This is a genomic window from Xanthomonas fragariae, assembly GCF_017603965.1.
GTDB lineage: Bacteria > Pseudomonadota > Gammaproteobacteria > Xanthomonadales > Xanthomonadaceae > Xanthomonas > Xanthomonas fragariae_A.
Map to the genome: position 1 here is coordinate 3,852,500 of NZ_CP071955.1, position 57,671 is coordinate 3,910,170.

Sequence of the window (57,671 nt, forward strand, 5' to 3'; positions counted from 1 at the left end):
CGCGCTCGACCATATTCATGGGATACGGCGCGGTCCCTGCGGCAACCGCGAGCAGCACCGTCCAAGGGGTCGACACCGACGCGAGGAGCAGCGCGTCGCGGAGCAGTACCTGAAGCTGCGGCAGGGGCAAGCTGTTCATGATCGCGGCCGACGCCGCAGAGCCCACGGCACCACGCTGGAGTGCCGCCCAGAGCGCCAGCACTAGGACATACCCGACCGCGTTGGCCCCGGCCGCGGGGTTCCGGGCGAAGACCTGCTGGAGGGGTTCCAACACGACCGCCTTGAAGGCGGGCAGGCCCGGTAGCGCAAGCAAGGCGATCACCAGCAGGACCTGCTTGTACCGCGTCACGCGCTCCTTGAGCTCGAAACGATAGTGGCGCAGGGCCAACCCCAGCAGATCACCGGTGGACAGAGAGCGGCTATGCGGGCGCATAGGCCGCCGCCGCTTGAACACGTCCCACCGCCGCCTCGGCCCGGACGAACGCCCGGTCCAGAATGTCGCGTCCGCGCGCGTCGAACATCGCGCAGTTCGTGCGCATGGCTTGGCCCAAGGCATGGATGATGCGGATCACCCGCGCTGTCGAGCGATGGTAAACCGGACACGCGTCTAGCTGCCCGGTGGCCTCGCGATACAGCAGCATCTCGACGGCAACGATATAGCTGTGAAACGCCAGGTAGACCGGGAAGCAGGTGCCGCCCATCACGAAGGGCAAGCCGGTTTCGACCTGCACGTCCTTGCGGTCTTGTGCCATGTGGGGGTCGAGCGTGTCATCGACGAACAGCAGCATGTGCACGAGCTGGTGGACGAGCAGCTCGTGGAAATCCAGTTCGCCGAAATCGTCCTTGAAGTTGAAGTTCGCGACGCCGATGGTGTCTTCGGTGGTGCCGTTGGTGTATTCGCTCAGTTGGTTGACGACGATCAACCGGACGCAGAAGTCCGCTATCTGGCGCAGCCTAGGTGCTTTGTCGGAGAGCGTCTGCAATGCCCGGTCGAAGTAGCCGTTCGCCATCCGCTCGCGCAGCAACGACGAGTTCTCCGCAAAGAAACGCTTCTTTTGCTCCGCGAACCGCGGCGCGTAACGCTTCAGGCCGCCGAAATCGACGCGTCGCGGGCCCACCCAATCGATCGCGGCCTCGATGATCGAGTGGGCCTGCAGAAATTGGTTAAACCCGGCGACAGCGGCCGTATCGTCTAAGCGTTGGGCATGGAGTGCCCCTGCGCGACGCAGTAGCAGGCTTGTGACGACTTCGTCCCCAAACAGGTAGTACATGGCGTCAAGCAGCGGCGACAGTCAGCGCCGACGGCTTCCGCAACCCACGTCGGGCCAGGATGCCGCGGGCGATCTCGAGCTCGGCCAGCGTGTCGCTGAACAAACCGAAATTGGAGTCGCGCTCGACGATAACGGCCGCCGGCCGGATGTGCTGGCACGTCTGATCGAACAGCTCCCACACCTCGCGCCAAACATCCGTGGCATGCGTGTCGACCATCATGCCGAACTTGCGTGACCCGCCGGCCAGATGCACCTCGGTGATGCGGTCGAGCGGCAGCCGCTCCAAATAGGTCATCGGATCGAAGCGGTGGTTCGACGCGTTGATGTAGAGGTTGTTCACATCAAGGAGCAGGCCACAGCCTGTCGCCTCGCACAGCATGCGCAGGAAATCCGCCTCGGGGATGCTCGAACCTGGGATTGGGTAGTAAGAAGTGATGTTCTCGACGAGAAACGGCCGGTCGCTGAACGCCTGAACTGCCCGGATCTTCGCAACAGTGCGCTCGAGGTCCTCGTCCGACAACTGCATGGGCATCAGATGCCCGACCTCGACCCCGTCCTCGGCAGTGAGCGAGAGGTGGTCGCTGAACCACTCGTGGGGCGTGGCGGAAAGTGTACGAGCAAGGTTGGCGCAATAAGTCTCCGGGATCTGGCTAGACGAGCCAAGCGAGAGATCGAGTCCGTGCAGCGACACCGGCAGGCGTGACATTAGTATCTCAATCACTGGATCGTCATTCTGGATGAACAGTTTCTCGGTCGTGACCTCGAGAATGTCGAGACACTGCGTATTGGCCATTAACTCATCACGGAGCTGACTCTTGTAGTTCACACCGACCATAGTCGACATGGTTCAACCCTCGTGCGTGGCGTCGGGGATGCCAGGCGCAAGGACGCCTGCGCTTAGCAATGACGCGACCAGCGTCGACAGATGAGGGTGCCGGTTGAGGAGTTCGGCATGCGAGTAGCGGCCGTCAAACAACCCGAGCGACTTTTCCACGGCAGAACCCAACTTGAGAGTCCCGACGCCGCCGCGCTTCCAGTTCTTGAAAAATAGAATGCGCTCAGGACCTTTGACGATCGCATCCAGTACCGCATTGCGCGTCATGCCGGAGGTGACAGCTTTTACGAGACCCGCGACGTTTACCATGAATCCTATCGATCTGCGAAGCCGGATGCAGTAGCAGTAAGCCTCGCTCAGGCGATTCGTGAAGTGTGTAGCGGCTGGCGGCGGCCGCGGCGGCTGCAACTCTGTTGCGGGTGACGTCATATTCGACCAGCGTGACATGCGGATCGTCCGCCGGCAGCGCCTCAATTACGAAACGCCCGAACGCCACCGACTCGAGCAGCGGATTCTTGGGTGTCGGCGCCTGGGTCGCGATGGACGCGAGATAATCATCCCAATAGCACGACAGCTCGTACTCAGAGAATAATCGCGACGTTACCGTTAGAGCGTCGAGGATATTGTCCAGACGCCGCTTGCGCAGCATGAGTACTGAGGCCCGGAATGCAGCGCCATGCGACTCCAAGAACACGTTCAAAGCCGCGTGGGTATCAGGTGCCAGCACTACGCCGAATTCGGCGGGGCCGCCCCCGCGAAGTACGTGTAGCGCAGCGGGCGGGTTTACCACTAGCCGAGCCAGCGCAGCCTGGACGGTCGTATTCGTTGCCATAGTCAGGTCATCATACGCGCCACAAGCGGCCTACGACGCGCGTAGGCCACCGAGTCCCGTCTGATTACGGGCAGGTCACAGTATTGCAGAGGCAATCCACCGGAGCGGTGGCTTCCTCGATCACTTCGATTTCGAAAGCGACGTCGTTCTGCTGGCTGTTCATTTCATGCTCCATTTTCATGCTCCATGCTGTCATTGATAAAAGGACGTCACCTCTTCAGCTTATGCAAAGCGGCGCTCCTTGTGATTGCGTGTGCTAGAAAATAAAAGCACCTAGCAATTCCTTTTTAGCACGCACCTGCGTCAGCCGCAAGACAACTCCAGCGATGCCGCGAGCGGCATCGACAAAAAGCGGGCGGTTGAGAATCGAATCCTCACAGGCATCCAGCCACGCTTGCGCGCAGGTCAGGTAGGCGGAGGTGATCTCGTCGGCGAGTGCGTCGCCGCTGGCGCTTCGTTCACGGGCACAGCGCGCGGCACCCAACAGCGCGCCTAGTCCGTACTGCGATCCGAGCGTCGTTGCCGACACCAACGATCGCAGTTGAGCGATCTCGTGCCAGAGGGTGGTCGAGTCCGATTCATCGCCCGCGTCGAGCAGTAGGCGCAGCCGAACCAATCGATCATGGACGGTGTCCGCCTTGAGATCGCGGGCCCGGATCGTTTGTGACACATGTGCAAGCGCATGCCCGTTCCCAACCGCGCGCGCCGCACGCGCAGTGGCGAGAACCATCGCCCAAGGGCTGGCCCACATGACCGACGGCGCTGCGACATCGCGATCGATGAGCCGGGCGAGTTGCGGGGAGCAGACGAATGCGTGCAGACGCGCATCGATGAGTTCTGCCAAGGCCGGTGCGGGATCAAGTTCGAACGCGGCGGTTAGACCGATCAGCGTGCCTGCAGGCATCGGCCCAATCGTACGGGCGTCCGGCGCGGCGCGCAGGCGTGCTAGCAGCTCATCCTGCAGGCGGCTCCGGCCAGTCCCCATCCCGCACCCCACGGCAAACGCCAGTACGCCGGCGCACCCGTCGAGTCCTTCGACAGGCAGCGACGCGGCGATTGCGACGGCGTCCGATTCCGTGGCACGCCGGAACCGCGCCAAGGTTCGCTGTGCGGATACGACCCCGCTTGCCTCGGCCGCTGCATAGGCCGCCGCCATTCCGCTGCGTCCCGTGAATGCGCCCCAGTGCATGCGGGTCAGCACCAGCGCACCCCCGCGGCTTGAGGTGGCGGTGATCCAGTCCGGCGCGTCTTCACCCGACAGCCGCGTGTCGATGCAAGCGATGGCGCGCGCCAGCAGAGTGCACGCCGCACCCGGCGAACGCATTTCAGGCGATGTGAATGCTACCGCCCGAGCATTGCGCGCGCCGGCGGCAAACGCCTGCTCGGCCAGGGTTAACTGCGCAGCGACCGTAGCCGACGATAGACCGGTATCGAGCAGGGTGCGCACGCGTTCGACGCCGCTGACGCTCGCTGGACCGCTCGGTGCGCGACTGCGATCTGGACGATGTGACCGCTGCGCGCGGCTCTCGATGGGGGTGACGCCGTGGCGCGGTATGACGCCACGGCACAGGCAGTCGCGCTCGTCCGCCGGATCCACGCCAGGCACGGGCTTCAGCGCCGTGGCGAGAAACCTGTCTTCCGCATCCCCCGACAACACTGCGCACGGCGCTGTTGATTCCTCGAGGCACTTGACGTACTCGCTCGTGTTGCGCAGTACGATCCTGGTCTCCAGGTCATTGAGCCGTACGGTGTCCGCAAACGAGAGAAGACCGGACCCGACCGACTGCAGTCGTGCAAACGCCCGCCGCATGCCGCGCAGAAACGGCGCGCAATAGCCGTACGGATTGATAGATGCGCCCGCGATTCGAGGCACGTTCGTCGACTGTGGAACTGGGCGTCGCTCGCGGCGCAAAGTGAGCGCTCCGGTTGGCGTCTCGGCGATCTGCCACGTCTGGTAGTAGTGCGCGCCTTGCTGGCCGCCGGCGAAGCCGCTGACGTCCATGCCACCAAACGCCCCCAGCGCGAAGCGCGTCATGGGAAGGACCGCAGTCGCCGTGATTGGCGGATACTGCGGCTCTTGCCCGTCCCGGTCCGCTGCCGGCGTAAACAGGCATTCGAGGTCGACGAATACCGGTGAGGCCCCGCGGGCGACCACGTTGCCAGCGTGGCAATCGCGGCCCTCGAGCACAAACACTAAGGCGGTCAGCCAACCGAGCCGCTCGTAGTACGCCTCCACCTCTTCGGCGCTCGCGCAGTCGCTGGGGTCGCAGTACTCCATCCAGCCGTACGCGCCGCAGTCCAGGAACCAGGGCGCGTGGACGGTCGGGTCGCCCGGCTGGGCTAGTGCGGCAGCCATGTCGTAGAACGCCTTGTCCACGCCTATAGAGCGCGGCTTGTAGACGACGTCCCACGTCCGCGAGTGCGCCGCATCACTTAGCTGGACCCACCCCACCCAGCCTGACCGATGGCGGTCCCCGAGCGGGACGACTCGCGTGATGACCTGCGGACGCCCCCCGGCACAGCACCTGGCGGCAAGTTCGTCCATGTCGGAGGTTAATCGCAGGCATAATGCCCGCACCTCCCCCAGCAACGCGTCGCGCATCGCGCCCATGCGTTCGCTGAGCCGTGAATAGCGATCGCGCGCGGTGGCGACGACCAATGCGCGTTGCGCGCTGGTCAGGTGCGACACACGAGCGTCAAGTCCGAGGCCTCCATCGAGCTTAAGCTGGTTGAACGCCGCCGCCCATCCACGAGCCCACAGCCGATGGAGCGGCCGGGTGTAGGCCCCGTCGACAAGAGTCATGACCGCGCTGGCGCCCCAGCGCAGCTGCGCTCCGTCCAGGAGTACCGATACGCGCTCTTGTAGGCATTCAATCTCGGCGCCGAATGCCTGCTCGGCAATACCGGCAAGCGGATCTTCATATGGCGCCGGGGCCGGCGGGAAATCCCCCGGCCAATCCGCTGCGGGAACCACAGACCGCCACGCGAGATCGACCACAGATGCGTCGGTCGGAAACGGCGCCGGCTCGACCTGGCTCGCGCGCCGCGGCCATTCGATCTCATCGAGTTGGCGCAGCGCTTGAGTCAGTGAAGCGGACGCGTCAGACCCGGGCTCGACCGTCTCAGTCGGCACAGGCAAAAGACGCACGATAGAGCCTGCGTTGCTGGTCCGCGGGAAACGCGGTCCGGCCGTGAACCCAACGAAAATTGTCGATGAAAAGAACGTCACCGGACTCAAGTCGGAGCCGTACTTGGTTTGCCGGGCGATGGCACCAGTCCAGCAGCTCGGCCAAGACATTGAGGACTTCGCTGTCGCTTTGGATTTCCATCGCGATGCTGGGAAGCGCGCAGCCAAGACGGGGCCCGTCAATCAAGAGAGGGCGCTGGATCAACCCCATAGCACCGACCAACGTCAGCGCATCGCGAGCGAAGCAGGCCGGCGGGAGAGTGAACCGACGCCCGTCGAGATAGGTGCCCAGCGGTGCGAGCGTCGTGATCCCGCCGTCGGCGGATGGCACATCGCAGTACAGGCTGATCACCGGCGGCGGTGTTGCACGGTGCGCATCGTCGGAATGCATCGGCTGCCCGATCGAGGAGCTCGCGTAGTACTTCCGGTTCGGGGTCACCGCGATCGTGCTATATCCCGCCCCGAGGGAGTCCGGAAGCGCAAGCCCCAGAATCGAGACCTGCTGCGCCAGCGACGCCTCAAAATCCACTCCGGGCGTCTTCGCGACGCATGCCCCGTCGTGGACAAGCGCCTCACGGATATCGCATCGGACGTCGAGCAGCGAGGCGACGGGGCCGAACACCGGCACACCCGTCGCGCTCGGGCATGCTTCGACATAAGCGGCGTCGTTCGCCAGCGACGCGTAGCGGGCGAAGAATTCGCGATGCAACGCAGGCACGTCAGTCAAAGTACTTGACGATGACATATTCGTCGATCATCCCTGTCTTCAGACGAACCGCGTTCTTTCGGACGCCTTCCACCGAAAAGCCGGCGGAAAGCGCGACCAGAAGCATGCGCACGTTGTTGCTCATTACGACCGCCTCCAGGCGTTTGATCACGCCTTCCTTGCCGACTTGTTCCGTAAAGAGATCGAGGATTGCGCGCCCGGTATCCCCCCGGTAGCCGGAATGCACGGCGCCACTGAAGGCCATCACGTGGGCTTTTCGTTGCAGCGCCACTACGTCGCCTTTGACATAACCCACTACGTGCCCTGCCGCGTTCCACAAGAGCAGCAGCATCGCGCCCGATACCGCGTGGATTCGGCGTATAGCGTCCTCGCACCGTGCGACGCTGGCCGCGCGCTCGCCGGGCTCGAAGAGCATGAAGCCTGTCTCGTCATCCAGCGCTTGCAGAAACGCCAGCCAAGCGGCCGCGTCTTCAAGTTTCGACGCGCGTAGGGAAACCGCCTTTCGCGCCAGCACCTGAGCAGGCGCTGTGACCTGTACTTTTGCATCCATGTCAACCACGTTCTATGTCGCCGCCGATCAGGCGTAGCGAAAGCCTAACCCGCCCAGTCGCCTCGTTTCAACGTTCGCGTGCGTCCGAGGCATGCCCAATCCCTGTGCTCTCCTTCCCGCATTAGGATGTTCAGTCCCGGCATTAGATGGATCGGATCCACCTTGAATCGCTCGGGTTCGGATGTCCATTGCTTGCAGATGAATTCGTACGGTGTCAGACCCTTCAGGACTTTGAGCCTGCGACCCTAGTTGTAGGCGTCGATGAAGTTGGCCAGCCATTCGAGGGAAAAGAGTGCATCATCAAAGCCTGGGTTCAAACACCTAGTCGAGTGCGCGGTGCCCTCGCCAGACAGTTGGTCGGTGGCTTTGTCGAAAACCATGCACATCGACATTCCCGACGGGTCCTTGCCCGCCCGTCGTCGCGGGACCTTACGCGGCATGGATGCCGCGTAGGAGCTACAAGGACGTACTTGCAGCGTGTCCCGCGATGGTGGGCCGGCAAGGGCCCTGCAGCGAAGGTGCAGACCTATCGCCCTGCAACTAACGCATCCACATCGTTCAATCAGCTCGCTGCGACTCAGCTGTCGAGTCTCGCCTTTGTTTGGATGCAGCCAAAAGCTGGTCAGTCGAGGTCACGATGCCCTCGCCGCTCCCGGTCTACGCGGAGCACTGCATCGCCCTGCGACGAACTGGCGCGTTGGGACGCACGCACCGTGTGCGATGCACGGCTTAGAATCGGGACATGAACGAATTCGACCGTGTACGCGATTATTTGACCGGCTTGCAGGACCGTATCTGCGCCGCCGTGGAAGCTGCCGATGGGAAGGCCCGGTTCGCCGAGGATCTTTGGCAACGCGAAGAAGGCGGCGGTGGGCGCACGCGCATCCTGCGCGATGGGGCAGTGTTCGAGCAGGCCGGCATCGGCTTTTCGGATGTGTCCGGCTCGCGCTTGCCGCCTTCGGCCAGTGCGCACCGGCCCGAACTGGCTGGGGCCACCTGGCGTGCCTGCGGGGTGTCGTTGGTGTTCCATCCGCACAACCCGCATGTGCCGACCACCCACGCTAACGTGCGCTACTTCCGCGCCGAGCGCGATGACCAGGTGGTGGCGGCCTGGTTCGGTGGCGGCTTCGATCTGACCCCGTTTTATCCGGTCGACGAAGACGTGATGCACTGGCACCGTACCGCGCAGGCACTGTGTGTGCCGTTCGGCGAGGAGCGTTATGCGGCGCACAAGCGTTGGTGCGATGAGTACTTCTTCCTGCGCCACCGCAACGAGACGCGTGGCGTGGGCGGGTTGTTCTTCGACGATCTGGGCCAGGACTTTGAACGCGACTTCGCCTACCAGCGCGCGGTCGGCGATGGCTTTTTGGACGCCTACCTGCCGATCGTCGAGCGCCGCAAGGACACACCCTACGGCGAGCGTGAGCGCGAGTTCCAGCTTTACCGTCGTGGCCGCTACGTGGAGTTCAATCTGGTCTACGACCGCGGCACCCTGTTCGGGCTGCAGAGCGGCGGGCGCGCTGAAAGCATCTTGATGAGCCTGCCGCCGCGGGTACGCTGGGAATACGGCTTCGAGGCGGAACCGGGCAGCGCCGAGGCGCGGCTGATGGACTATCTGGTACCGCGTGATTGGCTGGGCTGAGCTCGTCGATTAAGAGCGGCTAACAAAACGTAGCAAGCAGTCGTCAGGTGGGTGCGGACGGGGCTGAGCAACCGCAGAGTGCACGTGGTAAATGCAGATGCCGGGCACCGGCCGCGCCCGCCTGGCGGTGAGCGCAGTCGTTTTGTTAGCCGCTCTAAATTTACAGCGTTGAATGAAACGCTGTACTGAGTGAGCGAGTTAATCGCGCCTGTATAAATTTGTGATTGCCAGCGCGGCCAAATGCATTCAGCCATTCGATGGATGGCTGACGCTAAATCGCGAGAAAATTCAGGAATGAACATAAAAAGCCCCGCAGACCAGGGGGAGGTCGGCGGGGCCAGGGAACGAAAACTTGGGGAGGAGTTTCCGTTCCGAGATCTGCTCCAGGGGATGGGAGAGATCTAGCGACAGGCGTTGCGCCCGTCGAGGGATATAACAACATTCTCTACATTGATGAATCGTGAAGACAACTGTTGAAGATCTGCAGAATTTATCGGTTATTCATGCCATAAACATTTGCTGAATTCTCACTCTGTCAGGTCTGCACATCCAGCATATCAGAGCGATTTGCTGCGTCAGTGGGCCTCGTCCCAGTTATCGCCAACACCGGAATCGACTACAAGCGGGACACGCAACTCGGCGGCCGACGACATCCGCGTGGTGACTTCACTCAGCAGCGTGTCGACAAAATCGGCATCGGCCTCAAATACCAGTTCATCGTGCACTTGCAGAATCATCAGAGCGCGCTCGGCGTGGCCGGCGATCCAGCCGTCCACGCTGACCATGGCGCGCTTGATGATGTCGGCGGCGGTGCCCTGCATCGGGGCGTTGATGGCCGCGCGCTCGGCGCCGGCGCGCTGGCCTTGGCTGCCGGCGTTGATGAAGTCCAGATACAGCCGGCGGCCGAATACCGTTTCCACGTAACCCTTGTCGCGGGCCTGCTGGCGGGTGGTTTCCATGAAATCGCGCACGCCCGGATAGCGGCTGAAATACAGAGCGATGTAGTCCTGTGCCTCGCCACGACCGATGCCAAGTTGCCGGGCCAGGCCGAACGCGCTCATGCCATACATCAGGCCGAAGTTGATCGCCTTGGCAGCGCGGCGCTCATCACCGCTGACAGTGTCGATCGTGCGGCCGAATACTTCCGCTGCAGTGGCGCGGTGCACGTCGGCGCCGGACTCGAACGCGCCAACTAGCCCGGGGTCGCCGGACAGGTGCGCCATGATGCGCAGCTCGATCTGCGAGTAGTCGCAGGCGATCAGCTTGCGCCCGGTCGGGGCGATGAAGGCGCGGCGGATGCGGCGGCCGTCTTCGGTGCGGATCGGGATGTTCTGCAAATTGGGATCGGACGAGGACAAACGCCCGGTCGCGGCACCGGCCTGGTGGTAGCTGGTGTGCACCCGTCCGGACTGCGGGTGGATCATTTCCGGCAGCTTATCGGTGTAGGTGCTGCGCAGCTTGGTCAGGCCGCGGTACTCCAGAATCACCCGCGGCAACGCGTGTTGGTCGGCGATGGCTTCCAGCGCTTCTTCATTGGTCGAGGGCTGGCCCTTGGGCGTCTTGATCACGGCCGGTAGCTTGAGCTCATCGAACAACAACGCCTGCAGCTGTTTGGGCGAATCCAGGTTGAAGGTGCGCCCGGCCAGCTCGGTGGCCTTTTGCTGAGCGGCGAGCATGCGCTTGGACAGGTCGGTGCTTTGCCGGCGCAGTTCGGCGGCGTCCACACACACGCCGTTAGCCTCGATACGCGCCAGCACTTCCACCAGCGGGATCTCGATGTCGCGATAGACGCGCTCCAGCCCCGGCTCGGCAGCCAGCTTGGGGCCGAGCACGTGGTGCAGGCGCAGGGTGATGTCGGCGTCTTCGGCGGCGTAGCGGGTGGCGTCCTCCAGGCTGATCTGCGCGAACGGGATCTGCTTGGTGCCCTTGCCGCAGACATCTTCGTATTTGACGGTGTCGTAGCCCAGATAGCGCTTGGCCAGGCTATCCATGTCGTGGCGAGCGCTCCCGGAATTGAGCACGAAGCTCTCCAGCAAGGTGTCCTCGCTGTAGCCGGCCAGGGCGATGCCGTGGCGGCGCATCACGTGCAGGTCGTACTTGCCGTGCTGGCCGAGCTTGCGCACCGCAGGGTCGGTCAGCAGCGGCGCCAACTGGGCCAGTGCCTGGGTGCGGTCGAGCTGGGCCGGGGCGCCGGGGAAGGTGTGACCGAACGGCAGATACGCGGCCTGGCCGGGCTCGGCGGCCACGCTCAGGCCGATCAGGTCGGCCTGCAGCGGGTCCAGGCTGTCGGTTTCGGTATCGAAGGCGAACTGGCCGGCGGCGCGCAGGCGTGCGATCCAGCTGTCGAGCTGTTGCTGGGTCAGGATGGTCTCGTACTGGCCGGGTGCCGACAGTGCGGGATCCACTTCCACAGGGGCACTGACCGGGCCGGACACGAAGCCGGTGCCGCGCGCACGACCGGGCTCGGTGCGCGCGCTGGCTGCGGTTGCGGCTGCGCCCAGCGCCATCGGCTCGGTCGACAGACCGGCCTGAGCTGCGGCGGCGCCGAGTTCGCGTAGCGCTTGAGTGAAGCCATGGCGTGCGTATAGCACCGCCAGCGTTTCGGCGTTGGGCTCGCGCAGATCCAGCGCGCGCGGGCCACTGGCCAGCGTCACGTCGGTCTTGATGGTGACCAGCTCGCGGTTGAGCGGCAGGCGTGGCAGCGCGGCGCGCAGGTTCTCGCCGATCTTGCCCTTGATCTTGTCGGCGTTGGCGATCACGCCATCGAGCGAGTCGTATTCGGCAAGCCACTTGGCGGCGGTCTTGGGGCCGCACTTCTCCACGCCGGGCACGTTGTCCACGGTGTCGCCCATCAGCGCCAGCAGGTCGACGATCTGGTTCGGACGCACGCCGAACTTGGCGATCACCGCTTCGTCCGAATCCATGCGGCTGCCGCTCATGGTGTTGACTAGTTCGATGCCCGGGCGCACCAGCTGTGCGAAGTCCTTATCGCCGGTGGAGATGATGACGCTCAAGCCATCGGCGGCGGCCTGCAGGGCCAGCGTACCGATCACATCGTCGGCTTCCACGCCATCGATGCGCAGGATGTCGATGCCCAACGCATGCACGATCTCGCACATCGGCTGCACCTGCGCGCGCAGGTCATCGGGCATCGAGGGGCGATTGGCTTTGTAATCGGCATACAAGTCGTCACGAAACGTCTTGCCTGGTGCATCCACCACGAACGCGATGTAGGCCGGGCGTTCCTTCAAGGTGGCGCGCAGCATGTTGACCACGCCGAACAATGCACCAGTGGGCTCGCCCTGCGCATTGGTCAGCGGCGGAAGCGCGTGGAACGCGCGATACAGGTAACTGGACCCGTCGATCAGGACTAATCTGCTCATGCGCCAATTCTACGCTGCACGCCCAAGCCGCACCGCCCAGCGCATACTGGCCGGCGACCTGGAACGGACAAACGACGATGAACAGAGCGAGTCTTTTACTGCTGCCGTTACTGCTGCTCGGCGGCTGCGCTACCGGTAGTGCGAGTGCCGGCGGCGATGTAGCGGCCGGTGCCGATGTCACCAGCAAGACCATGGACAACGGCGACAAGGTCGACGAGTACCGGGTCAACGGCCAGTTGGAAATGGTGCGCGTGACGCCCGCACGCGGTGCGCCCTACTTCCTGTACGACCGCAACCACGACGGCCATACCGATGCCGAGAAAGACAAGGTCAACAAGGTGTATTGGAAGCTCTATAGCTGGTGAGTGCGTCAGCCTGAGTGCTTCCATCAAAACCACTGCGTTGACCGCAAGGCAGGCGCGGCCAGTACTTAAGAGCGGCTAACAAAACGTAGCGAGCAGTCGTCAGGTGGGTGCGGACGGCGCGGAGCAACCGGAGTGTACGCGTGGTACATGCCGATTCCGAGCACCGGCCGCGCCCGCCTGGCGGTGAGCGCAGTCGTTTTGTTAGTCGCTCTAAGTACGTAACGGTTTTAGATGGCCGCCCGTGCTAGCGGCCAGCTAGCGGCGTCGCTGGAACGCGTCTGCTTTTGCAAGGCAATCAGGTGGCTGGCTGCCAAGTCGGACCTTGGCAAATGAAGGCCACGCACCCCTCCACTTTCAATGAACCATCGGCATCTCGCCTGATCTTGGCGTTATAGGTCTTGCCGGATTCCGGGTTGTAGATCTTGCCTTTCCACAGATCCCCCGCATCCACCAGCTCGCTGAGGATCACGGTGCCTTCCATCGGAGTGTTGTGTTTTCCAGGATCCGGATTGAATACGTCGGTCTTTGCGCTACCGGGCTTGCTTCGCAGCACCTTGACGATTTTTCCGCATAACGACGCGCCGCAGGACTGAATCTCCACCAAGGCTTGCTGGTTATCGGTGAACCATTTTCCGGTGATTGGCTCGGCGGCAAATGCATGAGTGCTCTGAGTGACAAGACCGACGATAAGGCAACAAGCTGCAACGAGACGTTTCATTGGAATCCCCAAGCGCGATCAGACGTGGATGACGGGCGATGTTCGCTGAGCTGAAGTGCGTGATAGACCCCACGCCAATCTTTCTGCACCAGGCGACTTCGATGATATCGACGTCGTCTTGGAAGATTATTAGCGTCGGTTTTGCCGTGTTTACGCAGGTCGCGACAAGCGAGTGCCGCCATTTACGCTGGTCGTGCTCGCGGACAAGTCTACGCTCACGGTGAAAGGCAAGCGCATCAACTCCACCTTCAGATGGGAAATGTGAGTGTGCGACGACGCAGCGGAAGCGATGCTTCATCCAGCTGTGGTTTTGCCCCATGCAGTGACGCGATTTCAGCTTGTCGCCTGACGTCAGACAACAACCGGATTAGGAATGGCGCGCTCCAGCGCCATCATCGCTTCATGAAGGGAGCAGAATCGCCGGTGGGAAAACAACCGACCTAAACCACCGTCAAATTCGCATACCCCATCACCAGCCACTTGGCGCCGACTTCATCGAACTGCACCTGCACGCGCGCATGCGCACCGGCGCCTTCATAGTCGACCACTACACCGCCGCCGAACTTGGGGTGTTCGACGTTGGCGCCCAGTTTGATTGGTGCCGCTTCGACAACGCCATGCACCGGTCCGCCACGCGTCGCGCCCAGCAAGGCAGTGCGGCAGACCTGCACTTTCGGACGCACTTCGTGCAGCAGATCGCGCGGAATTTCGCGTAAAAAGCGCGATGGCACGTTGTAGTTGTCCTGGCCGTGGATGCGCCGCGACTCGGCGTAGCACAGCACTAGTTTTTGCCGCGCGCGGGTGATGCCCACGTACGCCAGACGACGCTCTTCTTCCAGCCGCCCGCTTTCTTCCAGCGACCGCGCGCTCGGGAACAAGCCATCTTCCAGCCCGACCAGAAACACGATCGGAAATTCCAGGCCCTTGGCCGAATGCAACGTCATCAGCTGCACGCCTTCTTCGCCGGCCTGTGCCTGGCCTTCGCCGGCTTCCAGCGAAGCGTAGGCGAGGAAGGCGACCAATTCGGTCATGCCCTGGCTGTCTTCGTCGTCGGGACGGGTGAAGCGCGAAGCCACCGACACCAGTTCGTCCAGGTTTTCGGTGCGCGATTCCGAATCCACCCCACCGCGGCTTTCCTTGGCCCAGTGCTCGCGCAATCCTGAGCGCATCAGCACGTGGTCGATGCGCTCGGCCAATTCCATCTCGCCGGTTTCGGCATGCAACCGACCGACCAGGCTCAGGAACGTGGCCAACGCATTGCGGGCACGGGCGGCAAGGGTGTTTTCCTGCGTGCACAGCATCGCCGCTTCCCACAGCGACAGCGCATTGGCACGCGCCAGACGGCGCACTTCATCCAGCGTGCGATCGCCGATGCCACGCGTCGGCGTGTTGACTGCGCGCTCAAACGCGGCATCGTCGCTGCGGTTGGTGAGCAGGCGCAGATACGCCAATGCATCCTTGATTTCGGCGCGTTCGAAAAACCGCATGCCGCCATATACGCGGTACGGCAGCTGCTCGGAAATCAGCGCTTCTTCCAGCGCGCGCGACTGCGCGTTGCTGCGATAGAGCACCGCCACTTCGCCGTAGCTGCCGCCGTCGCGCACCCACTGCCGCGCGCGCTCGACCACATAACGCGCCTCGTCGACTTCGTTGTAGGCCCCATACAGATCGATCGGATCGCCATCGCCGGAATCGGTCCACAGCTGCTTGCCGATGCGGTCCGGATTGTGCGCGATCACCGCATTGGCCGCACCCAGAATATTGGCGCTGGAACGGTAGTTCTGCTCCAGCCGCACGGTCTGCGCACCGGGAAAATCCTTCAGAAAGCGCTGGACGTTCTCGACCTTGGCACCGCGCCAGCCGTAGATGGCCTGGTCGTCGTCGCCGACCACGAACACATGCCCGGTCTCGCCGGCCAGCACACGCACGAAGGCGTACTGGATGGCGTTGGTGTCCTGGAACTCGTCGACCAGGATCTCGCGGAAGCGCGCACGGTAATGCGCCAGCAAGGCCGGGGTGTCGCGCAGCAGTTCATGCGCGCGCAGCAGCAACTCGGCGAAATCCAGCAGCCCGGAGCGGTCGCAACGTTCCTGATAGGCCGCATACACCTGCCGGCGCACCTCGGTCCAATCGTCATTGGGCTCGGGCTGGATATGCTGCGGACGGCGGCCTTCGTCCTTTTGCTCGTTGATCCACCAGCTGATCTGCTTGGGCGGGTACTTGCTCTCGTCCAGCTCCAGCGACTGCACCACGCGCTTGACCAGCCGCAGCTGGTCGTCGCTGTCCATGACCTGGAAGCCTTCGGGCAGCCGCGCGTCCTGCCAATGCAGACGCAACAACCGATGCGCCAGCCCATGGAAGGTGCCGATCCACATCCCGCGGCTGCCGTTACGCAGCTGCAGGTCGGTGCGGTGGCGCATTTCGCCGGCGGCCTTGTTGGTGAAGGTCACCGCGAAGATGCCGTGGTTGGGCACACCCTGGACTTCATTGAGCCAGGCGATGCGATGGATCAGCACGCGCGTCTTGCCGGAGCCGGCGCCGGCGAGCACGAGGTAATGCCCCGGCGGCGCGGAAACGGCCTCGCGCTGGGCGGGGTTTAAATGATCGAGCAAATGAGAGACATCCACCGGTGCATTTTACCGGTTGCCGCGTCGCTTCGGCTGAGATCGCGATGAAGCGGTTGGGATTGTGGTAGCTGATCGCCTAGATAGAGTCCCTCTGCGGCCGGCACCGCGATCCCGGTATCTCCTTCAACGCCCCAACACCCCCAACACATTCCGCGCAATCGCCGTGGCCTGCTCCCGCAGCTCCGGCACCGCAAGGCTCTCCCATAATGATCCAGTCCGCAAACTGCCAATCACCCGCAGCCGCGGATTCGCGCAACCATCGGCAGCGATCAGACTGCCATCGGCATCGGTATCTACGCCAATCCCATGCGGCCCGGCCACTGCGATGCCCTGCCCCAGCAATTGCTGCAGCAGCGGGTTGCGCATCGCCTGCACGCGCATTTCCACACCGGTGGCATTGATCAGCGTCTGCACATCCAGCTGCAATGCATGCCCTGCACCGGCACTCACGCGAACGCAAGCGCCCGCCTGAAACGCGACATCCAGCCGCGCGCGATGCAATTGCAATTGTCCACGCGCCTGCATCGCCTGCAGCTGCGCATGCACAGGCGCGGCGATACGGTGACGGTGCACGTCCCAATAACGCACTACATGACGCAGGAAGCGGCACTGATCGGCTATCGACAGCGTTTGCCACAGCGCTTGGCTCAGCGGACGAATGCGCTCCATCACGCCCTGCCAGGGCAAGCCCTGCGCCGCTGCAACGCGCGCATGCGCGCGCAACGTGCGCATGCGCGCGCGCAGCGACATCGTCAACAGCAGCTGCGGGTCGAACTCTGCAACTGCGCCATGCGCCTGCGGCAACGGCAACAATCCATGTCGCGACACCACATGCACCGCTCCACGATGCGCCTGCGCAGCCAGCGTCACCACCGTATCGGCCATGCTCAGCCCCGAGCCGACGATGCATACCGCCGCATCCTGCGGCAATGCCGCGACCGCCTCGGTGTCCCAGGCATCCATCCGCTGCGCGCCCGACAAGCCGGTCGCTCCACGCAGCGGCAACGGCCGTAGCGCGTTGCCCACCGCCAGCACCACGGCGGTGGCCTGCACGGTCTGTCCATCGTCCAGCTGCAGCAGCGCGCCGCCTGCGTTGGGCTGCAATGTCTGCACACGTGCGGCGTGCAAGGTCAGCGTCGCTGGGCTATGCGCGCGTGCAGCGTGCAAGCGATCGCGCAAGTAAGGCGCGTAATGCCGCCGCCCGACAAACTGCCGCGGCAGTTGCGCGTCCTCCAGTTCCGGGTAACACCCATTCGCGCACAGGTAATCGACAAAGTCCTGCGGAGCCTCCAACAGCGCACTCATGCGCGCGGCCGGCACATTGAGCAGGTGCTCGGCACGTGCGGTGGAATACGCCACGCCCTCGCCCAGCACCGGATGCGGTTCGATCAACACGATCTGCATCGGCGCGGTCGCCTGACGCAGCAGCTGCAGCGCAATCAGCACACCGCAAGCGCCACCGCCGACGATGGCGATCAATGTATCGCCAGGATCACGCAGTTCATTCATGGCGCAATTGTAGGCGATGCCTGCGTCGCACTGATGACGGTGGATTGGTCAGTGGGAGAAATGGCCATCGCTCCACAGGCGCCCTGCCTGCCGGTCCGCAGACCTGAATCGACGCGTCCGGGACATGATCAGCCGTTGCCCAGAACACGCTCGCCATTGAAAAGCAGCCAGCCACCCCGTAGCAAGCAGAAATCGAGCGTGGCAGGCTGCGCTTATGAACCGCAGCGGTCAAGTGCCGACCCACCCCAAGCCCAGGAAGGGGAGGCCTGAAGCCTTGGGCAGCCCTTCTGTTAACCGCTCCGAGTCGCACCACCAACAGCAAGCCCCAGCACGCATTGCAAGTAACGACATGTCGCCGTGCCAACCCAAGCCATCCACCACTACATCAACGCATCCGCCAAGCGTGCAATCCCCTCACGACTGCGCCGCCATGCCGGACGACGACGCCACTGTTCCAGATCCAGCTGGCGCGCATTGGCCAGATAGTCCTGCTCGATTTCGCGTAACCGCTTCACCACGCCGGTGTCGTAGCACAACATGCCGATCTCGGCGTTGAGCGCGAACGAGCGGATATCCAGATTGATCGAGCCGACCAGCGCGATGTCTTCGTCCATGCTCAGATGCTTGGCATGCAAGAAATGCGGGCGGTACAGCGCAATCTTCACTCCACAGCGCAGCAGTTCCTCGAAATAGGCTTCCTGCGCCCACGCGGCCAGTCGCTGGTTGTTGCTCGCCGACAAGATCAGCTGCACATCCACGCCCGATACCCCGGCGATGCGCAGCGCACTGAGCAAGGCTTCGTCCGGCACGAAGTACGGTGTCACCAGCACCACCTTACGACGCGCAAGATGGATCACCGCATTAATCGCATCGCGTGCATTCTCGAACGGATACGCAGGCCCGCTGGGCAGCAATTGCGTGACGATATTGGCCGCGCATACCGGCGCGTCCGGCCACACGTCCAGGCGCTGCCCGGTTTCGGTGAACCAATCGCTGGCGAAGACCGCTTCCAGATGATTGACCACCGGCCCGCGCACGCGCGCCACCAGCTCGCGATTGGGCGTGCCGATGATGAAGCCGGCCTCGGCCAGGTTCTGTGAACCGACAAAGCCCATCTGGTTGTCGATTACCGCAATCTTGCGATGGTTGCGCAGATCCATGCGCCCGCTGCGGCGCCAGCGCAGGCCGCCGGGCAACACCGCCAACACCTCCACGCCGCCGGCCTGCAGCCGTTTGCGATAGCGGCGCAAACCGCGTTTGGCGCCCACTGCATCCAGCAACACGCGGCAGCGCACGCCACGCGCACTGGCACGCTCCAGCGCCGCCGCCGCCGCATCGCCCACCGCATCGTCGAACATCAGGTAATACAGCAGATGCACGCGTTTCTCCGCTGCGTCGATCGCCGCGACCAAGGCCTGCAACGACTGCGTGTAGTCGTCCAGCAGTTCCACCGCATTGCCCAGCGTCGGCATGAAATCGCCTTCCCGCTCGATCAGCCGCACCACCTCGGCGCTGCTAGTGTCCGCCTGCGGGGTCCAGCGCAAGGCGTGCAAGGGCAATTGCTGCTCGCGAATCACCTGCGAGGCGGCCGCTTGCCGTTCCACGCGCAGGCGCGACAACCACGGATGCCCGAACAATAGATACAGCGGCAGGCCGACCACCGGCACGAAGCCGATCAACAACAACCAGCTGCGCGCCGCGCCAGGCGTGGTGCGGGTGGGAATCCACAGCAGCGCGGCCAGGCGGATCACCCAGTCCAGCGCCAGTAGCCAAGTCCCTTGCAACCAGTCGGGCAGCATCGGCAATCCGTTTTCAATAAGGAGTCCGATTCTGACCGGGACGGGCGTAAACGCAACGGTGCAGACGTGGGGATTGACGTGTAAAGACGACGAGGATTCGGTTCTGGGGTCAGTGGCATGTTCTAACTACAAGCAAACCCAAATATGCATAGCCCAGATGGATCTTGAGCTGCCTCGCTCTCGGCGCACAGATGCGGCTCGCTACTAACGAGGATGAATGGATGAGCCAGTTCGTCACTCAGGTCCAGCGCATCTTCCTGGCCATCGTCGATGGGCTTGCGCAGGGCCGGCATGGCGACCGTCCAGGAGGCGCACGGGCGCACCGGCCTGCTGCATCACCCCCTGCGTCCGATTTATACCGGTTGTGCTGCTCCGCAGGCACCGTGTCGGTAGCGCCGGGCGACGACCGGATGATGCACGCGACCATCGAGCAATGACGCCACGGCGATGTGCCGGTAGTCGCGCCGACCAGCGAATGCGGGGACCGTGGTTCCGGCGAGAGAGGCCACGCCGGCTGCCGAGTTGTATCGCAAAGTGTTCGAAGGCAATGTATGCCGGGCATGCACATATGCTTGCGACCACACCCGTAACGCATCACCCCGCAACAGAAAAACCCGCCTTTCGGCGGGTTTTTACTTGAAAACAGACCCAGCGATCAGTTGATCACTTGATCTTGCCTTCCTTGTACATGACGTGCTTACGCACGACCGGGTCGTATTTCATCATTTCCATCTTCCCCGGAGTGTTCTTCTTGTTCTTGTCCGTGGTGTAGAAGTGGCCGGTAGCGGCCGAGGAAATCATACGAATCTTGTCACGCTTGCCTTTTGCCATGACTGCTTACTCCTCAGACCTTTTCGCCGCGCGCACGCAGCTCTTTCAGAACGGCATCAATCCCGTTCTTGTCGATGGTGCGCAATGCATGCGCGGAGACACGGAGCTTCACCCAACGGTTCTCGCTGGCGACCCAGAAGCGGCGCTCGTGCAAGTTGGGCAGGAAGCGGCGACGGGTTCTGTTGTTTGCGTGGGAGACGTTGTTACCCGTCTGCACACGCTTGCCGGACACTTGGCATACGCGGGACATTACGCACCTCGATAAATGAATAGCCACCCATAGCCTGGGGAGCGGCGGCCCCGACAGCGCCAGGCTGCCACGCAACGTTGGGAATCAATAACTTACGCTGGAACAGGCCGGCAACCCCATCGCGTTGGGTACCGCCATCCGGAGCGATCCGGGCACAGCGAGCCGCGCATTATGCACGGCATTTTCTTTGGCTACAAGCACTTAGCGAGCGATCGTCGCCTGACCTGAGCCGTCAGTCCTTTCGCTGTCCCCACTGAACTCGATGCGCTGACCAAAGATGTCGCAAAACAGCTGTGTTTTCACACCCTCGAAAAAGCCGTTAGTCGCCGTGTAACCAGCTCCTTGAACGGCAGGCGATGCAGGATGCGACTGCTTCCACCACCACCGATCAATCAGGTCTAGATGTCGTTGCGTATCGGAAAATCGCTCGGGCAGCGCTAATGCGGTCAGGGAGAGAATCCTACGGCGGAGCCGTTGCCGCTCGTGACGCTTTTCCTCGCTGTCGTGGCGGTAGGCAATATGCACGAGCGAATCGATGGCTTCTATTAGTTCTTTTGATGTTTCCTTCCGCACTTTCTCTCGCTCGACCTGCAAAGAGGCTTCTATCTGCCGGCTCGCCACGCATGCCGCGACACAGCCGCCAATAGCAGCAGCAACCAAAGTCGAAACAATGTTTGGCCAATCAATCACGTCAATCTCCTGAGGGAGGGATACCTCACGTTATTTTAAAACGCATGCCGCTGGAATCTACCGTCATTCTGGATTCGATCAGCACATAAGATCCACCACGCTGCGGTAGTGCGATATGTCTCTCGTTTTCATGGCGCGTGCAGCCAGCGATACAACACCAGCAAAGTGAACAAGGTGGACGAGACGATATCGCCGATCACCGTCGTGGCCAGCGGGCGTTTCGTGGTCATGCGCTGCTGCGACCGCAGCCACTCAGCAGTAGCTGCGCGATCAAGCATGTTGTCGCCGGTGGTGTCGCTAGCTTCGTCGGCCTGCCCTGTTCTGGCGCGAAAGTGCCCGGCGCATCCGTCTTCATCTTGCAGGCGGGAGAGCGGGTGCAGTGAGCGCAATCAAACCGCGCGACCCACCATGCTGCGGGTCAGGCCTTGCGCACCACCACCAGATGCCGTTCTCCATCGAGGCCGGGCACCTGCAGCGGATGCACCTCGCGAAGGCTCCAGCCTGCAGGAAGTGCGGCGATCTCGTCGTGCGGGTAAATGCCCTTCATCGCCAGCAGGCTGCCGCCGGGGCGCAACAGGTGCCCACCGACGGCGATGATGCCGGCTAGCGTGTCCAACGCCCGCGCGGTGAGGTGGTCGTAGGCGGCCGGTTCGTCCAGCGCCTCGGCGCGCGACTCGGCCACGCGTGCATTGCCCAGGGCCAAGTGCCGCAGCGCCTCGCGCATGAAACGCGCCTTCTTGCCGTTGCTTTCCACCAGGGTTACCTGCAACTGCGGGCGGGCGATCGCTAACGGGATGCCCGGCAGGCCGGGACCAGTGCCCAGATCGGCGAGCGTGCCGCTGGCGATGTACGGCTGCATGGCCAACGAATCGAGCAGATGGCGGGTGACCATCTCGCGCGGGTCTCGCACGGCGGTGAGGTTGTAGGTCTTGTTCCAACGCACCAGCAGCGTCAGATAGCGCAACAACGGCACGGCAACGTCCGCATCCAGCAATTGGGCCTGCAAGCCGTGCGCAAGTGCGGCGGCTACATCGGGGGGAAGCACGACATCGTTCATGCCGCGATTATCGCAGCTAGCGGCAGCGGTCGGCAGCGCGGCGCACGACCGGATCAGGCACCTGCCACGGACACGCTGCGGCAAGAAGGCGGCTCTCCAGCTGCATGCTGCCGCAGCTGCCTGAAGGACATCGCATGATCGCCGCTTCCGATCCGTCCCGCCGCCGCCTCTTGCAAGGTCTGGGTGCCGACCACTGCCGCCTGGTCCGGTCGCACGCTGGCCGCGCCGTCCGGGCGAGCGATCGTCACCGACGGGGTGCACAGCGGCGATGTACTGAAGGGCCGAGCGCGCTGCTGTGGAGCCGTTGCGATCGCCCGGTGCGCGCGGGTGGAATGTGAGATGCGCCCGAGCCTGCGTCAGGGGGGCGCGTGGATGGCAGATGGCGGTGCCGGCACATGACTTCACGCGGATGTGGATCTGGGCGCGTTGCCGCGCGATCACGACATCCTGTAGCCGCAACCGGGCGCGGACGCCCTTCGGGCCGACCATGGTGTTTCAAAAGGCCCCACACCTGCGCCGAACACCTGGCCGTTAGCCGATTACCAGTTCTTCGGCGAAGTGCAGATCGATGGCGCGAGTGGCGTGCCGACCGTGACCTTGCGCGATCTGCACGGCGTGGCGCAATCTCGTCAGCCGATTCTGCCGCGTAGTCGAGACGTGCCGACATCCCTGCGTGGTTTGCGCAGGGATGCATTGGACGCCGTGCGTCGCCACCTCCCATGCAGTGGCCGCGCCCGCCTTGTGATTGCGTGGCACGCGTGATCGCCGCCATTAGCCGGCCGCCACCGGATAAAACGCCAACGCCGCACGGTAGCCCGGTGCTGCCCACCACTCGTGCAAATGCCAGTGCGTGGCCTGGCCGATTGCGGGATCGCACCACTGCAATTGCAGCGCGCCGTCGGCTCTCAATGCATACGCAAGCCGATGCAGACCAAACGACAGGCCATGCCCGTAGGCCTTGAGCAAGGCTTCCTTGGCGCACCACAGACGAAAAAACAGCGCTTGTTGCGCGTCAGGCTCAAGCACGGCCAGCAGTGCGATTTCATCGGGATGGAAGAAACGTTGCGCGATCTCCAGCAGACGCAGGCGGGGGCGGATGCATTCCAGGTCCACACCCAACCGCACGCCTTCGCCCAGCCCGACCAGCAAGTAGTCGCCGCTGTGGCTCCAGCCGGTGTCCCGCTCAGGCAGAGCCCGTTGCAGAGATGGACGACCACGTGCGTCGCGCTGCAATGGCACCTGCGCGGGGTCGATACCTAACGCCTGACCGAGCAATTGCCGCGCCTGCGGCTCGCCGCGTTCGCCGTGCCGATGCGGGCGCAGCCATAGCTGTACCGGGCCGTGCTGCCAACTCGCCTGCGCTGTCACGTGTTGTGCACAAAGCCGAACGATGGGCGAGCTTGTTCACCGCGCTCGACAGCTGCTTCACGCGGGGCTGCGTCCAATGGCGCCGATGCACTACTTCCGGTGCATTCGAACAAGGAGATCGGCAACATGGGCATCATCATCTGGTTGATCGTCGGCGGCATCGTGGGTTGGCTGGCCAGCATCATCATGCGTCGCGATGCACAGCAGGGCATCATCCTCAATGTGGTGGTCGGTATTGTCGGCGCCATGATCGCCGGGTTTTTGTCCGGTAACAGCATCAATCAAGGCGTCACGTTGATGACGTTCGTGTGGTCGTTAATCGGCGCGGTGATCCTGCTGGCGATCGTCAATCTGTTGACCCGTGGCCGCGCGCGTTAATCAAAAGCGCACGTTGATTTACCCAACGCCCGGGCTTGCCTGGGCGTTTTCGTTTCAGCCATCGACCGGGATGCGATCAGCCGGGTGATGGACACCATCTTCCACAGGCGCCGTGATGTTCAAAGCATACGGATTGACGCCTTCCAGACAAACAACGTTGTAGCCGTATTCGTTGGGAGTAGAGCGGCGACGGTGATACGTATAGATACCGCATACGCCGCAGAAATAATGCGCAGCCGCATGCGTGTTGAACTGATACAGCCGCAGCACGTCTTCGCCTTGCAACAGATGCAGACCGTCCAGCGTGACCGAGGCGACAATGGCGCCGCGACGGCGACACATCGAGCAATCGCAGCGACGTGGATCGAGCAGACCGTGCGGCAAGTCGAGTTCGATCCGCACCGCGCCGCAGTGGCAACTCAGCCGATGCACCGGCCCAAGCGTGACCTCGCCCACCTTATGGGTACTCCGCCGCAACGTGCGCTCGCTCATCCGCCGGCCTCCGCTGCCGCAAGCTGCACCCATGCCGGTGCGTGATCGCTGGGGCGCTCCCAGGTGCGTGGCTCGCGATCGATGCCCGATTCCACTACGCGTGCGCGCAAGGCGTCCGACACCAGGGTCAGATCGATACGCAGACCGAGATTGCGGCGGAACCCGGCCTGGCGGTAATCCCACCAGCTGAACTGCTCGGCCTCGTCGTGGTGCAAACGAAACGCATCATGCAGGCCCAGCGCGAGCAACTTCTGCAGCGCGGCGCGCTCGGCAGTGGATGTAAGGATGTGGTGCTCGTCCCACACCGCCGCATCGTGCACATCGCGCACATCCGGGGCGATGTTGAAGTCACCCAGCACGACCAGTTGCGGGTATGTTTGCAGTTCCTGCGCCAGCCAATCGTGCACCGCGGCGAGCCAGCGCAGCTTGTAGGCGTATTTGTCCGTGCCCACGTTCTGGCCGTTGACCACGTATAGGTTGACGATGCGCACGCCATCGACAGTGGCAGCGATGACCCGCTGCTGCACGTCATCGAAACCGGGGATACCCATCTGCACGTCCAGCGCCGGCAAGCGCGACAGGATCGCCACGCCGTTGTAGGTCTTCTGCCCGCAAAACACGCTGCGATAGCCCAACGCCGCAAGCGCCGCATCTGGAAATTTGTGGTCTTCCAGCTTGGTTTCCTGAATGCCGACCACGTCGGGTGCGAACGTGCCTAGCCACTGTTGCAGGTGCGGTAGGCGCACGTTGAGCGAGTTGACGTTCCAGGAGGCAATCTTCATGGCGCGGACCGTGGTTCAAACCGCCAATGGTACCCCGCCGTTCGCTTGGCCCTTAGGGCTGCGGTGCGAGGCGCACGCCGAGCTGGTTGGCAACCGGGCGTCGCGTCCAGGGAGCCGGTGTGGGTCGGGCGGTTGAGGGCACGTATGCGGCCGTCCACACACGCGGCCCGGGTTCTGGAGCCGCCGCCATCCAGGTGATGACGGCCAAATCGATGCGGCCGCCTTCGATCGACAGTCCTTCGGCGGTGACGCCCTGGCCTGCGGCCGGCACGGTGGCGAAGCGGCCTGGAATCTGATGTTGTCCAAAACGCACAACGCCGGCACTGGTCCGGGGTTGTGCGATCACAACAAGATGAGTCGGTGCGTCAGTGACCCGACGGACCGGTGGCCCCTAAGCCGGTTTCGGCACGGATCTGCTGCGCCTTGAATGCGGCACGTTCGTTGGCCGCCTGCGGGCTGCGATCCAGGATCGAGAATAGCCAGATACCGACAAAGCCAATGGTGACCGAGAACAGCGCCGGCGAGGTGTATGGGAACGGCGCCGAGCCGGCTGCATTCCCCAGCGTGTCTACCCACACCGACGGCGACAGCACGGTGAGCAGCAGCGAGGAGACCAGGCCCAGGAAGCCGCCGATCACCGCACCGCGGGTGGTGCAGTTCTTCCACAACAGGGACAGGATCAGCACCGGGAAGTTGGCCGAGGCGGCGATGGCGAACGCCAGCGACACCATGAAGGCCACGTTCTGCTTCTCGAACACGATACCCAGCAGCACCGCGATCACGCCCAACACCAGGGTGGTGAGACGCGAGACCTTGAGCTCCGAACCGGGTGCCGGATTGCCCTTCTTGATCACCGTGGCATACAGGTCATGCGACACCGCCGAGGCACCGGACAGGGTCAGGCCTGCGACCACTGCCAGGATGGTGGCGAAGGCCACTGCGGAGATGAAGCCCATGAACACGTTGCCGCCCACTGCGTTGCCGACCAGCACCGCCGCCATGTTGGCAGCACCCTTGCCGCCGTGGATGGTGCCGGTGGCGACATCGGCGTACTGCGGGTTGGTCAGCACCAGCGCGATCGCACCGAAGCCGATGATGAAGATCAGGATGTAGAAGTAGCCGATCCAGGTAGTGGCCCACAACACCGACTTACGCGCCTGCTTGGCATCGGGAACGGTGAAGAAGCGCATCAGGATGTGCGGCAGGCCGGCGGTGCCGAACATCAGCGCCATACCGAACGAGATCGCCGAGATCGGGTCTTTGACGAAGCCGCCCGGCCCCATGATCGACAGGCCCGCTTTTGCTGCGTCCTGCGGCGATGCACCACCGTTGGCCGCAATCGCGGTCTTCACCCGCACGCCCTCGGCAAACAACGCCTCGAAGCTGAAGTTGAAGTGCCACATGATCGCCACAGCCATGAAAGTCACGCCGGTCAACAGCAGCACTGCCTTGATGATCTGCACCCAGGTGGTTGCGGTCATGCCGCCGAACAGCACGTAGACCATCATCAACAGGCCGACCAGCGTCACTGCGATCCAGTAATCCAGACCGAACAGCAGCTTGATCAACGCACCGGCGCCGACCAGCTGTGCGATCAAATAGAACAGCACCACCACCAGCGTGCCGGACGCGGCAAAGCTGCGGATCGCCGTCGGTGCGAAACGATAACCGGCCACGTCGGCGAAGGTGTACTTGCCGAGGTTGCGCAACCGTTCGGCCATCAGGAAGGTCAGGATCGGCCAACCCACCAGAAAACCGATCGCATAGATCAGGCCGTCGTAGCCGTTGGTCATCACCGCTGCGGTAATGCCCAGGAACGAGGCCGCCGACATGTAGTCGCCGGCGATCGCCAGGCCGTTCTGGAAACCGGTGATGCCGCCGCCGGCGGTGTAGAAGTCCGAAACCGAGCGGGTGTTCTTGGCCGCCCATTTGGTGATCCACAAGGTGCCCAGCACGAAGAAGCCGAACATGCCGATCGCCACCCAATTGGTGGGCTGCTTGTCGACCTGACCAATGTCACCGCCGGCTGCCAGCGCGATGCCGACCGGCAGCAGCCCGGCCAGAATCAGGAGAAGACGCGAATACTTGCTCATTTGCCGGCTTCCTCCAGAATCTGCGCGGTCAGCTGGTCGTAGGTATTGTTGGCGCGACGCACGTAAATGGCGGTGATGACGATGGTGAACACCATTACCCCGATGGCGATCGGGATACCGATCGATGTCACCCCATCGCCGATTGGTGTGGCAAGAAACGCCTTGTCGAAGGCGATCAGGCCGATGTAGCCGAAATAGGCCAGCAACATCAGCACGGTGAGTGTCCAGCCCAGCGCATTACGCTGGCGCTTGAGCGCGTGGTACTTCGGATTGGCATCGATCTTGGCGATCAATGCGTCATTCGAGACGGTCATGGTCTATCTCCTGATAGAGCGCTGATAAAACGACGGTGGCGATGCCTGCCCAACCGGAATGGAACGCGACGCCAGTGGCAGAAAACTAGAAGCTGTACTTGGTAGTGAATTGCAGGCGCGAGATATCGCCGCTGCCGCCATTTTCGGCTTCGCGACGCCCATACATCAGCTCTGCACCCACATCCACCTTGGGCAGCGGCGAATAGAAGATGTTGGTGCACAGGCTCTGTTGAGACGCGCTCGCCAACGCGCCGGTGTTGGACAACGCGTGGTCGTAATTCAGCCGCGAATACATGATCGTGCTGCGCAGCCTGGCGTTGTAATCGTGGCGCCAGGCCACCCAGCCGGCCACGGTGGTGATGGTGGTGATGGTGGTGATGTTGCCGTCCACATCGAGTTCCACATCCGATGCTGCTGCGCAGACACCAGCAAGTGGACCTGACGCTCAAGCTCGGCAATGCGTGCTCCCAGCGCCTTTTCCCTGGGCGTTTGCGCCAACCCCACGCCCGGCAGGATGGTGGCCGCACATAAGGCAGCCGCCGACCAATGGCGCACCATCGGTGCAGTACGGTGTTTCATGAAACCCTCTCCCCAATGAAGGCCTCGCGCTCGATGGCGATGCAGTACCGAGCGTGAGGCAGTCCGCGCTTCGGCGCCTATTCGCCTTTGGTCGTATGTGCGCAACCCCGCTGCATTGGTTACGACCATGGTCTAAGAGGCCGTTGACTGCCGGGACAGAATGGATGCGGCACACTGATCGTCTAACGAGGACAGCAACAACGCCCTCTCCCGACAAGTTCATCGCAAGTGAGGGTGCCATGGCTGATGTTTATCCCGTCGATCCCGCGTTCGCCGCCGATGCGCGCGTCACGCGCGAGCAGTACGCAACGCTGTACCGCGAGTCGATCCAACACCCCGAGCAGTTCTGGGGCAAGGCCGCGCAGCGGCTGGAATGGTTCAAGCAGCCCACCCACGTGAAGGATGTCAGCTTCGCGCTGGACGACTTCCATATCCGCTGGTTCGACGATGGCGAACTCAATGCCAGTGTCAATTGCCTGGATCGCCAGCTGGCCACCCGCGGCGACAAGACCGCGTTGTTGTTCGAACCCGACAGCCCGGATGCCGCGTCGTACCCGGTCACCTATCGCCAGTTGTACGAGCGCGTCTGCAAGCTCGGCAATGCGCTGCGCAACCTTGGCGTCAAGAAAGGCGACCGGGTCACTATCTATCTGCCGATGATCGTCGATGCGGCCGTGGCCATGCTCGCCTGCGCACGCATCGGTGCAGTGCACTCGGTGGTATTCGGTGGCTTTGCCGCCAATTCGATTGCCGATCGCGTGATCGATTGCCAGAGCAAGCTGATCATCACCGCCGACGAAGGTCTGCGTGGAGGCAAGAAGATTCCGCTCAAGGCCAACGTCGATGCGGCACTGAAAAATCCCGCCACCAACACGGTGGAAACAGTGCTGGTGGTGCGTCACACCGGTGGTGCGGTGGACATGCAGGCGCCGCGCGATCGCTGGTTCCATAATGTGGTCGACGGCCAGCCGGCCGAGTGCGAACCCGAGCGCATGAACGCGGAAGACCCGTTGTTCATCCTCTACACCTCCGGTTCCACCGGCAAGCCCAAGGGCGTGCTGCACACCACTGCCGGCTATCTGTTGTTTGCTAGCTACACGCATGAAGTGGTGTTCGACCTGCGCGAGGACGACATCTATTGGTGCACCGCCGATGTGGGCTGGGTCACCGGCCACAGCTACATCGTCTACGGCCCGCTCGCCAACGGCGCCACCGCGGTGATGTTCGAAGGCGTGCCGAACTACCCGAATGTGTCGCGCTTCTGGGAGGTGATCGACAAGCACCAGGTCAGCTTGTTCTACACCGCGCCCACTGCGATCCGTGCGCTGATGCGCGATGGCCAAGCGCCGGTCAAGAAAACCTCGCGCAAGAGTCTGCGCCTGCTCGGCAGCGTCGGCGAGCCGATCAATCCGGAAGCCTGGCGCTGGTATTACGAAGTGGTCGGCGACAGCCGTTGCCCGATCGTGGACACCTGGTGGCAGACCGAAACCGGCGGCATCCTGATCTCGCCGCTGGCTGGCGCAGTCGATCTCAAACCCGGCTCGGCAACGCTACCGTTCTTCGGCGTGCAACCGGCCCTGGTCGATGCCGAGGGCAAGATTCTGGAAGGCGCCACCGAAGGCAATCTGGTGCTGCTGGATTCGTGGCCGGGCCAGATGCGTAGCGTCTACGGCGACCATCAGCGTTTCATCGACACCTACTTTCGCACCTATCCGGGCAGCTACTTCACCGGCGACGGCTGCCGCCGCGATGCCGATGGCTATTACTGGATCACCGGCCGCGTGGACGATGTGATCAACGTGTCCGGCCACCGCATCGGTACCGCCGAAGTGGAAAGCGCACTGGTCTCCCACCCGAAGGTCGCCGAAGCGGCAGTGGTCGGCTTCCCGCATGACGTCAAGGGCCAGGGTATCTACGCCTACGTAACCCTGATCGCTGGCCAGACCCCAAGCGAGGAACTGCACAAGGAATTGGTGAGCTGGGTGCGCAAGGAGATCGGCCCGATCGCCTCGCCCGATCGCCTGCAGTGGGCTCCGGGCCTACCCAAGACCCGCTCGGGCAAGATCATGCGCCGCATTCTGCGCAAGATCGCCGAGAACGCCCCGGATCAACTGGGCGACACCTCGACCCTGGCCGATCCTTCGGTGGTGGACTCGCTGGTGAGAGAACGACTGACGCGCTGAAGAGCCGGGTTTGGGGAGTTGGCATTGGCAAAAGCAGGTTTCCAATCGTTTGATCATGCCGCTCTTTCATCTGCATTGTCGGCTGGCAACTTTGAGGCCGATGACATTTTTGTCCCTGCTTTGGCGAACCTCAACGCGCGAATCTCCAAGTCCCGTGCCTTTGCAAATGCCGGCTCCCAAATCCCATGTTCGTGCAAATTCTCAATCCCAAATCCCGGCCCCCCAAATGCCCACCCTGCTGATCGCCGACGACCATCCCTTGTTCCGTGAAGCTTTGCGTGGGGCGGTGCAGCGCGTGATGCCGGGGGTGCAGCTGTTCGAGGCCGACACGGTGGATGCGTTGTACACCTTGGCCGATGCGCAACCGGATGCCGATCTATTATTGATGGATCTCAATATGCCGGGCGCGCAGGGATTCAGCGCGTTGGTGCACATGCGTTCGTTGCATCCGCAGTTGCCGGTGGTGGTGGTGTCGGCGCGCGAAGAGCCTACGGTGATGCGGCGTGCGATCGACCATGGCGCATTCGGGTTCATTCCCAAATCCGCCGATTCGGACACTATTGGCCGCGCCTTGGCCACGGTGCTCGATGGCGAGCGCTGGATCCCGGCCGAGGCGCAGAACCTGCCGCCCACCGACAGCGAAGAACGCGAAGTGGGCCAGCGCCTGCGCGATCTCACACCGCAACAATTCCGCGTGTTGCAGATGCTCGGCGCCGGGCGTCTCAACAAGCAGATCGCCTACGATCTGGGTGTGTCCGAAGCCACCATCAAGGCGCATGTCACTGCGATCCTGCGCAAGCTCGGCGTCACCAACCGCACCCAGGCGGTGCTGATGGCCGGCAAGCTCGCCATCGATGCCGACGGCATCGTACTGCCGCCGCCCGAAGAAGACTGAAAGCGACAAACGCACGACTGCGCTCACCACCAGGCGGGGTGCGGCCCATACTCGGATCGGCCCAGATCATCAGGATCGACCAGCTGCGGTCATCCGGATTGGCCGGGATACAGATGCAGTAGCGATCGCCTTGCTTGCACAGATCCAGCGCACAGATCGTGCTCAACTGCTTGCGCAACGCAGGGCCGATCGGCGTCCGGTCGAGCAGGTCGGGGGAAGGCCGCAGCACGACGTCCGGGTATCTCAAACGCTGCTGGCGAACCATGTAGCCAGTAGCGATCGGCCGCTCATGTCGCCGCCCAGGTACCCGCCCATGCTGCACTGCAGCGTGATATGTTCACTTATGATTGCCATATTCATATGCGAACAGCCGGGCACCTGCCGGCTGGTGGACGTCGCGATGCCCTGCTCCTGCTTTCCCAATTCCGCACACGTAAGCCACACGACCGTAACCCCGGCGGAGCGCTGTGCGTGAACATTGCGCGGCAGCGTCTGGGCACCACCAACGTGCAACTCCCGGCCTTGGGCTTTGGCGCAGCGCCGATCGGCAATCTGTATACGGAAGTCGACGAGGGCCAGGCGCTGGACGCCGTAGCTGGCGCGTTCGAGGCCGGCATCGGCCATTTCGATACCGCGCCTTACTACGGCTATGGGCTCAGCGAGACGCGCCTGGGCCGTGGTCTGGCCGGTGTGCCGCGCGAGTCCTACACGTTGTCGACCAAGGTCGGCCGCTGCCTCTACGACGATGTGCAGGCAGCCCCGGGGCACGACGGCTTTGCGGTGGCGGGCCGCCGCGCCGCGTTCGACTACAGCGCCGACGGCGTGCGGCGCGCGTTCGCCGCCAGCCTGAAGCGTCTGGGTACCGACTATATCGATGTGCTGCTGTTGCACGACATCGGTGCGCTCACCCACGGCGACAACCACGCCCAAGTGCTGCGCCAGGCCTTGGAGGAGGCTTTGCCGGCAATGGCGGAGCTGAAGGCGGCCGGTGCCTGCGGGGCGATCGGGCTGGGCATCAACGAGCAGGACGTGGCGCTGGAGGTGCTGCCGCGGTTTCCGCTCGACTGCGTGATGCTGGCCGGCCGCTACACGCTGCTGGAACAGCACGGTGCGGGCGCGCTGCTCGACCAGGCCCAGCAACGTAACGTGGCGATCCTGTCGGCAGGCCCTTACAGTTCGGGCCTGCTCAGCGATGCACGCGGCCCTGGCGCGACCTACAACTACGCGCCGGTCGACGGGGCCACCTTGCAGTACGCGCAGCGTCTGTACGCAGCCTGCGCGGCGTTCGATGTGGATATCGGTGCGGCGGCGTTGCAGTTCCCGCTCGCGCATCCGGCAGTGACCACGGTGGTGGCCGGCATGCGTACCGTGGCCGAGGTGCAATCGGCCGCCACGCGCCTGCACGCACCGATTCCACCCGAACTGTGGCAGCGCCTGCGCGATGACGGCCTGCTCGGTGCGGACCTGCCCACGCCATGAGCCGCGTCGACGCGCACCTGCATTTCTGGCAGCTGGCCCGGGGCGATTACGGCTGGCTGACGCCCGAGCTGGCGCCGCTGTATCGCGACTTCGGGCCCGATGACATCGGCGATGCATTGGACGCGGCCGATGTCGATAGCGTCGTAGTGGTGCAAGCCGCCGCGACCGAGGCCGAGACCTGTTACCTGTTCGAGCTGGCACGCGCCGATGCGCGCATTGCCGGGGTGGTTGGTTGGGTGGATTTCGCCGCGCCCGATGCCCCCGCGCGCATCGGTGCGCTGGTGCAGGCCGGCGGTGGTTCGCTCAAAGGTCTGCGCCCGATGGTGCAGGATATCGCCGATGTGCAATGGCTGGCCCAGCCCGAATTGGACCCCGCATTCGACGCACTGCTCGCGCACGATCTGGCCTTCGACGCCTTGATCCGCAGCGTGCATGTGCCTGCATTGCAAATGCGTTTGAAGCGTCATCCGGGCTTGCGGGTGGTTGTCGATCACTGCGGCAAACCGCAGATCGCCGCGGGCGAATTCGTCGCCTGGGCGGCCGGTATGGCGGCGCTGGCGCAGCATCCCAACGTCCATTGCAAGCTGTCGGGCCTGCTCACCGAAGCAGCGCGCGGCGCCGGCGTGGAGGCGCTGGAGCCGTATGTCGCGCATCTGTTTGCGCGCTTGGGCCCGCAGCGTGTGCTGTGGGGCAGCGACTGGCCGGTGCTGACCCAACGCGCCGATTACGCGCAGTGGCTCGACATCGCACAGCACCTGGTCGCCAAACACGCCGACGGCCATGCCAAAGCGGTGTTCGGCGACAACGCACGTACGTTCTATCGTCTGCCACGACCGGCGGCCCCTACCCACGGAACCTCTTCGGTATGACTGTCTCGATCTCTACCACTCCCAACGACCGCTTGCGCGGCAAGCGCTGCCTGATCACCGCCGCCGGCGCCGGCATCGGCCGCGAAAGCGCGCTGGCCTGCGCACGCGCCGGTGCGCAGGTGATCGCCACTGATATCGACGCCGCTGCATTGCAGGCGCTGGCCGCCGAATCGGATGCGATCGCCACGCAGCTGCTCGACGTTACCGACGCCTCCGCGATTGCCACGCTCATCGCTGCGCACGACCCGTTCGATGTGTTGTTCAACTGCGCCGGCTTCGTGCACCAAGGCAGCATTCTCGACTGCGACGAACCGGCGTGGCGCCGCTCGTTCTCGATCAACGTCGATGCGATGTACTACACCTGCAAGGCGGTGCTGCCGGGCATGCTCGAACGCGGACACGGCAGCATCATCAACATGTCCTCGGTCGCCTCCAGCATCAAGGGCGTGCCGAACCGCTTCGTCTATGGCGTCACCAAGGCCGCAGTGATCGGCTTGAGCAAGGCCATCGCCGCCGATTACGTGGCCCAGGGCGTGCGCTGCAACGCGATCTGTCCGGGCACCATCAAGACACCGTCGCTGGGTCAGCGGGTCCAGGCGCTGGGTGGCGACGAACAAGCGGTGTGGAAGAACTTCACCGACCGCCAGCCGATGGGCCGCCTGGGCGAGGCGCGCGAAATCGCGCAGCTGGTGGTGTACCTGGCTTCGGACGAGTCATCGTTCACCACTGGTCAGACCCACATCATCGATGGCGGCTGGTCCAACTGAGAGCGACAGAAAAACGATGACGCTCACCGCAAGATGGGCGTGGCCGGTGCGGTGCGGCATGGACCGCTCTTACGCTTCGATTCTGCGTGCGCCGTCCACACCCACCTGATGCACGCGCGCTACGTTTGCCAGCCGCTCCAATTCCTCACCTGCAAAGGAAAACCCCATGAAACTCGTACGCGTTGGCGCCCACGGCCAGGAACGTCCCGGCGTGATCGATAGCGAAGGCCGCATCCGCGATTTGAGCGGCGTGATCGACGATGTGGCCGGCCAGCACATCACCAACACCGGCCTGGACAAACTGCGCGCACTGGATGTCTACACGCTGCCGCTGATCGAAGGCGATGTGCGTTATGGCGCTGCGATCGGGCAGATCGGCAAGTTCATTTGCGTCGGTTTGAATTACGCCGACCACGCCGCCGAATCGGGCATGGAAGTGCCCAAGATGCCGATCCTTTTCATGAAGGCCACCACTGCGGTGACCGGACCCAACGACACCGTGATCATCCCGCGCGGCTCGGTCAAGAGCGATTGGGAAGTGGAACTGGGTGTGGTGATCGGCGATATCGCGCGCGATGTCTCGGTGGACGACGCGTTGGCGCATGTGGCCGGCTACGCAGTGATCAACGATTTGTCCGAGCGCCAATTCCAGCTCGAACACGGCGGCCAGTGGGTCAAGGGCAAGAGCGCCGATACCTTCGGCCCGATCGGCCCGTGGCTGGTCACCCGCGATGAGGTGCCGGATCCGCAGCGCCTGTCGATGTGGCTGGAGGTCAACGGCCACCGCTATCAGAACGGCAACACCCGCACGATGGTGTTCGGCGTGGCCGAACTGGTCAGCCACATCAGCCGCTACATGACGCTGATGCCGGGCGACGTGATCAGCACCGGTACCCCGCCGGGCGTCGGCCTGGGCCAGAAGCCGCCGGTCTACCTCAAGCCGGGCGATGTGATGGAACTGGAGATCGAAGGCCTGGGTCGTCAGCGCCAGCCAGTGGTGGCGCATCCGCGCGATGTGACCTGAAGCGCGCTCCCCGCAGGAGAGGTGCTTTCAATCCCTCCTTTATCGTTTCTATCGCCCAGGACTTTCATGAGCACCATCATCGCCCTCGAGACCCACGACGTCCGCTTCCCCACCTCGCGCGAGCTCGATGGGTCGGATGCGATGAATCCGGACCCGGATTACTCCGCCGCCTATGTCGTGCTGCGCACCGATGCGCCGGATGACCTGGCCGGTTACGGCCTGGTGTTCACCATCGGCCGCGGCAACGATGTGCAGACCGCCGCAGTAGCGGCACTGGCCGAACACGTGGTCGGCCTGCGCGTGGAAGACGTCATCGCCGATCTGGGTGCCTTCGCGCGCCGCCTTACCAACGACTCGCAACTACGCTGGCTCGGCCCGGAAAAGGGCGTGATGCACATGGCCATCGGCGCGGCGATCAACGCCGCCTGGGATCTGGCCGCACGCGCTGCGAAAAAACCGCTGTGGCGCTACATCGCCGAACTCAGCCCGGAACAGCTGGTCGACACCATCGACTTGCGCTACCTCACCGACGCGCTCACCCGCGACCAAGCGCTGACCATCCTGCGCGATGCACAACCGCAGCGTGCGCAACGCATCGCCACGCTGATCGAACGGGGCTACCCCGCCTATACCACTTCTCCCGGCTGGCTCGGCTATTCCGACGAGAAACTGGTGCGTCTGGCCAAGGAAGCGGTGGCCGACGGCTTCCGCACCATCAAGCTCAAGGTCGGCGCCAACGTGCAGGACGACATCCGCCGCTGCCGCCTGGCGCGCGCAGCGATCGGCCCGGACATCGCGATGGCGGTGGATGCCAATCAGCGCTGGGACGTGGGCCCGGCGATCGACTGGATGCGTCGGCTGGCCGAATTCGACATCGCCTGGATCGAAGAACCCACCAGCCCGGACGATGTCCTCGGCCACGCCGCCATCCGCCAGGGCATCGCCCCGGTGCCGGTGTCCACCGGCGAGCACACCCAGAATCGCGTGGTGTTCAAGCAGCTGCTGCAAGCAGGTGCGGTGGACCTGATCCAGATCGACGCCGCACGCGTCGGCGGCGTCAACGAAAACCTCGCCATCCTGCTGCTTGCCGCCAAGTTCAATGTCCGCGTGTTCCCGCACGCTGGCGGTGTCGGCCTGTGCGAACTGGTACAGCACTTGGCCATGGCCGACTTCGTCGCCATCACTGGCAGGATGGAAGACCGCGCCATCGAATTCGTCGACCACTTGCACCACCATTTCCTCGACCCCGTCCGCATCCAGCACGGTCGCTACATGGCCCCGCAAGCAGCCGGCTTCTCCGCCGAAATGCACCCTGCCTCCATTGCAGAATTCAGCTACCCGGACGGCCATTTCTGGGTCGAAGATCTGGCAGCGTCGAAGGTGTAATCGAACGCATCGCACAGCCTTGAAGCGCAGAATTTGGAGAGGCGGCTCCAGCGTCGATGGGCTTTGTTGACGCATTGCCACTGAAGCCGCCTCCGCACGCAGCGCCCACGATCCAGATCGCTGGCCGATGACGCATCGTACAAACAGCCGTGCAGCCACCATGCCGCGTTATCCAGCTTGGGTCGCCATCAGATAATGACCCGTCTGCGCCTACCAACCAAACGACGTCTCAACAGCCAATCCCGTGCTACGCATAGCCACCCGGCCTGCCGACCCATCTAGTCGGCAGCGCCATCCTGCACCGCCACCGCCTCACTCAACGCAAAAATCCGCTCAGCCTCCCGCCACTTCTCCCCCGGCGCACTCCCAGGCAACGGCTTCTGAAACCGCCACATCAAGTCTTCCCACGCCTGAATCCGCGGATCACTCGCGTCCCGCGCTGCCTTGGCGGCAGGATCGTAACCGGCGCCAACCTCCATCAACATCACCAACCGATCGCCGCTGCGAAAGATCTCCAACGCCAAGATCCCCGCCTTGCGCAACGATGCCACCACCTCCGGCCACACCTCGGTGGGTTGATGCCAACGCTCGTACTCGGCGATCAACTGCGGATCGTCGTGCAGATCCAACACATAACACAGACGCCGCATGCTCACGCTCCTGCAACCACAGGCGCCGCGCGAGGCGCGCCCAACGCGAACGACAAGATCACCGCAAAGCACGCGCCGGGCACCGCAATCGCCCAATGGATGCCGGCCATGTCCGATACCGCGCCCATCAACGCGGTGAGCAACGCACCACCGATGATCGACATTACCAGCAAGCAAGAGCCGAGCTTGCGTGCGTCGTCATGCATGCCATCCAGGCCCAGCGCGAAGATGGTCGGGAACATCACCGACATGAACACGCTTGCGGCAACCAACGCATACAGCCCGGTCCAACCCGGCAGCGCGATCGCCACCGCGCACAAGACCACATTGATCGAAGCAAAACTCGCCAGCAACCTAGCCGGTGCCAGATAGCGCAACAGCGCGGTGCCGATGAAACGCCCGGCCATGAACAACACCAGCGAAATGGTCAGGTAGGTGGCAGCGGTTTTTTCCGGCGTGCCGGGCACTGCATCCTGCAGATAGCGGATCAGGTAACTCCAGATGCCCACCTGCGCACCCACATAGAAGAACTGCGCCACCACCGAAAACACGAACAGGCGGTTACGCAGCAGCTCACCGAAACGTGCGTGCTTGGGTGGGGCCTCCCCCATATCTGCGCCGCCGGTGGGAAAGCGCACCAGCGCGATCAGGATCGCCCACAGCACCACTACTCCACCAATCACCAGGTAAGGCGTCTGCACCGCAGCCGATTCGGTGGCGAAGAACGCAGCGCGCGCCGCCGGTTCCATGGCTGCCAGCTCGGTTGGGGTGTGCTCCACACCGGAAAAGATGAAGTGCTGGCCGACCAGCACGCCGGTGATCGACCCCAGCGGGTTGAACGCCTGCGCCAGGTTCAAACGCCGTGCCGCGCCGTCGGCCGGGCCGAGCACGGTCACCAACGGATTGGCGGTGGTTTCCAGGAACGCCAGGCCACTGGCGATCACGAACAAGCCCAGCAGAAACAGCCAGTAGGTGTGCACCTGCACGGCCGGATAGAACAAGAATGCACCGCACGCGTACAGCAGCAGCCCCAGCACCACCGCCGCCTTGTAGCTGTAGCGACGCATGAACATCGCCGCCGGCATCGCGAACACGAAATAACCAAGGTAGAAAGCGCTCTGGACCAATCCTGCCTGCAGGTCGGTCAGCTCGAAGGCCTTCTTGAACTGCTTGATCAGAATGTCGTTGAGATTGTTGGCCATGCCCCACAAGAAGAACAGGCTGACGATCAATAACAGGGGAACCATGGCGGTACGCGCCAAGTTACCGCGCGGTGACGCGGCAATTTCACTGTGATGCATGCGACCGATCCCCTCCCAAGGCTGTGGCGCTTGCGTTGCTGTGCGGCGAGCGTACTGCGCGCACCGGTGCCATGCAAATATAAAATCTTTGTTTATATTTGCACGAAAGCGCCGCACCTCACCCCTGCCCGCGATGCCTGTACCCTGGCGCGCCGCAGCCTTGCCTGGAGCCACAAACGGATGAGCACCGAACCCGCCAAGTACCGCGCCCCTGCTCTGGACAAGGGCCTGGACATCCTCGAGCTGCTCGCCCGCCAGGCGCAGCCGATGAGCATGGGCGCGATCTCGCAGGGCATCGGTCGCTCGCGCGGGGAGATCTTCCGCATGCTGCAGGTGCTGGAGGAGCGCGGCTATCTCACCCGCGATGGCGAAGGCGACTATGTGCTGACCAACCGTCTGTTCATGCTCGGCATGCAACAGCCGCAGGTGCAGAACGTCACCGAGGCCGCGTTGCCGGTGATGCGGCGGTTGTCCGATGCGATCTGCCAGCCTTGCCACCTGGTGGCGCCGTCGGGCGACCAGATCGTGGTGATCGCGCAGATGGACGTGCCCAGCGATCTGGGTCTGGTGGTGCGCCCTGGGCATCGTCGCCCACTGGCCCATTCCACCTCGGGGCTGGTGCTGTTCGCGTTTCAGCACCCGGACGTGCAGGCGCGTTGGCTGGAGACGCTCGATGCCAGCGAGGCGGTCTACGACCGCGCGCAATTCGTGAAAGACGCGCAGCAAACCCGTGACGATGGCTATGCGATGCATGCCAGCGAGGCGGTGGTGGGTGTGGTCGACCTGACCGCACCGATCCTGCAGCACGGCAGTGCCACCTACACGTTGACGGTGCCCTTCATCGAACGTCGCCCGGAACTGGTCAACCCGCATGCGGCATTGCAGGCGCTATGCGCAGCGACAGCCGAAATTTCCGACGGGTTGATGTATCACCCGCCGCGCGCGTTGGGTGGTTGAGTCGCGTGGCGGTTGTTGTTTGCTGAGCGGTCTTCTAGTTGCAGCGCCGCGCGATCCAGCATGGAGTGCCGCACTGATTACAAGGGCGCGTCTGCCGAGTATTGACACATTATTGCAGGCGAAAAGAGCGTAAAACGGGCGCACCGATAGCCGATGCTATAAAGATCAGACCGACCTTCACGTGCGTTGCAAACGCACCGGTGACGGATTGACGTTGGTACACTGCGCGCCCCTTGGGGAGTAGCCTGCTTTCGTCTATCGAAAGCGCCTGCATCAACATGCTCGGCCATTGCGCCGTGGTGCAGGCAACCAATTTCGGTTTGGCGAGACCAGCGGCATGCGTGCACGACGACGGTTGGCGCGGGCGCATGTCGTTGTGTCCGTGCCCAACCCGAGAGTGTCGATGTCTCCTTTTTCCATTGTGTTGATCGGTTTTGCGATGTCCACCGACGCGTTTGCCGCGGCGATCGGCAAGGGCGCAGCGATGCGCAAACCGCAGTGGCGCGATGCGCTGCGTGCCGGTTTGATCTTCGGCAGCATCGAGGCGATCACGCCAGTCATCGGTTGGTTGCTGGGGCGCGCCGCATCCAGCTATTTGGTTGCCTACGACCACTGGATCGCTTTCGTGCTGCTCGGCGCGCTGGGCACGCACATGATTGTGGCCGGGCTGCGCGACGAACCGGACGATGGCCAGGACAGAGCATCCGATACGCCCAAACGGCACGGGTTGCTGGCCCTGGCCACGACCGGCGTTGCCACCAGCATCGATGCGATGGCCGTTGGCGTGAGTCTGGCCTTTCTCGATGTGCACATCGGTGTGGTGGCGGTGGTGGTCGGCCTGTGCACCTTCAGCATGGTCACCGCAGGCGTGATGCTGGGCCGCGCGCTCGGCAACCTGATCGGCAAACGCGCCGAGATTCTCGGCGGTTTGATTCTGGTGATCGTGGGCAGCGTCATCCTGTACGAACATTTAAGCGGGGCGGCGTAAGGTGGCATGCCTACAAACTGAGGCGGCCTCAAGAATCATGCAACACCTCGAAGAATGAATTGCTCACATAAGCCTCATCAGAGAAGCCTTGCAAGCCATTGATTGGAATTGGCTGCAGGATAATGGTCATTGACGGAAACGCCGCTTGCAGCGGTAAAGGTGTTGCACTTTGATGACTTGAGTCGGTCCAGGTTCTTTTCAGGACTGTCGTCAAGGAGTAAGGGATGGAGACACCCATCCCAGCAACGCGGACCCGGTCTGTGTTACCTAGTCGTTGGCTTGAACCCGCCGCCTTTCATCGGCTTGATTACGAGGAGAAATGATGATGTCCATGTCCATGCGTCAATATGCTGCCTGCGTTGCGCTGCTCGGAAGTTGCGTCTCGCTCGCCCAGGCCGCGCCAACCTGCAACAACCCGGCAGGCGAATGGAAAAACCAGCTGGGTTCCACACTCACGATCGCCGCCATACAGACCTCCGGGCAGCTCTCGGGCACGTACATCTCGCCTTCCGGCACCACTGGTTCGGTGTATCCGCTGGTCGGCTGGTTCGCCAACCCGGTTGCCGGGTCGACGGCATCGAGCAAACTGCCCGCCATCACTTTTTCGGTGCAGTGGGGTAACTACGGCAGCATGACTGCCTGGACCGGTACCTGCGATGCGTCTGGCGGCGTGCCGACCATCACCACAGTCTGGCACTTGGTGCGGACAGGTTCCCAGTATTCGTGGGACCACATGCTGACCAACAGCGATGTTTTCGTTCCCAAATGACAGAGAGCTGTCGCCAACAAAACGCCAAGCCTCTATAGCTTGGCGTTTTGTTGGCGACAATGTAGGGTAGGCAGGGATTCGTGAAAAATTCTCGACCTTCGCGGCGTCGCCCTCGGCAACCTGTTGCCGCAACAGCTCGGCTTCCTCGTTCAACTGATCGGCGGCTTCAAGTAATTCCTGCGCCTGCTCCTGCAGTGCCGTGAATTCCTTGGCCAGCTTCTCCCGATCGCCCGCCAAAGCGCGTTCGGTCGCAGCTCGCGCAACGGTCCAAATCTCCGCAGCAAGCACGCCGACGGCTTCAAAAACATCCGGGGGCAGAGGTTCAACGACAGGCTGCGTTTTCTGCAGCTTTCGGTGCTTCCACTCAGTCATTGCGTTCTGGATGGTGGTGTAACTACCGCTGCCAACTTCTTGCAAACGGCACTCAGAGTCGGCTTGACGCCATCGGCGTCGAGCTGATCGGCGATTTTCCAGATTTGATCCTTGGTAATAGCCATGAAACGCCTCCGTTGTTGTTGTAGTATTTTGTACTATACTATATATTATAAAATATAATAAGCGTTTCAACTTGAACCGAGCTGGGTTGGCGCTACAATTGAGGTCTGCAATCCGACCACTCCTGCAAGTTTGGTGGACATGCCGATGAAGCCCAAGAGGTTGCCGCGTCTCGGGCTTTGCTCTGTCTAGGGGAGTGGGGGTCGGCGCAGGTGCTGCAGCGCCAAGTAAATAACATGCATTATCCTCCTACATTCTTATTCTAATTTTTTCTCCATTCTCAATGGCCTCTACAGCTTGATAAATTTTGTAACCAATCTCGCCAACCGCACCGACAAGAATGATCGCTCCAATTAGGTCACCTGGATCAGGTACAGGGCTATCCAATTGTGACGCTATTCCAGCTTGAGTGGCGCGTCTTGCAGCAATTTCGCCAACGGGACCCCAAGGAATGACTACGTCCCGCCTATCCGGATCGGTGAACTTGTACGGATTATTAAACGCATACGCATACCGATTGAACTGACGCCAGTTGCCGCTGCTGTAGGCAGTGACCGGATCGACGCTGAGGAAGCAGCCGCAGACCGGATCATAGTACCGCTACTGCATGTACGTCAGCCCGGTTGGGCCGTCCATCACGTGGCCGGCATAGCCCACCCCGTCCACCGTCTTGCCGATCCCGCGCCGTAGGGCTCGTACTGCGTGCGTTCGACAAGCTGCCCCGCCGCGTTGGTCGTCGCCACCGGGCTGCCCAGGGCGTCGGTGTGCTGGTAGGTCACACTGCCGGCGGTGCGTGTGGCCAGCAGGCTGCCATTGAACGCGATGTACTCGATCACACCCTTACCCGCGCGCTCTTCGTACAACAGCTGGCCGGACGTGCCGTACAGCGACAGGTTGTTGCCGGCGCCGGTGCGCAACGCCTGCACTCGGCGGCCGGCGGCATCGTAGCGGTATTCGTACGCCACCACGGTGGCATCGCGTACCTGCAACGGCAGCTGGCGCCCATTGAGCGTCAGCGTGTGCACCACGCCGTTGCCGTAGGTGAACTGTTGCACCGCACCGTTCGGGGCGTACTGCAGCCCGCTGGCGTAAAGCGCACCGCTGCCATCGCTGATCTGGGTGGGCTGGCCCAGCGCATTCGGGGCGTAGGCCACCGTCAGGCCGGACGGATAAACAATGCTGGCAGCAATGGCATTGCCGTCGTACCCATAGCCCAGCGTCTTGCTGGGCTGGTCGCTGAGCTGCATCGACTCGGCCGTCAGCAGGCGACGCTTGTTGTAGGCGTAGCTGTTGACCACGTGGCTGGCGCCCGCCTCGTTCCAGGTCGTCACCTGGCCGGGAAGACCATCGGGGGTGTAGCTCCAGTCCTGGTTGCCGTTGCTGTCCGGGAAGCGCAGGGTCGTCAGCCGGTTGCGCACATCGTAGCTGCGGTCCACACGGCGGCCGCTGCTGTAGGCAGTCTCCCGCTCGCAGCTGTTGGGGCTGGGCAAGTTCAGGCCGGCCGCCGACCACCACAGATTGCCGGCGGCGTCGTACTCCATCACCGTGGCGCCTGTCTCCGGCTCGATCACCTTGCACACCTGTCGGTACTGGTCGTAGACGTAGGTGCGCGCCAGCGCGGTCGGGCCTTGCGCTGTCTGCACGGTGACGCTGATCTGGCCCGATTCGGCACTCAGACCCTGGGCGTCCCGCGCGATCGCCTTGAAGCGATAGCTGCCTGTGCCCAGGGCGGTCAGCGTCACCTGGTAGGGCGCCGCGGTCACGGTACCCACCAGGGCATCGTTGGAATAAAACGCCACGCTGGCCAGGGCCCCTTCCGGATCGCTGGCATCGGCGCGCACGGTGAGCGTGGCAGGCGCATCGAGCACTGCGCCATTGCCCGGGGCGGCGAGCGACACGCGCGGCGGCTGGTTGGCCGCTTCCACAGCGACGACCTGGTTGGCGCTGGCCTCACCGAACCAGGACACACCCTCCTGCAGCAACTGCCATTGGAAATTGAGCGCACCGGGCGTCTGCGGCACCACAGCGAAAGCGATGCGGACCGACGCGCCGGGCGCCACATCGTTGGGCAACTCCACCCGGCTGGCCCCCCAGGTCCCGTTATTCTGCGGATTGGCAGCGCCCAGGCGATACGTGGAGGACTGCCGCCACGTGACGTTACCGGTATTGCGGAAATTCACTTCCACCGGATAGGACTGCCCGACCGTCATCGTCGTCGGCACCGACTGGCCGGCGAAGGCGGCATTGCGACTGATCGCCGGAATACGGAAGTTGCCGGAACCGCCAAGCGTCGCATTCGCCGCCGCCACCGGCGAGATGCCATACACGTAGATAGGCGCGCCCGCGTGCTGGACAATCATGTCCTCGCTGATTGGCAGCGAGAAGCGATAGCCGCTACCGTTGGCCAAACAGGCCGACGCCACCGCAGACTCGCTGGCGTTGTCGGCGCGGAAGGCCCCAGACATGGTGCCAGTACCCTCAGCGCCCCCCAGATACAGGTGCACATCGATCGGGACATCCAGATGCGTCGAGCACGCCCAGCCCCGAATGGTATTGCCGGCTATTGCGTCGATAGTGCCCTTGATGTCCGAGGCCAGCACCTCGATCGACTGGTTGGGGCTCGGGGGGCCAAACCAGGACACCCCGTCCTGCACCATGCGCCATTGGAAATTGTAGGTACCGGCAGTCAGTGGCGCCCTGGCGGTGAAATTGAAGCTCGCCGAAGCACCAGTGACAACGCTGCCAGGCACAGCAACGCGGCCGGTGCCCCAGGTCCCGTTGTCGCTAGGATTTTGCGATCCCAGATTGAAGGCGCTGGACGCGCTCCAGGTGGCCTGCCCGGTGTTCCTCATCATGATCGAGGCCGCATACGGTTGCCCCACCACCATGGTGGTGGGGACCGACTGAAACACGAACTGCGCGGCAAGCTGCGGGAGCACTCGCGGCGGTATACGGGGGCACTCTTCGCCCCTGCCGGCGGCGGCTCCATCAGGACATTGCTGCGCAGCCCAGGCGGGTTGAGGCAGGCTAAAACCCAGAACAATGCAGGCACTCACCACCGTGATGCGCGCACGCAAACAGCACAGATGCAGCAAACGTAAATGATCCATTGCAGGCCCCTGCTTATTGTTTGCCGCGCACGATCTGCGTCGGATTGCCGAAGACATCACGCGCGATATCGGTCCTGCCGCCTTACGGGTGCACGATCCACACCGGCTTCGCGTAGCCCGGCTGGTCGAACACCTGATAGCCGCTCACCGTCTGGTTCCCGCGGGGATCGGTGACACGGGTCTGAGTGCCGGGCAGATACTCCGTCAACGTCGTCAACAGTCCTTGCTCGGAGTCCTGCGACACCGACGTAGGACGGCCGATGGCGTCATAGCTGGTCCAGATGCCCGTGCTGAGCGCCTCGCTGCTGCCAGGATAGGCGGCAAACGTCACACGCCCCTCGTGGTCATAGGCAAAACGCTGGAATCGCTGCGTTTGTGTTTCATTGGCCGCATCGAACTCACGGCTGAGCAGCGGCCGCCAGAACGCATCAAAGTAGATCAGCTTGCGCGCGTTGCCGGTTGCCACCGTTTGCCGCCAATGCCCGGCGGCGATGCCGTATTCGTCGGCCGATACGGCTTCGAATTTCTGGGTCGTCATGTTCCAGGCCGTGCTATCGCCGCCTGGATAGGTGATGCTGGCCAGACGACCCATCGCATCGTAGCCATAGGCGGTGGTATAGCCATTTGCATCGGTCGCCGAGGTGATCCAGCCATTGTCGTCGGCCACTGCCGACTTGGTGGTGCCGTCGGCGTAGCTGATCGATTGCGGGATGCCTCGCTTCCAGGACGCGAACGTGGTGGTGGCGTTGTTGCCGTCCTTGCTGCTGGCTAGCGTGCCGTCGTTGTTGTAACTCAGGGTCTGCTGCAGCTTGCCGAAAGCGTTGACCGTCAATGGTTGGGCATTGTCGTTGTAGGTGGCCTGACGCTCGACCAATCCGGTATCGCTGTTGGTGGAACTCGCCTGGGCCCCAAGAATCCATTTGACGGTGTTGTCGAAGTAGCTGGTGACATCCGTGCGGCTATGCCAGGGGCTGGCGCGTGTCACGCTCACTGGCCGTGCAAAAACGTCGTAGCTGTTCACCGTTCTGTTGAATTCCGATCCGTCCTGCGTGAGCTTGGTTGACAGGATCGGAGTCCAGCGTTCGGATGCCTCCCAATTGCTGCGCGGGTTGAAGTCTCTCCCGACTGACCGCCACGGGTAGGGACTGTTGCTTTCGACCAGGGGCATGATGGCATAGGTGTCATCGACCGCCTTGACCAGAGCATCAGAGCCTGCAGCATGGATCTCGCTACGTAGCAGGAGATTTTCGCTTCCATCTGCTCGATTGCTGAAAACACTGCGATGGCGTATGCCGTCAGGATCGAGCATGTCCGTCCAGACCGTGGAAGCACATCCGCCCGTGCACTCCGAACTCCAGCTTGCGTTCCCGGGCGAGTAGTTGTAACGCCACGTGGCTTGCGAAAGCCCCGGCCCGCTCACTGTTTTCGCGCTTATAGCGTAGTCCCAGCTATCCTTGGGGTATTGCGGATACAGCCCGCCGCCACTCATGTAAGACCAACATGCCTTTGTGACGTAGGAGCGACCGACATGCAACTTCTGCAAGGAGAAGGTTGCTGTTGCACCAGTCGGCGATGTGATAACGCCCGACTTCTCGGCACCGGTTAATCCATCGTCTTTGACCGCGGCGTTGCAATTTCCAGACGTCTGCACCTGCATACTGAGGTAAAACAATTCATTCAGAGAGAACTTCCAGGACGACCCATCAGGCAAAACAGCTGATGTGAGAGCACCACTTTCGTATCGATACTGCCAGACACGGTTTCCAGAAGCCGAGGCAACGGTGATCGAGATGATGTTGGAGCCATCATTGGCAAGCGAGAGACGACGGCCGTCGCTTGCATCGATCGTATCGACGAAGCCACCCGTGTAATGATAATTAACCCAATTTCCGAAACGATCCTCTATGCGTGTGACCAACATGCTCGCGTAATTCCTGCCGAGATGTCCTGCCCCTGACTCTCCCACCCCTGGTGCAGTCTTGTAGACAAGGTAATCCAGTAGACAAGGTAATCCAGCCAGTAGCGCGTGCCGTCAGGTGCGACTGCCTGAAACGCTTCGCCGGGCAGGCCATTGGCCGTCGAAGGAAGGCAAGTGATCAACCAGTTATCTTTGGTGCGCGCTACATGGCTCGGCTGTGAACCATCCTGCGTGTGTGCGAGCACAGTTTCTTCCTCACCAGAGTCTTCTACCAGCTGATAACCGGCCCACCAGGTTTCCGGCTCGATTGGATCTGCCTTGACTGGGAAAATCGTTCCTGGCCTGCTCATCTGAGTGCAGCGCGCATCGCTTGCCATTTCGACCTGCCAGCCGATTGGACTGGTACGCGATATTCCGAAAGCCTTGGCGCTTGCAAGCGTCTTTAGCCTAGGGAGCGCGAGCTCCCATTCGCCCATTTTGTTGCCAGAGGTATCGGCGGTTCCGCCGATTCTTGTGGCGACGCGAAACGTGCGCACAATCCTGATGGCGCACTGTTACGCACGCTTCTACGCGTTGTCAATAGTCATATTCAAAACATGCATCAATCACCAAACCCAGCCAGCGACAAGGCTGGGACGATGCAGCCAGCCGTCGCATGGTCAGGATGGTCGCCCACTACCGCTTCGCATCGTGATGCGCACTCAAAAACGCACGCAACGAGGCAGGTTTGACCGGCTTGGTCAGCAAACGATAGCCACGCGCACGCGTCAGTTGCTTGAGTTCGTCGCGGCCATCGGCAGTAAGCAAGGCCCCAGCGATCGGCGCCGTTGCGGCGGCCTGCACGGCGTCCAGCGTGTCCAGGCCATCGAGGCGGTCGTGCAGGTGATAGTCCACCAGCATCAGGTCCGGTTGCTCGCGCGCACGCTCCAATGCCTGGTCCACGGTGCTGGCGGTGATCACCTCCACTTGCCAGCGGCCAAGCAACGCGCGCATGCCGTCGAGAATCTCGCGGTCGTTGTCCACACACAGCACGCGTAGGCCAGCCAACGAATCGCCGCTGGGCAGCACGCGCGTGGCAGGCACCGGCGCTATCGGCACCGCAGCCACACGCGGCAACAGGATCGAAAACATGCTGCCGTGACCGACCTGGCTGCGCGCGCTCAAGTCGTGATCGAGCAGGCGCGAGATGCGTTGGCAGATCGACAGGCCGAGTCCCAAACCCTGCTCGCCCCAATCGAATGGCTGTTGGTAGCGGCGGAACTCTTCGAAGATTTGCCGCATATGGTGCTCGGGAATGCCGGGGCCGGTGTCCCACACCTGCAGCTCCACCTGCTCACCGCGCCCGCGCATGCCCAGCACGATGCGGCCCTGACGCGTGTAGCGCAGCGCATTGGCAAGAAAGTTCTGCATGACACGGCGCAGCAACCGCCGGTCGCTGCGCACCCACCATGGGCGGCTATGTACCTGCAAACGCAGCCCGCGACTGGCCGCTACCGGCGCATATTGCGCGGCCAACTCGTGCATCAGCGCGCTGGCATCGAAGTCTTCGACCGTGGGCCGCAGCCCACCGGCATCCAGGCGCGAGACGTCGAGCAGACCGTCGAGCAATTCTTCGGCAGCACGCAGCGACGCATCCACGCGTTCGGCAAGATGGCGCTGTTCTTCGTTGTTGTGATGGCTCTCGCGCAACGCCGAAGCGAATAGCCGCGCGGCGTTGAGCGGCTGCAACACGTCGTGGCTGATCGCCGCCAGAAAGCGCGTCTTGGACTGCTGCGCCAACTCCGCTTCGCGCGAACGATCGGCCACGCGTTGTTCCAGATTTTCGTTGGCGTCCAGCAGCGCGCGTTCGGCACGTTTGTAGTCGGTAATGTCGTTGTAGCTGGTGACGTAACCGCCGCCGGGCAATGCCTGGCCACGCATCTCGATCACCCTGCCATCGCTGCGAGTACGCTCGAACACATGCGGCGAGCCGGCGCGCATGTGGCGGATGCGGCGATCGATCTGATCTTCGATATCGCCTTCGCCCAATTCGCCGCGCTCGGCGTTGTAGCGGATCAGGTCGGCCACCGGGCGGCCGACATACAACATGCCATCGGGATACCCGAACAACTGCTGGTAACGCCGATTCCACGCGGTCAGGCGCATCTCCGGATCGACCACGCTGACCGCCGCGCTGATGTTTTCCAGCGTGCTGGATAGGATCTGGCGGTTGAAGCGCAGCTCCTGGCCGGCCTCGTCCAATACCTCCCCCACTTCGCCCGACCGCATACCCGAACTGCGCAACAGGCTGGTCAGCACCAGACGCGCGATGGAGACGGTGTTTTCGGCGCGTGCGATCAACACCAGCCGCTCGATGATGCGCCAGCCGAACAGCAACAGCAGCAGCGGGCCCAGGTAGATCGTCAGGTAACCGATGCCGTTGCGTACCGCCGAACCGACCGCGCCGTAGAAGGTCCACGACGAGCAGTACACCGCCAGCGCCAGGCTGTAGACCGCCGGCCGCAACCACGGCCGCTCCGGGTACGGAGGCCGGTGATCGCCCCACCACGCCATGCCGAACAGCAGCGCGGCGTAGCCGACGGAGACCAGCAGCAGGATCCAGCTCGACACCAATAGACATTCCTGGGCCAATGCGAACTGGGAGTTTACGCAGTGGGGAATGGGGAATGGGGAATGGGGAATGGCGGGAAGCGGGAAGCAAACCGCGCTAACGATCAGCTCGCCGCCCCCATCCGCCCTTCGGGCACCTTCCTCCGCAGGCGGGAGAAGGGGCGATGTAGCCGATACGTCGGCCGTTTGCCCGTTGCTGGCTGCTGTTCATCAACTACTGGCTGCCAGGGACAGGCTGGCAATCACGACTGCCTGCATCCCTCTTCTCCTCAGGGGGCCCGAAGGGCGGGCGAGGGGACCCCGGCTCCACCAACCAGATCAACCCTCAGCCCGGCAAACGCACCTGCACCCGATATGTACGCCCGGCGACAATGGCGTGTATACGCTGATCCGGGTAGGGCGCGCCGTCCACCAGCACCTCCACCGCGGTACCGACTTGGTGATGCTGCGCGCATACTGCAAATAGGCCATCCCCATATTGTCCTGCAGATAATTGCGCGTCTGCGGATCGGTGGTCAGGCGATTGACATGGCCGTGATAGAACACTTGACGCGGCAACCAGTGGTTAACCAGATTGTCCAACCCCGCATCGGGCGTGGCGATTTGCACGCAGCCACGACCGGCCTGCAGATACTGCGCATAGTCGCGTGCGGCTTGAGCGAATCCTTCTTCGGACAGATAACGCGCGCGCAGTGTGGCGATTCCTGCATCGTTCTTTGCCGGCCCGAACGCGAAGCGATACACACTGGCCACATCCGTTCCCAAGCTAAGAGCGGCTAACAAAACGACTGCGCTGACCGCCAGGCGGGCGTGGTCGGTGCTCGGAATCGGCATGTACCACGCGTACACTGCCGTTCCTGCGCGCCGTGAGCACGCACCTGACGACTGCTCGCTACGTTTTGTTAGCCGCTCTAAGGCGATATTGCAAAGCAGCGGCGGGCGTCTCGTAATGCGCGTTGTGGTTGCCAAATTGTTCGGCCTGCACAGCAGATGGCGCATGCAAACCGCCCTCGCCTTCGAATGCCATCTGCTGCGCATCCCACGCCACCGGCGGCTGCTCATGCAGCAGGAAGGTGCAGTCCTCGAAATCGCGCTGACGAAACTAATCGTCCACCTTCTGATACGGCGCCCGCTGCGGCACACGATGCCGCCCAACGCTGCCTCATAGCATCTGGACTGATGCATCCACGACATAAAATTCGCCTGCATTGGGCATTACGGTCGGGCTATAGAGCGCGTGGCGCGCGCCGTCGGCGCTGGGCGCCATCAATGTGGACAGATCGTCGAACGCCGTCGTGGGCATTGCGTACAGGACGCGGTCAGGGATGCTCCGGTTCTTCGCACTTGCGCGCGGCCAGTTCCTGTTGGATGCGGCGCAACAAGCCATCATCCAGCGAATAAAAACGCATGGTGCAGGCCGCCAGCAGCGCGACCGCCCCAGGGATCACCGTCAGCAGCAGCGCGATGCCGGTCAACGACCAATCGGACTGCGCGCTATTGGCCACATAGCCCATGCCGGCGAGCACCCAGGCGACGCCGGCCGACGCCAGCGCGCCGCCGAGCTTTTGCGAAAACGTCGCCGCCGCAAACGTCATCGCGGTCGCGCGCCGGCCGGTACACCATTCGGTGTAATCGGCGCTGTCTGCATACATCGAAAATGCCAGCGGCGACTTCGGGCCCAGCGCCAGACCGATCAGCATGTTCAAAGCGAAGATCGCCCACACCGCATCGGCAGGAACGAAGAACATCAGGCAGCTCAACACGCCCACCACCGCCATCAGCAGGGTCATCAAACGGCGCTTTTCCCAATACCGTGTCAGCAATGGCGTGATCGCCGCACCCACCGCCAGCGACATCGAATACCCGCCCAGAAACAAGCCGGTCAGCTCAGGCCGCTGCACGTAGTACTTGAGGTAGTACACGCCCGCGCCACCGCGCATCACAATGGTGATAACGATGATCAGCGACAGCACGAACAGCACGCACCAGGGCTTGTTCTGCAGCAGGTCGGCGATGTCCTGGCGGATCGGCGTGCGCTGTTGCGGCGGCGGTTGCACGCGCTCGCGCGTGGTCAAGGCCACAGTGACCAAGAGCGCAACGGCGACCGCGCCGTACAGCAGCATCGTGCGCTGCCAACCGACCGCGTCGTTGCCGGCACCGAACCAGGCCACCAGATCCAGCGTGCAGTAACTAACCAACGTGGTGCCGGCGAACGCAGCGATGAAGCGCAGGCTGATCAGGCTGGTCCGTTGGCTGCTGTCGGCGACGATCACACCCGACAATGCCGAGTACGGAATGCTCACCACGGTGTAGGCAAGCATCATCCCCAAAAAGCTGATCGTGGCCCACCACATGCGCCCGGTCTGATCAAACGCAGGCGTGGTGTAGGCAAGCACGCCGGTCACCGCCATGGGCACTGCGCCCCACAACAGATACGGACGGAACTTGCCCCAGCGGCTGCGCGTGCGATCAGCCAATGCGCCCATCGCCGGATCGGCAATAGCATCGGCGATCTTGGTCAGCAACATCATGGTGCCAACGGCCGCCGCCGGCAGATGCATGGTGTCGGTATAGAAGATCAGCAGAAACGCCGAGATGTTGGCCCAGTAAAGATTCAGGCCCAGATCGCCGGCGCCGTAGCCCAGTTTTTCGCGCCAGCGCAGGCGCGCCGATGCGGCAGACGTTGCAGGCAATGACGTCATCGGCAGACCTTAGGATGCGTTGTACATGGCCGAGCACGCCGTTACTCTGGGTGCCCGCTCACTTGGCACGGAGCGCCGACGCTACACCACCGCGCGGCTGCCGCCAACGTGAAATCGGCCAACGTGCCGAATCGATCCAGAGATATGACCTGACGTGATGGAGACTGCCGCACCCGCCACGCCCGCGTCCGCTTCGCCTTTAGCCATCGTGGTGATGGGCGTATCGGGCAGCGGCAAGACCACCATTGCGCAGGCCTTGGCAGCGCATTACGGCTTCCGTTTTCTGGACGCCGACGATTATCACAGCGTGGCAGCGCGCGCGCAGATGGCCGCCGGTCAGCCGCTAACCGACGCGATGCGACTGCCGTGGGTGGAGTTGTTGTCTGCCACCTTGCGCGACTGCGTGCACGCTGGCCAATCGGTAGTGCTGGCGTTCTCCGGATTACGCGGCACCCATCGTCAATTGCTGCGCGGCAGCGGCGTGCCGATGCGCTTCGTGTTCTTGCACGCGGCACCGCACGTCATCGCCGCACGCCTGAGCGCACGCGCCGGCCACTTTATGCCACCTACGCTGTTCGACAGCCAGCTACAGACACTGGAGTTGCCGCTGGACGAAGCGGATGTGGTGTCGGTGAATGTGGACGCCACCGTGACCGACGTGATGCAGGATGCAATCACAAAACTGGCGCTGATAGATACTGCCGCAGCGCAGCATGCTGCGCGTGCGCCGAAACGGGCGTGACGTGTTGTGTGTTGCGTAACGACTGTGCCGCTTATGCACCGAGATTGCGGACTCGCTGAGATTGACGCCACAGTGAGCACCACCACGGCATGAAAGCAGATAACGCAGAATTGATGTGCATGCTTTCACGCTGCCATTCCCCGCATTGCATGCATATCTGCTTCGATGACTGAAACGACCTTCGCAACGAGCGCCCCCCCCCTCCTGCCTGCGGGGCGGACGAGGGTACGCGCGCGCCCTCGTCTCAGACATCTCTAAGGTGGCGCAAAATCTCCTGGTTACTTTTTGCAAACATCCGATTTCCGCGCAAATGCGTCGCCTCCCATATGAATCATTTTTCCTATCGCATCAATCCAAATCAAAGATGAATCATCATCATTTGTGCGAATAACGAACACATTGAACGCAAATTTTCTGAGTTGGTCTCAACAGATGCCTGCGGAACCAACCGTTCAGTGAACGCGGCGGCTCGTCTGTGTTGCATGGTCTCCGCAATCAGCCATCTTCCCTCGGCAGATCCCGGGGGATCCTGTGCTTCCTTCCATCTATGGACATGTCGTGATGACCAATTCCAATCGCCGTTTGCGGTTTCGCAATTTGATGCTCATGCCCTGCCTGCTCGCCAGCGCAGCGGCTTTCGCCCAGTCCGGCACCACAACCGCCCAACAGTCGGTGTCGTCCCTGGATACCCAGGCATTCGCACGCTCCGGCCAGGTCTGGCGAAGCTTCGGCAACGCCCTCCCGTTCGCAAGCCCCACCAGCTGGACCACCGCCGGCGGTGGCTACTTGAATCAGCGCTTCGCGCCGGGCGAGTGGAAGATCAATCGCACCACTGCCAAGACGCTCAAACCGGCATGGACCCTTACCACCAGCGGCGACATTTCGGCCACGCCAAGCGTGGAAGGCGAAACGCTCTACGTACCCGACTGGGGCGGCACGCTGTATAGCGTCGACACTCAGACCGGCAAGCCGAATTGGCAGGCCAAGCTGTCCGATTACACCGGCAATGCGAGCTCGGTGACGCGCAACACCCCGGCCATCAGCGCCAAGAGCATCATTGTCGGCGACCAAGCCGCCGGTACCTTGCTGGCATTGGACAAGAAGACCGGCAAGCTGTTGTGGAAGACCACGGTAGAAGCCAATCCGCAAGCGCGCATCACCTCATCGCCGGTCATTTACGGCAACCACGTCTATGTCGGCATTTCCTCCGGCGACTGGGGCAACTTGGCGGCCAACCATACCTTCAGTTTCCGCGGCAGTGTCGTGGCGGTGGACCTGAACACCGGCAAGAAAGTGTGGCAGTTCTACAACGTGCCGGAAGGCTATACCGGCGCATCGGTGTGGGGCCAGGTGGCCATCGACCCCATCGGCCGGCGCCTGTATTTCGGCACCGGCAATAACTACAACATTCCTGCCGGCGTCGGTAACTGCGTGTCGAATGCGCGCGCTTATCGCGGCAGCGAACTCACCGTACAGGACGAACTCAACTGCATGGCGCCGGACAATTACGTCGATTCGGTGGTCTCGCTGAATCTGGATACCGGCAAGCTGGTCTGGGCCGATCGCGCGCAGGGTTACGATGCCTGGAACCTATCCTGCATCATCGCGCCCACCAATGGCCTGTGCCCGAACACCCAGGCGACCAACCTGACCGGGCCCGACTACGACTTCGGCGGCGCTGGTGTCAATCTGTTTACCGTGTGGCGCGACGGCAAGCCGCAGCAGCTGGTCGGTGCCGGGCAAAAGAGCGGCATCTACTGGACCTTCGACGCCAAGACCGGCGCCAAAGTGTGGTCCACCCAGGTCGGCCCGGGCGGCACCACTGGTGGCATCGAGTGGGGCACCGCATTCGATCCGTACAAGTCGCGCGTTTACGTCGCCATCAACAATAGCTTCAACGCCACCTACACGTTGGGCCCGGACAATAGCCGCAGCCACAACGGCGGCTCGTGGGCCGCGCTGGATGCAGCAACCGGCAAGATCGTATGGCAGGTCAAGGTGCCTGGCATCAACCGCGCAAAACCAACCGTGCCGGCTGGCGGCCAAGGCTCGCTGACCGTGTCGCCGAACCTGCTCTACGCCGGTTCGATGGCGGGCAACATGGTCGCACTGGATACCGATACCGGCGCCACGCTGTGGAACTACAATGCCACCGGATCGGTGATCAGCTCGCCGGCGATTGCCAACGGTGCGCTGTACTGGGGCTTGGGCTACGGCCGCTTCGGCTTCGGCACTGCAGCGACCAGCAATCAGCTGATCAAGTTCGTGCCGGAGGCCGGCGGTAAGTAAGTAAGCGTTTTACAACGTATCGTTTACGTTGGTACGCGTCGTCTCAATACAACAACGCCGCCCCAGGGCGGCGTTACTTTCCAAGCCACACCCATTTCAGCACGAGATGCAACGCGCACTTACGATGAATATGGATCAAGCAAACGCCCTACAACCGCCCGCGTAGGATACTCGGACTCAAAATACCCCTCGTCGTCTTCTCCGAGGAGTTCATCAACAGCGTTGCGAACCAGAATTGAATCCATCTTCAGGTATTGATCGAAAGCGCATGGAAGAGTTGTTCAGCGTTTCCCTGGCGCAGCCATCGACGCCATCAAACTGGCGGAAACTGCACAACGGTGCGCTGACTGTCGACATTGGAAAGTTTTTGCCAGCGCAGCAGACTCCCCCATCCCTTCATGGTGGAATCCCGTCCCCGCTCACGAACGATCAACATTAGCGGGCGCCATGTTTCTGGCATCAGCAAAATGTCGTCGATTGCGCGCTGGGCATCTTCAGCGCTTTTTGTATCCCCGCGCTGCAACGCCAGTGCCTTGATACCCCGATAACCATCGATCTCCGCTCCAGCCCGACGTTTCATCGAGTAATTGACGTTGTATTGGCAGTAGCGACTCTCTTTTTCCAGGCTGGCCACCCTTGCCTCGAAGGCATCGAGCAGCTTCGCTGCACGCAGGCGGTTGTCTGTCGTGTTACGGCTGCCCGTCGCATCCGGTTCCAGCGTCTCGATGCAGCGCAATAACCAGGCATCACGGTTGCTCGCGATTTCAGCCAGCATATCGGCAGACCTGGAATAATGCCGGTCGAGATCGGCATCCTGCCTGTCGCCGATCAGGAAGGGAGAAATTTCATTCTTCTCCAGCGCCCAGGCCAGATCGCGCGACATTCCCAACTGCAGGCCCAGGCTCTGGCTCTGCACCCCGTATCTGCCGTCCTGCGACGGGAGCGGGGTATTGGAAATCGGCACGGCGTTCAGGTTTGCGGTCAAGCCGGCGTTCTGTTTCGCTGCATCGGACCGATTGCCGACGATACTGATGAACCCACCTGTCTCGGTACGCCTTTCGCGGATGCGCTCGGCTTCGGCGTAGGCGGAGGGCTCCAGGCCCAGGATCTGCGATGCGGCGTTGGAGCCAGCGTTAAGGCGCAGCATCGGGGCATCCACCTCAAGGCGTGCGGTCAAGGTGCGGGTGCATTTCGTATTGTCGCTTTGACTGATGGACACCTCTGGATTGCGCGCAAAAATGGACTCCAGCGGTCCTGCATACTGCCGCCCTTGTTTTGGCTCCAGTACATCCCAGCGCACCATGCTATCGAGTGCGTTCAACATGTTGCTGCGCATTTCATCGTCCTTGTTACGAACCCGGAAGAAGCGCATGGTGGTCGAGCTGGTGGTTGTTCCCTGGGCGGCAATACGGCCGGTCACGGCGGCGTTGAGCCCGACCCCAGGTACGATCTGCGCGCCGATCCTCGCACCGATGCCGGCCTCGCCGGCATTGGTCCCGGCACTGCCGAAGGACATTTCCATGCCGAGGATCGGCATGAAAATCTGAGCGAACGCCTCATCGCTATGCGATGTTTCTAAAAACAGAATCGGCGAGGCCACCGGTGATAGCGGGCCATATGGCAGCGTGGGAAGGCCCATGCCGAGCGTGCCTCCACCACCCAGGCGCAAACGATCCCGCAACTGGCTGTTGAGGATGAAGGGTTTGAAAAACGCCACGATGTCTTCTTTGCTGCGCATGTGCTGGTGTTTCAACAACTTCACTGCAGCACTAAGATCGTCGGTGAGGAGATCATCCGTGGGAGGTGGAAGCGCAAGCGTCGTAGGCGCGATGTCGTGCACGTGCTGCTCGGCAAGCTGGAGTAATTCATAAACCGACAGCATGCCGCTGGCCATCTGTGCATGAAGTGGCAGCAGCTCGATCGACTGGGAATGTTGCAGCATATTGAATCCACGCCTGCCGCTGGCGTCGATCGGTTTTTCCCATTTCTGCTCCATCTGCCGCTGCTGGACAGTTGACTTCAACAGGCGGCGTATCGCTTTGCTGTCGCGCTTGTGCACAATCACCTGCGACAGGTGAGCGCCCTTTTCTTCCATCGACCTGAAGTGCTTGAGCATGGCCTGCACCGCCATGATCTGATATTGCATCTCCGGCACCGTCTGGCAGGCATTCAAGGTGTCTTCCAGCCGACGCATCCTGCGCGCTATCGCCTGATCGACCTGCAGCCTTGGCGAATGCAAGCCCATGCTTTCGCTTACC

Annotated in this window: 45 protein-coding genes, 3 other RNA genes, 12 pseudogenes and 1 riboswitch (2 of these 61 running past the window's edge); of the genes and pseudogenes, 20 read left to right on the forward strand and 40 right to left on the reverse strand. The window is 62.6% G+C overall.

The genetic code is table 11. The features are described from left to right. The 8 genes and pseudogenes from J5I97_RS18360 to J5I97_RS18395 all read right to left on the reverse strand — a co-directional run. Nucleotides 1-433 carry the start of a hypothetical protein gene (locus J5I97_RS18360; RefSeq protein ID WP_208588065.1) on the reverse strand. It extends 773 nt beyond the left edge of the window, so the window shows 433 of its 1,206 coding nt (coding positions 1-433); it begins with the start codon at nucleotides 431-433; its stop codon lies beyond the left edge, outside the window. Further along, nucleotides 420-1,271: a hypothetical protein gene (locus J5I97_RS18365; RefSeq protein WP_208588066.1), complete on the reverse strand. Its 852-nt coding sequence runs from the start codon at nucleotides 1,269-1,271 to the stop codon at nucleotides 420-422. Before J5I97_RS18365 ends, J5I97_RS18360 begins: the two co-directional genes overlap by 14 nt. A gap of 4 nt (nucleotides 1,272-1,275) precedes the next feature. After that, on the reverse strand, nucleotides 1,276-2,115 hold the full coding sequence (locus tag J5I97_RS18370) for a DUF692 domain-containing protein (protein WP_208588067.1): 840 nt from the start codon (nucleotides 2,113-2,115) through the stop codon (nucleotides 1,276-1,278). A 3-nt stretch (nucleotides 2,116-2,118) separates the two neighbouring features. Beyond that, entirely contained in the window at nucleotides 2,119-2,415 is a 297-nt protein-coding gene (locus J5I97_RS20195) for a hypothetical protein (RefSeq protein WP_238135581.1), read from the reverse strand. A 779-nt stretch (nucleotides 2,416-3,194) separates the two neighbouring features. Then, complete coding sequence (locus tag J5I97_RS18380) at nucleotides 3,195-5,549, reverse strand: type 2 lanthipeptide synthetase LanM (RefSeq protein ID WP_238135744.1); 2,355 nt, start codon at nucleotides 5,547-5,549, stop codon at nucleotides 3,195-3,197. Nucleotides 5,550-6,060: 511 nt separating this feature from the next. Next, entirely contained in the window at nucleotides 6,061-6,852 is a 792-nt protein-coding gene (locus J5I97_RS18385; protein ID WP_208591817.1) for a TauD/TfdA family dioxygenase, read from the reverse strand. Beyond that, nucleotides 6,845-7,366, reverse strand: coding sequence for a GNAT family N-acetyltransferase (locus J5I97_RS18390; RefSeq protein ID WP_208591819.1), 522 nt, complete (start codon nucleotides 7,364-7,366; stop codon nucleotides 6,845-6,847). Before J5I97_RS18390 ends, J5I97_RS18385 begins: the two co-directional genes overlap by 8 nt. A 164-nt stretch (nucleotides 7,367-7,530) precedes the next feature. Beyond that, a pseudogene (locus tag J5I97_RS18395) lies at nucleotides 7,531-7,677 on the reverse strand (IS481 family transposase); the annotation flags it as partial. Nucleotides 7,678-8,144: 467 nt separating this feature from the next. Between J5I97_RS18395 and hemF the strand changes: the two are divergent. After that, nucleotides 8,145-9,044: an oxygen-dependent coproporphyrinogen oxidase gene (gene hemF, locus J5I97_RS18400; RefSeq protein WP_208588068.1), complete on the forward strand. Its 900-nt coding sequence runs from the start codon at nucleotides 8,145-8,147 to the stop codon at nucleotides 9,042-9,044. Between the two features lie 17 nt (nucleotides 9,045-9,061). Here the strand turns inward: hemF and J5I97_RS18405 are convergent. Beyond that, a non-coding RNA gene (locus J5I97_RS18405) (sX9 sRNA) lies at nucleotides 9,062-9,137 on the reverse strand. Between the two features lie 482 nt (nucleotides 9,138-9,619). Then, complete coding sequence (gene polA, locus J5I97_RS18410) at nucleotides 9,620-12,427, reverse strand: DNA polymerase I (protein WP_208588069.1); 2,808 nt, start codon at nucleotides 12,425-12,427, stop codon at nucleotides 9,620-9,622. A 77-nt stretch (nucleotides 12,428-12,504) separates the two neighbouring features. Between polA and J5I97_RS18415 the strand changes: the two genes are divergently transcribed. Next, nucleotides 12,505-12,792 (forward strand): DUF2782 domain-containing protein, encoded by a 288-nt coding sequence (locus J5I97_RS18415; protein ID WP_208588070.1) that lies wholly within the window; start codon nucleotides 12,505-12,507, stop codon nucleotides 12,790-12,792. Nucleotides 12,793-12,865: 73 nt separating this feature from the next. Here the strand turns inward: J5I97_RS18415 and J5I97_RS18420 are convergent. The 5 genes from J5I97_RS18420 to cls form a co-directional block, all read right to left on the reverse strand. After that, a non-coding RNA gene (locus J5I97_RS18420) (sX9 sRNA) lies at nucleotides 12,866-12,941 on the reverse strand. 146 nt (nucleotides 12,942-13,087) lie between these two features. Beyond that, complete coding sequence (locus tag J5I97_RS18425) at nucleotides 13,088-13,510, reverse strand: DUF2147 domain-containing protein (RefSeq protein ID WP_208588071.1); 423 nt, start codon at nucleotides 13,508-13,510, stop codon at nucleotides 13,088-13,090. A gap of 440 nt (nucleotides 13,511-13,950) precedes the next feature. Beyond that, nucleotides 13,951-16,137, reverse strand: coding sequence for a DNA helicase II (uvrD, locus tag J5I97_RS18435; RefSeq protein ID WP_208588072.1), 2,187 nt, complete (start codon nucleotides 16,135-16,137; stop codon nucleotides 13,951-13,953). Between the two features lie 123 nt (nucleotides 16,138-16,260). Further along, a complete protein-coding gene (locus J5I97_RS18440; protein WP_208588074.1) occupies nucleotides 16,261-17,646 on the reverse strand; it encodes an FAD/NAD(P)-binding protein in 1,386 nt (461 codons plus the stop codon). A 380-nt stretch (nucleotides 17,647-18,026) separates the two neighbouring features. After that, entirely contained in the window at nucleotides 18,027-19,445 is a 1,419-nt protein-coding gene (gene cls, locus J5I97_RS18445; RefSeq protein ID WP_208591820.1) for a cardiolipin synthase, read from the reverse strand. Between the two features lie 221 nt (nucleotides 19,446-19,666). Between cls and J5I97_RS18450 the strand changes: the two are divergent. Continuing rightward, nucleotides 19,667-19,879, forward strand: a pseudogene (locus tag J5I97_RS18450) (4-carboxy-4-hydroxy-2-oxoadipate aldolase/oxaloacetate decarboxylase); the annotation flags it as partial. 229 nt (nucleotides 19,880-20,108) lie between these two features. On the opposite strand, the gene rpmG reads toward J5I97_RS18450, so the two are convergent. The 4 genes from rpmG to rsmG form a co-directional block, all read right to left on the reverse strand. Then, the gene (rpmG, locus tag J5I97_RS18455; RefSeq protein ID WP_002809462.1) at nucleotides 20,109-20,276 is read right to left on the reverse strand and encodes a 50S ribosomal protein L33; all 168 of its coding nucleotides are present in this window, start codon (nucleotides 20,274-20,276) and stop codon (nucleotides 20,109-20,111) included. Between the two features lie 13 nt (nucleotides 20,277-20,289). Beyond that, the gene (rpmB, locus tag J5I97_RS18460) at nucleotides 20,290-20,526 is read right to left on the reverse strand and encodes a 50S ribosomal protein L28 (RefSeq protein WP_002809459.1); all 237 of its coding nucleotides are present in this window, start codon (nucleotides 20,524-20,526) and stop codon (nucleotides 20,290-20,292) included. Nucleotides 20,527-20,727: 201 nt separating this feature from the next. Beyond that, entirely contained in the window at nucleotides 20,728-21,216 is a 489-nt protein-coding gene (locus J5I97_RS18465; RefSeq protein ID WP_088057057.1) for a hypothetical protein, read from the reverse strand. 418 nt (nucleotides 21,217-21,634) lie between these two features. Then, nucleotides 21,635-22,273, reverse strand: a complete 639-nt coding sequence (gene rsmG / locus J5I97_RS18470) for a 16S rRNA (guanine(527)-N(7))-methyltransferase RsmG (RefSeq protein ID WP_208588077.1) — start codon at nucleotides 22,271-22,273, stop codon at nucleotides 21,635-21,637. A 137-nt stretch (nucleotides 22,274-22,410) separates the two neighbouring features. Between rsmG and J5I97_RS18475 the strand changes: the two are divergent. Together J5I97_RS18475 and J5I97_RS20710 are read left to right on the forward strand one after the other, a co-directional pair. Next, nucleotides 22,411-22,720 (forward strand): annotated as a pseudogene (locus J5I97_RS18475) (PhoD-like phosphatase N-terminal domain-containing protein); the annotation flags it as partial. A 25-nt stretch (nucleotides 22,721-22,745) separates the two neighbouring features. Further along, nucleotides 22,746-22,930: pseudogene (locus J5I97_RS20710) on the forward strand (alkaline phosphatase D family protein); the annotation flags it as partial. A 114-nt stretch (nucleotides 22,931-23,044) separates the two neighbouring features. On the opposite strand, the gene J5I97_RS18480 reads toward J5I97_RS20710, so the two are convergent. Further along, nucleotides 23,045-23,641, reverse strand: coding sequence for a 4'-phosphopantetheinyl transferase family protein (locus J5I97_RS18480; RefSeq protein ID WP_208588078.1), 597 nt, complete (start codon nucleotides 23,639-23,641; stop codon nucleotides 23,045-23,047). A gap of 126 nt (nucleotides 23,642-23,767) precedes the next feature. Between J5I97_RS18480 and J5I97_RS18485 the strand changes: the two genes are divergently transcribed. Further along, on the forward strand, nucleotides 23,768-24,019 hold the full coding sequence (locus tag J5I97_RS18485; RefSeq protein ID WP_208588079.1) for a GlsB/YeaQ/YmgE family stress response membrane protein: 252 nt from the start codon (nucleotides 23,768-23,770) through the stop codon (nucleotides 24,017-24,019). A 54-nt stretch (nucleotides 24,020-24,073) separates the two neighbouring features. Here J5I97_RS18485 and J5I97_RS18490 read toward each other — a convergent pair whose 3' ends face one another. The 6 genes and pseudogenes from J5I97_RS18490 to J5I97_RS18515 form a co-directional block, all read right to left on the reverse strand. After that, nucleotides 24,074-24,511 carry a GFA family protein gene (locus tag J5I97_RS18490; protein WP_208588080.1) on the reverse strand — a complete coding sequence of 146 codons (438 nt, stop codon included), beginning with the start codon at nucleotides 24,509-24,511 and terminating at the stop codon, nucleotides 24,074-24,076. Continuing rightward, the gene (gene xth, locus J5I97_RS18495) at nucleotides 24,508-25,293 is read right to left on the reverse strand and encodes an exodeoxyribonuclease III (protein WP_208588081.1); all 786 of its coding nucleotides are present in this window, start codon (nucleotides 25,291-25,293) and stop codon (nucleotides 24,508-24,510) included. Before xth ends, J5I97_RS18490 begins: the two co-directional genes overlap by 4 nt. A 52-nt stretch (nucleotides 25,294-25,345) precedes the next feature. Next, nucleotides 25,346-25,639, reverse strand: coding sequence for a hypothetical protein (locus tag J5I97_RS20205; RefSeq protein WP_238135583.1), 294 nt, complete (start codon nucleotides 25,637-25,639; stop codon nucleotides 25,346-25,348). A gap of 19 nt (nucleotides 25,640-25,658) precedes the next feature. Beyond that, nucleotides 25,659-27,386: a cation acetate symporter gene (locus J5I97_RS18505; RefSeq protein ID WP_208588083.1), complete on the reverse strand. Its 1,728-nt coding sequence runs from the start codon at nucleotides 27,384-27,386 to the stop codon at nucleotides 25,659-25,661. Beyond that, nucleotides 27,383-27,700 (reverse strand): DUF485 domain-containing protein, encoded by a 318-nt coding sequence (locus J5I97_RS18510; protein WP_208588084.1) that lies wholly within the window; start codon nucleotides 27,698-27,700, stop codon nucleotides 27,383-27,385. Before J5I97_RS18510 ends, J5I97_RS18505 begins: the two co-directional genes overlap by 4 nt. A gap of 85 nt (nucleotides 27,701-27,785) precedes the next feature. After that, a pseudogene (locus J5I97_RS18515) lies at nucleotides 27,786-28,109 on the reverse strand (DcaP family trimeric outer membrane transporter); the annotation flags it as partial. A gap of 409 nt (nucleotides 28,110-28,518) precedes the next feature. Here J5I97_RS18515 and acs point away from each other — a divergent pair. The 7 genes from acs (at nucleotide 28,519) to J5I97_RS18550 (ending at nucleotide 36,882) form a co-directional block, all read left to right on the forward strand. Then, a complete protein-coding gene (gene acs / locus J5I97_RS18520; RefSeq protein WP_208588086.1) occupies nucleotides 28,519-30,462 on the forward strand; it encodes an acetate--CoA ligase in 1,944 nt (647 codons plus the stop codon). Between the two features lie 226 nt (nucleotides 30,463-30,688). After that, complete coding sequence (locus J5I97_RS18525; protein WP_002809417.1) at nucleotides 30,689-31,357, forward strand: response regulator transcription factor; 669 nt, start codon at nucleotides 30,689-30,691, stop codon at nucleotides 31,355-31,357. Nucleotides 31,358-31,828: 471 nt separating this feature from the next. Beyond that, complete coding sequence (locus J5I97_RS18530) at nucleotides 31,829-32,836, forward strand: aldo/keto reductase (RefSeq protein WP_345776686.1); 1,008 nt, start codon at nucleotides 31,829-31,831, stop codon at nucleotides 32,834-32,836. Beyond that, nucleotides 32,833-33,705, forward strand: a complete 873-nt coding sequence (locus tag J5I97_RS18535) for an amidohydrolase family protein (RefSeq protein ID WP_208588088.1) — start codon at nucleotides 32,833-32,835, stop codon at nucleotides 33,703-33,705. Before J5I97_RS18530 ends, J5I97_RS18535 begins: the two co-directional genes overlap by 4 nt. Next, nucleotides 33,702-34,472: an SDR family oxidoreductase gene (locus tag J5I97_RS18540; protein ID WP_208588090.1), complete on the forward strand. Its 771-nt coding sequence runs from the start codon at nucleotides 33,702-33,704 to the stop codon at nucleotides 34,470-34,472. Before J5I97_RS18535 ends, J5I97_RS18540 begins: the two co-directional genes overlap by 4 nt. Before the next feature lie 166 nt (nucleotides 34,473-34,638). Continuing rightward, entirely contained in the window at nucleotides 34,639-35,496 is an 858-nt protein-coding gene (locus J5I97_RS18545; RefSeq protein WP_208588092.1) for a fumarylacetoacetate hydrolase family protein, read from the forward strand. 66 nt (nucleotides 35,497-35,562) lie between these two features. Then, the gene (locus tag J5I97_RS18550) at nucleotides 35,563-36,882 is read left to right on the forward strand and encodes an L-fuconate dehydratase (protein WP_208588094.1); all 1,320 of its coding nucleotides are present in this window, start codon (nucleotides 35,563-35,565) and stop codon (nucleotides 36,880-36,882) included. A 278-nt stretch (nucleotides 36,883-37,160) separates the two neighbouring features. On the opposite strand, the gene J5I97_RS18555 is transcribed toward J5I97_RS18550, so the two are convergent. Beyond that, nucleotides 37,161-37,532, reverse strand: coding sequence for an L-fucose mutarotase (locus J5I97_RS18555; RefSeq protein ID WP_208591822.1), 372 nt, complete (start codon nucleotides 37,530-37,532; stop codon nucleotides 37,161-37,163). Nucleotides 37,533-37,534: 2 nt separating this feature from the next. Further along, on the reverse strand, nucleotides 37,535-38,833 hold the full coding sequence (fucP, locus tag J5I97_RS18560; RefSeq protein WP_208588096.1) for an L-fucose:H+ symporter permease: 1,299 nt from the start codon (nucleotides 38,831-38,833) through the stop codon (nucleotides 37,535-37,537). Nucleotides 38,834-39,013: 180 nt separating this feature from the next. Here fucP and J5I97_RS18565 point away from each other — a divergent pair, with 180 nt between their 5' ends. The 3 genes from J5I97_RS18565 (at nucleotide 39,014) to J5I97_RS18575 (ending at nucleotide 41,547) form a co-directional block, all read left to right on the forward strand. Continuing rightward, nucleotides 39,014-39,790 (forward strand): IclR family transcriptional regulator, encoded by a 777-nt coding sequence (locus J5I97_RS18565; protein WP_208588098.1) that lies wholly within the window; start codon nucleotides 39,014-39,016, stop codon nucleotides 39,788-39,790. A gap of 229 nt (nucleotides 39,791-40,019) precedes the next feature. Next, nucleotides 40,020-40,181: riboswitch (yybP-ykoY riboswitch) on the forward strand. Between the two features lie 12 nt (nucleotides 40,182-40,193). Beyond that, on the forward strand, nucleotides 40,194-40,778 hold the full coding sequence (locus J5I97_RS18570; RefSeq protein ID WP_208588100.1) for a manganese efflux pump MntP family protein: 585 nt from the start codon (nucleotides 40,194-40,196) through the stop codon (nucleotides 40,776-40,778). 322 nt (nucleotides 40,779-41,100) lie between these two features. After that, nucleotides 41,101-41,547, forward strand: coding sequence for an avidin/streptavidin family protein (locus tag J5I97_RS18575; protein WP_208591823.1), 447 nt, complete (start codon nucleotides 41,101-41,103; stop codon nucleotides 41,545-41,547). A 201-nt stretch (nucleotides 41,548-41,748) separates the two neighbouring features. Here the strand turns inward: J5I97_RS18575 and J5I97_RS20215 are convergent. From J5I97_RS20215 to J5I97_RS18610, 8 genes and pseudogenes are all read right to left on the reverse strand, one after another. Next, a pseudogene (locus J5I97_RS20215) lies at nucleotides 41,749-41,919 on the reverse strand (DNA-binding protein); the annotation flags it as partial. After that, nucleotides 41,916-42,044: a DNA-binding protein gene (locus tag J5I97_RS20220; protein WP_238135585.1), complete on the reverse strand. Its 129-nt coding sequence runs from the start codon at nucleotides 42,042-42,044 to the stop codon at nucleotides 41,916-41,918. The gene J5I97_RS20220 and the pseudogene J5I97_RS20215, both read right to left, overlap by 4 nt. A 247-nt stretch (nucleotides 42,045-42,291) precedes the next feature. Continuing rightward, nucleotides 42,292-42,588, reverse strand: a pseudogene (locus tag J5I97_RS20435) (hypothetical protein); the annotation flags it as partial. Between the two features lie 89 nt (nucleotides 42,589-42,677). Beyond that, nucleotides 42,678-44,981 (reverse strand): RHS repeat domain-containing protein, encoded by a 2,304-nt coding sequence (locus tag J5I97_RS20440; protein ID WP_345776687.1) that lies wholly within the window; start codon nucleotides 44,979-44,981, stop codon nucleotides 42,678-42,680. A 184-nt stretch (nucleotides 44,982-45,165) separates the two neighbouring features. Then, nucleotides 45,166-46,641: pseudogene (locus tag J5I97_RS18595) on the reverse strand (RHS repeat domain-containing protein). A gap of 413 nt (nucleotides 46,642-47,054) precedes the next feature. Beyond that, nucleotides 47,055-47,546 (reverse strand): hypothetical protein, encoded by a 492-nt coding sequence (locus J5I97_RS18600; protein WP_208588104.1) that lies wholly within the window; start codon nucleotides 47,544-47,546, stop codon nucleotides 47,055-47,057. Between the two features lie 199 nt (nucleotides 47,547-47,745). Then, a pseudogene (locus tag J5I97_RS18605) lies at nucleotides 47,746-49,377 on the reverse strand (hybrid sensor histidine kinase/response regulator); the annotation flags it as partial. A 753-nt stretch (nucleotides 49,378-50,130) separates the two neighbouring features. Further along, a pseudogene (locus tag J5I97_RS18610) lies at nucleotides 50,131-50,451 on the reverse strand (GH36-type glycosyl hydrolase domain-containing protein); the annotation flags it as partial. 61 nt (nucleotides 50,452-50,512) lie between these two features. Here J5I97_RS18610 and J5I97_RS18615 point away from each other — a divergent pair. Further along, a non-coding RNA gene (locus tag J5I97_RS18615) (sX9 sRNA) lies at nucleotides 50,513-50,588 on the forward strand. Nucleotides 50,589-50,596: 8 nt separating this feature from the next. Here J5I97_RS18615 and J5I97_RS18620 read toward each other — a convergent pair. The 3 genes and pseudogenes from J5I97_RS18620 to J5I97_RS18630 form a co-directional block, all read right to left on the reverse strand. After that, nucleotides 50,597-50,877, reverse strand: a pseudogene (locus J5I97_RS18620) (GH36-type glycosyl hydrolase domain-containing protein); the annotation flags it as partial. After that, a complete protein-coding gene (locus tag J5I97_RS18625; protein ID WP_208588106.1) occupies nucleotides 50,843-50,983 on the reverse strand; it encodes a hypothetical protein in 141 nt (46 codons plus the stop codon). The pseudogene J5I97_RS18620 and the gene J5I97_RS18625, both read right to left, overlap by 35 nt. A 16-nt stretch (nucleotides 50,984-50,999) precedes the next feature. Further along, nucleotides 51,000-52,382, reverse strand: coding sequence for an MFS transporter (locus J5I97_RS18630; RefSeq protein ID WP_208588107.1), 1,383 nt, complete (start codon nucleotides 52,380-52,382; stop codon nucleotides 51,000-51,002). Between the two features lie 157 nt (nucleotides 52,383-52,539). On the opposite strand from J5I97_RS18630, the gene J5I97_RS18635 reads away from it, so the two are divergent. From J5I97_RS18635 to J5I97_RS20230, 3 genes and pseudogenes are all read left to right on the forward strand, one after another. Continuing rightward, a complete protein-coding gene (locus tag J5I97_RS18635; protein ID WP_208591824.1) occupies nucleotides 52,540-53,124 on the forward strand; it encodes a gluconokinase in 585 nt (194 codons plus the stop codon). A gap of 561 nt (nucleotides 53,125-53,685) precedes the next feature. Then, complete coding sequence (locus J5I97_RS18640; RefSeq protein ID WP_208588108.1) at nucleotides 53,686-55,413, forward strand: PQQ-binding-like beta-propeller repeat protein; 1,728 nt, start codon at nucleotides 53,686-53,688, stop codon at nucleotides 55,411-55,413. Between the two features lie 68 nt (nucleotides 55,414-55,481). After that, nucleotides 55,482-55,652: pseudogene (locus J5I97_RS20230) on the forward strand (IS30 family transposase); the annotation flags it as partial. 74 nt (nucleotides 55,653-55,726) lie between these two features. Here the strand turns inward: J5I97_RS20230 and J5I97_RS18645 are convergent. Continuing rightward, on the reverse strand, nucleotides 55,727-57,671 hold the 3' portion of the coding sequence (locus J5I97_RS18645; RefSeq protein WP_238135586.1) for a type III effector. 2,183 nt of this gene lie beyond the right edge of the window; only the last 1,945 of its 4,128 coding nucleotides appear in the window; its start codon lies beyond the right edge, outside the window — the gene reads right to left on this strand; it ends in the stop codon at nucleotides 55,727-55,729.

Bases quoted from the DNA above. Each gene is read 5' to 3' on its own strand.
- J5I97_RS18365 (WP_208588066.1), bottom strand. From the start codon at position 1,271: ATGTACTACCTGTTTGGGGACGAAGTCGTCACAAGCCTGCTACTGCGT.
- hemF (WP_208588068.1), top strand. From the start codon at position 8,145: ATGAACGAATTCGACCGTGTACGCGATTATTTGACCGGCTTGCAGGAC.
- rpmG (WP_002809462.1), bottom strand. From the start codon at position 20,276: ATGGCAAAAGGCAAGCGTGACAAGATTCGTATGATTTCCTCGGCCGCT.
- J5I97_RS18490 (WP_208588080.1), bottom strand. From the start codon at position 24,511: ATGAGCGAGCGCACGTTGCGGCGGAGTACCCATAAGGTGGGCGAGGTC.
- J5I97_RS18485 (WP_208588079.1), top strand. From the start codon at position 23,768: ATGGGCATCATCATCTGGTTGATCGTCGGCGGCATCGTGGGTTGGCTG.
- J5I97_RS18565 (WP_208588098.1), top strand. From the start codon at position 39,014: ATGAGCACCGAACCCGCCAAGTACCGCGCCCCTGCTCTGGACAAGGGC.
- fucP (WP_208588096.1), bottom strand. From the start codon at position 38,833: ATGCATCACAGTGAAATTGCCGCGTCACCGCGCGGTAACTTGGCGCGT.
- J5I97_RS18625 (WP_208588106.1), bottom strand. From the start codon at position 50,983: ATGCCCACGACGGCGTTCGACGATCTGTCCACATTGATGGCGCCCAGC.
- J5I97_RS20195 (WP_238135581.1), bottom strand. From the start codon at position 2,415: ATGGTAAACGTCGCGGGTCTCGTAAAAGCTGTCACCTCCGGCATGACG.
- J5I97_RS18575 (WP_208591823.1), top strand. From the start codon at position 41,101: ATGATGTCCATGTCCATGCGTCAATATGCTGCCTGCGTTGCGCTGCTC.
- rpmB (WP_002809459.1), bottom strand. From the start codon at position 20,526: ATGTCCCGCGTATGCCAAGTGTCCGGCAAGCGTGTGCAGACGGGTAAC.
- J5I97_RS18525 (WP_002809417.1), top strand. From the start codon at position 30,689: ATGCCCACCCTGCTGATCGCCGACGACCATCCCTTGTTCCGTGAAGCT.
- J5I97_RS18550 (WP_208588094.1), top strand. From the start codon at position 35,563: ATGAGCACCATCATCGCCCTCGAGACCCACGACGTCCGCTTCCCCACC.
- J5I97_RS18635 (WP_208591824.1), top strand. From the start codon at position 52,540: ATGGAGACTGCCGCACCCGCCACGCCCGCGTCCGCTTCGCCTTTAGCC.
- J5I97_RS18440 (WP_208588074.1), bottom strand. From the start codon at position 17,646: ATGAATGAACTGCGTGATCCTGGCGATACATTGATCGCCATCGTCGGC.
- J5I97_RS18380 (WP_238135744.1), bottom strand. From the start codon at position 5,549: ATGGGCGCGATGCGCGACGCGTTGCTGGGGGAGGTGCGGGCATTATGC.
- cls (WP_208591820.1), bottom strand. From the start codon at position 19,445: ATGCTGCCCGACTGGTTGCAAGGGACTTGGCTACTGGCGCTGGACTGG.
- J5I97_RS18535 (WP_208588088.1), top strand. From the start codon at position 32,833: ATGAGCCGCGTCGACGCGCACCTGCATTTCTGGCAGCTGGCCCGGGGC.
- rsmG (WP_208588077.1), bottom strand. From the start codon at position 22,273: ATGAACGATGTCGTGCTTCCCCCCGATGTAGCCGCCGCACTTGCGCAC.
- J5I97_RS18640 (WP_208588108.1), top strand. From the start codon at position 53,686: ATGACCAATTCCAATCGCCGTTTGCGGTTTCGCAATTTGATGCTCATG.
- J5I97_RS18505 (WP_208588083.1), bottom strand. From the start codon at position 27,386: ATGAGCAAGTATTCGCGTCTTCTCCTGATTCTGGCCGGGCTGCTGCCG.
- J5I97_RS18425 (WP_208588071.1), bottom strand. From the start codon at position 13,510: ATGAAACGTCTCGTTGCAGCTTGTTGCCTTATCGTCGGTCTTGTCACT.
- xth (WP_208588081.1), bottom strand. From the start codon at position 25,293: ATGAAGATTGCCTCCTGGAACGTCAACTCGCTCAACGTGCGCCTACCG.
- J5I97_RS18600 (WP_208588104.1), bottom strand. From the start codon at position 47,546: ATGGGCGAATGGGAGCTCGCGCTCCCTAGGCTAAAGACGCTTGCAAGC.
- J5I97_RS18630 (WP_208588107.1), bottom strand. From the start codon at position 52,382: ATGACGTCATTGCCTGCAACGTCTGCCGCATCGGCGCGCCTGCGCTGG.
- J5I97_RS18570 (WP_208588100.1), top strand. From the start codon at position 40,194: ATGTCTCCTTTTTCCATTGTGTTGATCGGTTTTGCGATGTCCACCGAC.
- J5I97_RS18545 (WP_208588092.1), top strand. From the start codon at position 34,639: ATGAAACTCGTACGCGTTGGCGCCCACGGCCAGGAACGTCCCGGCGTG.
- J5I97_RS18540 (WP_208588090.1), top strand. From the start codon at position 33,702: ATGACTGTCTCGATCTCTACCACTCCCAACGACCGCTTGCGCGGCAAG.
- polA (WP_208588069.1), bottom strand. From the start codon at position 12,427: ATGAGCAGATTAGTCCTGATCGACGGGTCCAGTTACCTGTATCGCGCG.
- acs (WP_208588086.1), top strand. From the start codon at position 28,519: ATGGCTGATGTTTATCCCGTCGATCCCGCGTTCGCCGCCGATGCGCGC.
- J5I97_RS18370 (WP_208588067.1), bottom strand. From the start codon at position 2,115: ATGTCGACTATGGTCGGTGTGAACTACAAGAGTCAGCTCCGTGATGAG.
- J5I97_RS20220 (WP_238135585.1), bottom strand. From the start codon at position 42,044: ATGGCTATTACCAAGGATCAAATCTGGAAAATCGCCGATCAGCTCGAC.
- J5I97_RS18510 (WP_208588084.1), bottom strand. From the start codon at position 27,700: ATGACCGTCTCGAATGACGCATTGATCGCCAAGATCGATGCCAATCCG.
- J5I97_RS18555 (WP_208591822.1), bottom strand. From the start codon at position 37,532: ATGCGGCGTCTGTGTTATGTGTTGGATCTGCACGACGATCCGCAGTTG.
- J5I97_RS18415 (WP_208588070.1), top strand. From the start codon at position 12,505: ATGAACAGAGCGAGTCTTTTACTGCTGCCGTTACTGCTGCTCGGCGGC.